This window comes from Pseudomonas sp. BN417 (genome assembly GCF_029871205.1).
GTDB lineage: Bacteria > Pseudomonadota > Gammaproteobacteria > Pseudomonadales > Pseudomonadaceae > Metapseudomonas.
The window spans coordinates 56,525-100,147 of record NZ_SSOJ01000156.1 but is presented as its reverse complement, the minus strand read 5'-3'; the positions used below and the strand labels follow the sequence as shown (position 1 = coordinate 100,147).

The 43,623-nt window shown below is 66.6% G+C and carries 38 protein-coding genes; 10 read left to right on the top strand and 28 right to left on the bottom strand.

Translation table 11 applies throughout. The features are described 5' to 3' along the window. Nucleotides 1–246 precede the first annotated feature (246 nt). Nucleotides 247–1,218 (top strand): IS110 family transposase, encoded by a 972-nt coding sequence (locus E8F11_RS25665; RefSeq protein WP_280287409.1) that lies wholly within the window; start codon nt 247–249, stop codon nt 1,216–1,218. 15 nt (nt 1,219–1,233) lie between these two features. On the opposite strand, the gene E8F11_RS25660 is transcribed toward E8F11_RS25665, so the two are convergent. The 6 genes from E8F11_RS25660 to E8F11_RS25635 form a co-directional block, all read right to left on the bottom strand. Beyond that, nucleotides 1,234–3,615: an MMPL family transporter gene (locus E8F11_RS25660; protein ID WP_280291737.1), complete on the bottom strand. Its 2,382-nt coding sequence runs from the start codon at nt 3,613–3,615 to the stop codon at nt 1,234–1,236. Beyond that, nucleotides 3,615–4,631, bottom strand: a complete 1,017-nt coding sequence (locus E8F11_RS25655) for a YCF48-related protein (protein ID WP_280291736.1) — start codon at nt 4,629–4,631, stop codon at nt 3,615–3,617. Before E8F11_RS25655 ends, E8F11_RS25660 begins: the two co-directional genes overlap by 1 nt. A gap of 58 nt (nt 4,632–4,689) precedes the next feature. Continuing rightward, nucleotides 4,690–6,312 (bottom strand): DUF1302 domain-containing protein, encoded by a 1,623-nt coding sequence (locus E8F11_RS25650; RefSeq protein WP_280291735.1) that lies wholly within the window; start codon nt 6,310–6,312, stop codon nt 4,690–4,692. A 154-nt stretch (nt 6,313–6,466) separates the two neighbouring features. Then, nucleotides 6,467–7,837, bottom strand: coding sequence for a DUF1329 domain-containing protein (locus E8F11_RS25645; protein ID WP_280291734.1), 1,371 nt, complete (start codon nt 7,835–7,837; stop codon nt 6,467–6,469). Between the two features lie 104 nt (nt 7,838–7,941). After that, complete coding sequence (locus E8F11_RS25640) at nt 7,942–9,132, bottom strand: saccharopine dehydrogenase NADP-binding domain-containing protein (protein WP_280291733.1); 1,191 nt, start codon at nt 9,130–9,132, stop codon at nt 7,942–7,944. A gap of 128 nt (nt 9,133–9,260) precedes the next feature. Further along, nucleotides 9,261–10,628 carry an FAD-dependent oxidoreductase gene (locus tag E8F11_RS25635; protein WP_280291732.1) on the bottom strand — a complete coding sequence of 456 codons (1,368 nt, stop codon included), beginning with the start codon at nt 10,626–10,628 and terminating at the stop codon, nt 9,261–9,263. A 209-nt stretch (nt 10,629–10,837) separates the two neighbouring features. On the opposite strand from E8F11_RS25635, the gene E8F11_RS25630 reads away from it, so the two are divergent. Then, nucleotides 10,838–12,121 (top strand): MFS transporter, encoded by a 1,284-nt coding sequence (locus E8F11_RS25630; protein ID WP_280291731.1) that lies wholly within the window; start codon nt 10,838–10,840, stop codon nt 12,119–12,121. 18 nt (nt 12,122–12,139) lie between these two features. Here the strand turns inward: E8F11_RS25630 and E8F11_RS25625 are convergent, their stop codons facing one another. The 11 genes from E8F11_RS25625 to E8F11_RS25575 form a co-directional block, all read right to left on the bottom strand. Then, nucleotides 12,140–13,345: a helix-turn-helix transcriptional regulator gene (locus E8F11_RS25625; protein ID WP_280291730.1), complete on the bottom strand. Its 1,206-nt coding sequence runs from the start codon at nt 13,343–13,345 to the stop codon at nt 12,140–12,142. Beyond that, complete coding sequence (locus E8F11_RS25620; protein ID WP_280291729.1) at nt 13,335–14,210, bottom strand: SDR family oxidoreductase; 876 nt, start codon at nt 14,208–14,210, stop codon at nt 13,335–13,337. The genes E8F11_RS25625 and E8F11_RS25620 overlap by 11 nt, the downstream gene beginning before the upstream one ends. Before the next feature lie 90 nt (nt 14,211–14,300). After that, complete coding sequence (locus E8F11_RS25615; protein ID WP_280291728.1) at nt 14,301–15,449, bottom strand: acetyl-CoA C-acetyltransferase; 1,149 nt, start codon at nt 15,447–15,449, stop codon at nt 14,301–14,303. A gap of 148 nt (nt 15,450–15,597) precedes the next feature. After that, nucleotides 15,598–16,653 carry an acyl-CoA dehydrogenase family protein gene (locus E8F11_RS25610; protein WP_280291727.1) on the bottom strand — a complete coding sequence of 352 codons (1,056 nt, stop codon included), beginning with the start codon at nt 16,651–16,653 and terminating at the stop codon, nt 15,598–15,600. A gap of 10 nt (nt 16,654–16,663) precedes the next feature. Then, entirely contained in the window at nt 16,664–17,830 is a 1,167-nt protein-coding gene (locus E8F11_RS25605) for an acyl-CoA dehydrogenase family protein (RefSeq protein WP_280291726.1), read from the bottom strand. 6 nt (nt 17,831–17,836) lie between these two features. Further along, the gene (locus E8F11_RS25600; RefSeq protein ID WP_280291725.1) at nt 17,837–18,595 is read right to left on the bottom strand and encodes an enoyl-CoA hydratase family protein; all 759 of its coding nucleotides are present in this window, start codon (nt 18,593–18,595) and stop codon (nt 17,837–17,839) included. A 27-nt stretch (nt 18,596–18,622) separates the two neighbouring features. Next, entirely contained in the window at nt 18,623–19,690 is a 1,068-nt protein-coding gene (locus E8F11_RS25595; RefSeq protein WP_280291724.1) for a nitronate monooxygenase, read from the bottom strand. After that, the gene (locus tag E8F11_RS25590) at nt 19,690–20,556 is read right to left on the bottom strand and encodes an enoyl-CoA hydratase (RefSeq protein ID WP_280291723.1); all 867 of its coding nucleotides are present in this window, start codon (nt 20,554–20,556) and stop codon (nt 19,690–19,692) included. The genes E8F11_RS25595 and E8F11_RS25590 overlap by 1 nt, the downstream gene beginning before the upstream one ends. A gap of 15 nt (nt 20,557–20,571) precedes the next feature. Then, nucleotides 20,572–21,384 carry a ketoacid CoA transferase gene (locus E8F11_RS25585; RefSeq protein WP_280291722.1) on the bottom strand — a complete coding sequence of 271 codons (813 nt, stop codon included), beginning with the start codon at nt 21,382–21,384 and terminating at the stop codon, nt 20,572–20,574. Between the two features lie 10 nt (nt 21,385–21,394). Then, nucleotides 21,395–22,276, bottom strand: coding sequence for a CoA-transferase (locus E8F11_RS25580; RefSeq protein WP_280291721.1), 882 nt, complete (start codon nt 22,274–22,276; stop codon nt 21,395–21,397). Nucleotides 22,277–22,288: 12 nt separating this feature from the next. Further along, entirely contained in the window at nt 22,289–23,182 is an 894-nt protein-coding gene (locus tag E8F11_RS25575) for a VOC family protein (RefSeq protein WP_280291720.1), read from the bottom strand. 507 nt (nt 23,183–23,689) lie between these two features. Between E8F11_RS25575 and E8F11_RS25570 the strand changes: the two genes are divergently transcribed. The 3 genes from E8F11_RS25570 to E8F11_RS25560 all read left to right on the top strand — a co-directional run bounded on the left by E8F11_RS25570 (nt 23,690) and on the right by E8F11_RS25560 (nt 25,790). Then, entirely contained in the window at nt 23,690–24,016 is a 327-nt protein-coding gene (locus E8F11_RS25570; RefSeq protein WP_280291719.1) for a hypothetical protein, read from the top strand. Nucleotides 24,017–24,467: 451 nt separating this feature from the next. Continuing rightward, entirely contained in the window at nt 24,468–24,764 is a 297-nt protein-coding gene (locus E8F11_RS25565) for a hypothetical protein (protein WP_280291718.1), read from the top strand. 297 nt (nt 24,765–25,061) lie between these two features. After that, nucleotides 25,062–25,790 carry a transglutaminase-like cysteine peptidase gene (locus tag E8F11_RS25560; protein WP_280291717.1) on the top strand — a complete coding sequence of 243 codons (729 nt, stop codon included), beginning with the start codon at nt 25,062–25,064 and terminating at the stop codon, nt 25,788–25,790. On the opposite strand, the gene E8F11_RS25555 is transcribed toward E8F11_RS25560, so the two are convergent. The 11 genes from E8F11_RS25555 to E8F11_RS25505 all read right to left on the bottom strand — a co-directional run bounded on the left by E8F11_RS25555 (nt 25,791) and on the right by E8F11_RS25505 (nt 37,136). Beyond that, nucleotides 25,791–27,356, bottom strand: a complete 1,566-nt coding sequence (locus E8F11_RS25555; RefSeq protein ID WP_280291716.1) for a FadD3 family acyl-CoA ligase — start codon at nt 27,354–27,356, stop codon at nt 25,791–25,793. Beyond that, nucleotides 27,353–28,471 carry an alkene reductase gene (locus tag E8F11_RS25550; protein ID WP_280291715.1) on the bottom strand — a complete coding sequence of 373 codons (1,119 nt, stop codon included), beginning with the start codon at nt 28,469–28,471 and terminating at the stop codon, nt 27,353–27,355. The genes E8F11_RS25555 and E8F11_RS25550 overlap by 4 nt, the downstream gene beginning before the upstream one ends. Continuing rightward, on the bottom strand, nt 28,471–29,097 hold the full coding sequence (locus E8F11_RS25545; RefSeq protein ID WP_280291714.1) for a nuclear transport factor 2 family protein: 627 nt from the start codon (nt 29,095–29,097) through the stop codon (nt 28,471–28,473). Before E8F11_RS25545 ends, E8F11_RS25550 begins: the two co-directional genes overlap by 1 nt. A gap of 14 nt (nt 29,098–29,111) precedes the next feature. Next, on the bottom strand, nt 29,112–29,876 hold the full coding sequence (locus tag E8F11_RS25540; protein ID WP_280291713.1) for an SDR family NAD(P)-dependent oxidoreductase: 765 nt from the start codon (nt 29,874–29,876) through the stop codon (nt 29,112–29,114). A gap of 4 nt (nt 29,877–29,880) precedes the next feature. Then, complete coding sequence (locus E8F11_RS25535; protein ID WP_280291712.1) at nt 29,881–30,702, bottom strand: SDR family NAD(P)-dependent oxidoreductase; 822 nt, start codon at nt 30,700–30,702, stop codon at nt 29,881–29,883. A gap of 12 nt (nt 30,703–30,714) precedes the next feature. Next, nucleotides 30,715–31,542 (bottom strand): SDR family oxidoreductase, encoded by an 828-nt coding sequence (locus E8F11_RS25530; protein ID WP_280291711.1) that lies wholly within the window; start codon nt 31,540–31,542, stop codon nt 30,715–30,717. Nucleotides 31,543–31,595: 53 nt separating this feature from the next. Then, nucleotides 31,596–32,678, bottom strand: coding sequence for a Rieske 2Fe-2S domain-containing protein (locus E8F11_RS25525; RefSeq protein ID WP_280291709.1), 1,083 nt, complete (start codon nt 32,676–32,678; stop codon nt 31,596–31,598). 275 nt (nt 32,679–32,953) lie between these two features. Next, a complete protein-coding gene (locus E8F11_RS25520) occupies nt 32,954–33,928 on the bottom strand; it encodes an acetyltransferase (RefSeq protein WP_280291708.1) in 975 nt (324 codons plus the stop codon). A gap of 16 nt (nt 33,929–33,944) precedes the next feature. Beyond that, nucleotides 33,945–34,733, bottom strand: a complete 789-nt coding sequence (locus tag E8F11_RS25515; RefSeq protein WP_280291707.1) for an SDR family oxidoreductase — start codon at nt 34,731–34,733, stop codon at nt 33,945–33,947. 112 nt (nt 34,734–34,845) lie between these two features. Beyond that, nucleotides 34,846–36,027 carry a sulfotransferase gene (locus E8F11_RS25510; RefSeq protein WP_280291706.1) on the bottom strand — a complete coding sequence of 394 codons (1,182 nt, stop codon included), beginning with the start codon at nt 36,025–36,027 and terminating at the stop codon, nt 34,846–34,848. Further along, nucleotides 36,024–37,136, bottom strand: a complete 1,113-nt coding sequence (locus E8F11_RS25505) for a DUF1214 domain-containing protein (protein WP_280291705.1) — start codon at nt 37,134–37,136, stop codon at nt 36,024–36,026. The genes E8F11_RS25510 and E8F11_RS25505 overlap by 4 nt, the downstream gene beginning before the upstream one ends. A gap of 315 nt (nt 37,137–37,451) precedes the next feature. Here E8F11_RS25505 and E8F11_RS25500 point away from each other — a divergent pair, with 315 nt between their 5' ends. The 5 genes from E8F11_RS25500 (at nt 37,452) to E8F11_RS25480 (ending at nt 43,543) form a co-directional block, all read left to right on the top strand. Next, nucleotides 37,452–37,922 carry an SRPBCC domain-containing protein gene (locus E8F11_RS25500; RefSeq protein WP_280291704.1) on the top strand — a complete coding sequence of 157 codons (471 nt, stop codon included), beginning with the start codon at nt 37,452–37,454 and terminating at the stop codon, nt 37,920–37,922. Nucleotides 37,923–38,002: 80 nt separating this feature from the next. Further along, nucleotides 38,003–38,917 carry a sulfate adenylyltransferase subunit CysD gene (cysD, locus tag E8F11_RS25495; protein WP_280291739.1) on the top strand — a complete coding sequence of 305 codons (915 nt, stop codon included), beginning with the start codon at nt 38,003–38,005 and terminating at the stop codon, nt 38,915–38,917. Continuing rightward, nucleotides 38,917–40,794 carry a sulfate adenylyltransferase subunit CysN gene (gene cysN, locus E8F11_RS25490; protein ID WP_280291703.1) on the top strand — a complete coding sequence of 626 codons (1,878 nt, stop codon included), beginning with the start codon at nt 38,917–38,919 and terminating at the stop codon, nt 40,792–40,794. Before cysD ends, cysN begins: the two co-directional genes overlap by 1 nt. Before the next feature lie 220 nt (nt 40,795–41,014). Further along, complete coding sequence (locus tag E8F11_RS25485) at nt 41,015–42,178, top strand: LuxR C-terminal-related transcriptional regulator (RefSeq protein ID WP_280291702.1); 1,164 nt, start codon at nt 41,015–41,017, stop codon at nt 42,176–42,178. A 198-nt stretch (nt 42,179–42,376) separates the two neighbouring features. After that, complete coding sequence (locus E8F11_RS25480; protein ID WP_280291701.1) at nt 42,377–43,543, top strand: helix-turn-helix transcriptional regulator; 1,167 nt, start codon at nt 42,377–42,379, stop codon at nt 43,541–43,543. Nucleotides 43,544–43,623 lie beyond the last annotated feature (80 nt).

Sequence of the window (43,623 nt, the reverse complement as noted above, 5' to 3'; positions counted from 1 at the left end):
TTTCCACCCTTGTATCTCGACTATCGCTCTGTGATGGGGCGATAGTTCCCGACTGATCATCGGGGGAGGGTCAGGAAGCCGTTTCCACCCTAAGGCCTCGAGCCAGCAACGTAGATAGTGCTCCTGCCCTCCACACTCACTCGAATAGCTCGAACGGTATCCAGAGCCCACCTCAGGTGAGAGCTCGCATTCACAAGGTCGTGCCGAGTGCAGTGATGATCCTTCTGGAGAGATTGAGGAGTTCGCATGTCCGGCATCGTTGGCATTGACATTGCCAAGCACAGTTTCGATATCGCCACCCAGCAGGCCAACGGCAAGTACCGCACCAAAGCCAAGCTGGCCAATAGCGCGGCGGGTTTTCAGGTACTGCAGGAGTGGCTGCTCAAATACAGCGAACCAGGGGCCTGGATCGTGATGGAGGCCACGGGGACCTACCACGAGGCGCTGGCCGAATACTTCCATGGCTTGGGCTACCGGGTTTGCGTGACCAATCCGGCGCAGATTGCCCTCTATGCCCGCAGCCAACTGCAACGGGTGAAGACGGACCAGGTCGATGCCAAGCTGATTGCCGACTATGGCGCCCGGCACGTGGACGAGTTGCGTGCCTGGCGGCCCGAACCGCCGGCCATCCGCCGCCTGCGGGCCCTGGTACGGCGCCTGCAGGACCTCCAGGAGATTGCCCAGATGGAGCGCAATCGCTTGGACGTCGCCGATGTCAGTGTGCAGGACTCGATTCGTTCGGTGCTGCAACACATCGAACAGCAGATCGCCGAAACCTTGAAGGCGATTCAGGCGCACATTGACGACGATCCCGATTTACGGGGTAAGCGCGACTTGCTGACCAGTATCGACGGCGTCGCGGACAAGACTGCGGCCCTGCTTCTGGCCGAGCTGGGAGACCCGCTGCAATTCAAGAATGCCCGGGCCATCACGGCGTTTGCCGGGCTGAATCCGCAGCTGCGGGAGTCCGGCACCCAAAAGGCCTACGCCTGCATTTCCCGGATGGGCTCCAGCCGACTCCGCGCGGGTCTCTACATGCCGGCCATCGTTGCGCTGACCCACAACCCGGCGATCAAAGCGCTGGGACAACGCCTGCGAAGTCGAGGCAAGGCCGGGAAGCAGATCGTCTGCGCCGCGATGCGCAAGCTGCTGCACATCGCTTATGGCGTCCTGAAATCGGGCCAGCCTTTCGATGCAAAACTGGCCCTTGCGCACTAGGTTCCAAGACGGTATCTACGACACGACCTGGCTGCTGCCGTGTTCCATCCGGGGCATGGCCTGCCCCACCCCGAGCCACACCGCCAGCGCGGGGAGGAGGAAGATCGCGCCCAGCACATTGACCAGGAACATGAAGGCCAGCAGCACGCCCATGTCGGCCTGGAACTTGAGCGCCGAGAAGGCCCAGGTGCCCACACCGATGGACATGGTCAGGGCGGTGAACACCGCCGCCGTGCCGCGCTGGCACATGGCCTGGTAGAAGGCCTCGCGCAGGTCCAGCCCCCGCGCCATCTCGTGCTGCATGCGCTCATAGAGGTAGACGCCGTAGTCCACCCCCACGCCGACCCCTAGGGCGATCACCGGCAAGGTGGCCACCTTCAGGCCGATGCCGAGCAGGGCCATGAGCGCGTTGCAGAGGATGGTCACCAGGATCAGCGGCACTATCACGCAGAGCACCCCGCGCCAGGAGCGGAAGGTCAGCCAGCACAGCAGGGTGATCGCGGCGAAGATCGAGGCGAGCATCTGCACCTCGGCCTGCTCCACCGCCTCATTGGTGGCGGCGGCGACGCCGGCGTTGCCGCCACCGAGGCGGAAGCGCACCTTGGCGCCATGGTCGCGGGCGATGAATCGCTCCACCTCACGGGTCACGTGACGCAAGGTCGAACCCTGGTGATCGTCCAGGTACACCAGCAGGTTGAGGACCCGGCAGCCCTCGGTGTTCAGGCCCAGTTCCGGGTTCGCCGCACCGCCGCCCGTGCGCAGGGCGGCCGCGCTGCGCTGCAGGGCCGCCCAGCGCGGGTTGGCCTCGTTGTTGGCCGCAACGTAGAGCTTCACCCCACCGGCCACTGTGCTGACCGACTGCACCCCGGCGACCCCGCGCATGTACAGGTCGAAGCGCTCGATGGCGTTCATCACCTCCCAGTCGAGGCAGGCCTCCTCCTGGGCGCTGGTTTCGACGAACACCGAGAGCACATCCATGCTGATCGCATAGCTGCCGACGATCGCCGCGTTGTCCTGGTTGTAGCGCGAGGCGGCATGCAGCTCCGGAGCGCCGGCCCCGACGTCGCCAGTCAGCAGGAAACGCGCCTGGTAGGTGCCCACGGCCAGCAACAGGCCCATGACGGCAACGCTGGCCAGTGCCGGGCCGGGCTCGGCGAGCACCGACAGGCGCCACCAGAGCCGATGGCGGCCGCCGGCCGGGCCAGCGGCGTCACGGCTGCCGGCCTCCAGCTGCAGGCGCGAGAGGATGATGGGCAGGAACATCTTGTTGGTGACGATCATCAGGGCGACGCCGAGGCAGGCGGTCAGCCCCAGTTCGTGCACGATTGGAATGTCGATCACCATGATCACCATGAAGCCCAGGGCATTGGCCAGCAGGGCGACCGTGCCGGGTACGGCGAGCTTGCGGAAGGCCGCCTCGGCCGCTTCCCGCGCGCCGGCGCCGGCCAGCACGTCCTGCTTCCAGGCGTTGGTCATCTGCACCGCGTGGGACACGCCGATGGAGAAGATCAGGAAGGGCACCAGCACCGACATCGGGTCGATGCCGTAACCCAGCAGCGGCAGCAGGCCGAGCAGCCAGATCACCGGCAGCAGGGCGACGCCGAGCGCCAGCAACGTCAGCTTCAGCGAGCGGCAATACAGCCACAGCAGGACCGCGGTGATGGCGAAGGCGATGGCGAAGAACAGGACCACCCCCAGCAGCCCGTCCATCACCTCGCCCATGACCTTGGCGAAGCCGACGATGCGGATGTCGATCTGATCGCTGGCGTAGGTGGCGCGAATCGACTCGAGCGTCTTCGCCACCGCCGCGTAGTCCAGCTTCCTGCCAGTTTGCGGGTCGGTCTCCAGCAGGTCCGCCTGGACCATGGCCGAGCGCAGATCGTTGGCCACCAGTTGGCCGATCTCCCCGGACTTGGCCACGTTGGAGCGGATCTGTGCCAGCCCGGCGCCATTCGCCTCGAAGCGCGACGGCACGACCACGTCGCCGGTGAAGCCCGACTCGGTCACCTCGATGTAGCGCACATTGGGGGTGAACAGGGAGCGCACGCGACTGCGGTTCACTCCGGGGGTGAAGAACACCTCGTCCGTGACCTTGCGCAGCACATCGAGGAAGTGGGCGTTGTAGAGGTCGCCCGGCCCTTTCCAGTGCACGCTGACCATGATGCGGTTGGCGCCGGAGAAGGTGGTGCCGTGGTCCTTGAAGGCCGCCATGTAAGGGTGCGAAAGCGGAATCAGCTTGTTGAAGCCGGGGTCGAGCCGGGTATCCAGGGCGGAAATGCCGAGACCTGCGGTCAGCAGCAGGAACAGGATGCCCAGGGGCAGGCGCCGGGCGATCAAGCCGCGGGCGAGGACGGCGACCAGGCGTTCGGTGCGGGTCGAAGGTGGAGACTGGGTCATCACGGGGTTCCCTGATGCGATGAGGTGATCGGCATGGTGGCGGGGGCATGGCGCTCTGTGCCGGGCCGTTCGAGCCTGCGCAGGCCGGCGTCGCTGGCCAGCAGCCAGGGCCCCGAAGGCGGTACCAGGATGTCCGTCAGGTTCTCCTGGCCGATTTCCCGCAGGACCTGGAAGGACAGGCCCCGGTCGTCGCTGGCCAGGACCACGCCGCCCTGCCCCGCGAGCAGCAGCCTGCCGTCCGGCAGCAGGGTGCCGGCATAGAGGGACGCCGTGCTGGGCAGGGCGACGGCGGACCAGCTGCGCCCGTCGTCGACGCTGCGGAACAGATGTCCGCGCATGCCGTAGGCGATCCAGGTGGCCCCGCCGAGGCTGACCGCGCCATACAGCGAGCCACTGTAGAACGGCTCCACCGGCTGCCAGTTCGCCCCACCATCCTGGGAGCGCAGCAGCGTCCCCGCCTCGCCCAGGATCAGCCAGCGCTGGCGATCCTTCGATGCGGCGATGCCGTTCAGGTGCCAGTCCGCCAGTCCCGGAATCGCCTCGCTCTGCCAGCTCCGGCCGCCATCGCGTGAGCGCAGCACACGGCCGAAGGCGCCCACGGCCAACCAGTCGCCCGATGGCAGGCGCGCCGCATCCAGCAGCGGTTCGCCGCCCTCGGCCTGGAACGCCGACTCCTTCCAGCTGCGCCCGCCATCGGCGGTACGCAGGATCCAGCCCTCATGACCCAGGGCGAGGCCGTTGGTGTCGTCGGCGAACACCAGGCGATTGATCAGCGCCTGGCGCGACGACGGCACGGCCGCGGCGGTCCAGGACCGCCCCTGGTCGCGGGAGATCAGGATATGGCCCAGTTCCCCGGCGATGACCCAGCCCATGCGGGTTACCTCTATCCCGTTGATCTGCATGCGCTCGGCGGGAATCTGCGTCGGCGGCAGCGCCGGCATCGATCTCGGGGCGAACGCCAGCACGCCGGCCAGCCCCACCAGGGCCGAAATCGCGAGCCCTACAAACACTTTCATGGTGCACTCCTTCATGGGCGATGGGCATCCGGTGCCCGGATGCCCATCGCCGTCGCGGTCAGAAGCTGTACTTGGCGCTGATCGCCAGGTAGTCGCGGTCGGCCAGCGGCCGCTTCTCCAGGTCCGGCTCACCCAGGAAGCCGTTGTAGGCCACGCCCAGCTCCAGGTTGTTGAGGTACTTGGCGTTGAGGCCGACGCTCATGCGCTTGTCCCCCTCACCCACCAGGCTGCCGAAGGCACCGGCCACGGCCGGCGCCCCACGGACCTGATGGGCAAAGGAAACCGGCATCGTCAGGTCCCAGCCGTCGACCACGTTGTTCCAGGAGGGCGTCATCATCAGCTGGTAGGCCCAGGAGTTGCGGTCCTGGGTGAGCTGGTCCGAGCGCTCGCCGGCGAACTCGAACGGATCGACATCGTTCACATGCAGGTAGCTGGCTTCACCGATGAAGGTGGTCTGGTCCGAGAGCGCCATCGGCCCCAGGAGGTAGATGGCGGACAGGTTCGCCTGGGTGGCATCGCCGCGCGTTGCCGAGGGGCCGATCAGCGAATCGACCAGGACCGGCACGCCATCCTTGTAGCTGACTTCACCGGCCACGTTGAAATCGCCCAGGCGCGTCGAGAAGCTGGCCCCGGTCAGCGCGATATCGTCGAAATACACCACGTTGTAGTCGGTCGGGAACGCGCCATCGAAGTTTGTCACCACGTTGGGGTTCTTGTCGTGGTAGCGCAGGTAGAAGAGGCTGAGCTCGGTTTCGCCGCCCAGCGAGAAGCGCGTGCTCACGCCCCATTGGCCGCTGTCGCTGGGCTGGTCGTCCGGGGATCGGGGAATGTTGAAGCCGGGCGCGGCGCGAATGAACTCCGCCCCCGGCCCGACGACGTCCGTGTAGGAGAAGTAGGTGCCGACAGGGTCCAGCTCGGTGCGCTTGTACTCGTACTGGTAGTACGCCGCCACGCCGAAATCCGGAGTCAGCTGCCACAGGCCCGAGAACTGACCGACCGGCAGCAGGATGTCCTTCACCTCGGTACCCGGCACGTTGGCCTTGGTGGCATCGGCGGGCGATTGGGCACCGGCGATGTTGGGGAAGAACAGGCTTTCCCCCCACTGCACCACCTGCCTTCCCGCACGCAGGTTGAGCATGGATTGCTCGGCGGTCTGGAAACTGCCGTAGACGTAGGCATCGAGGAAGCGGCTGCGGCTGCCCGCCAGGTTCTGCGCGTGGCTGGTGAAGTGGTCGTGGGCCCCGCTCTTGTTCACGGTGTCGGGTGAGTCGTTGTCGTTGGGGTGCTGGTAGACATCGTCGTAGAAACTGCTGGCGCGCACGAAGGCGCCATAGTTGCGGTACTTGATGTCCATCTCGCCCAGCAGGGACACGCGATTGTTGATCAGCGCACCCTGCTTGAAGTTGCGGTCGCCGTCATCGGAGTTGACCGTGGTCGGCAGACCGCTGGCCGGATCGATGGGGCCGTCCACCAGGTGGCGCGACGGATCGTTCAGCCGGTACGCGGCGCCATAGCTCAGGTTGAGCAGGTAATCCACGCCGATCTCCTCGCCGATGCTGAACTGGCCCGCCAACGCCGGCGCACCGAACGGCAGCAGCGACATCCCGACCACCAGCTTGCGCAAGGCCCCACCGCCAGCCGCCCTGTTTCCTCGTACCCGCTTGCCTGCAAAATGCTTCATCTACAGTCTCCTGTCCCGCGCGCCGGCCCTGCCTGGGCAGTGGCCGCAGGCGCGCAGCCGCACGCCATGGCGGCGGCCTTGCCGTCGCCATGGCTGTGTTCATGTGAAAGGGTTGTTGAAGAAAATCCGTGTCCGGGCGCCGCGCCCGGCACGCTTACTTGCCCGACTGGCGCAACAGGTCGGTGGTGAACATGAACGGCTTGAGCCGGTCGCCATTGACCCGCGGCGCGGGCAGTTCATTGGTCAGGCGGTCGGCCAGGTAGGCCCCGGACACCAGGTCGTGGTAGACGGTGACGCCGGCGTGGAACAGCTTCGCGCCATAGGCGTAGTAGGTGTTCATGAAATTGGTGCGCCACAGCTCGCCATGGGCGTCATAGTTGTCGGCCATGACGGCATTCCAGGTGTCCTCGTCCACGTACAGGACGCGCTTGGCGTACTGATGGCGGAAACCTGCCTTCAGGGTCGCCTCCAGCACCCAGACGCGGTGCGTCTCGTAGCGCATGTACTGCGGATCGATGCTGCCGGTCCTGAGGAGTCCGTCGTACTTGATCCCGGCAGCCTCCAGGCGATAGCCGTTGTACGGGATGAACATCTCGCGCTTGCCCACCAGCTTCCAGTCGTAGCGCTCAGGCGAGCCATTGAACAAGCGGTCGTCGTCGATGGTGCGGAACCCGCCCACCCCCAGCGGCATGTCGAAGCCGAAGCCGGGGGACTGGCGAACCCGCCGCGTGCCCGGGTTGTAGGTCCAGCTGGTCTGCGGGTTCTTCGCCTCGTTGAAGTAGGTGTAGGTCAGCATCACCTCGCCCTTCTGGCGTTCGGGCTTGAGGATGGTCACCCGCGAGTAGGCGAAGATGCCCTCGGTCGGCTTGCCGACGTTTTCGGCGTCGCTGGTCTGGTCGAGGATTTCGTAGCGCATGCGCCCCCAGGCGACATTACCGTCCGGGTAGACCACGGCCTGGTCGTACACCGCATCTTCCTGGTTGGCATAGGCCGGCAGCAGGATGTTGCGCAGCAGCTCGTCACCGCTCTTCGGAATGGGGAACGGCGTCCCGCCTTTCAGCGCACGCACGCCCATGTTGCCGTCCTCCAGTTCGGCGGTAAGGGCATTCTTGCGGCTCAGGTCGCAGCGGAAATCCTCGTAGCGGAAGTCGCGATGGCTGGGATAGACGGGGATGGACACGCTGTCCGGGTATTTCTTCAGCAGTGCCTTCTGCCCATCGGAAAGCTTGTCCGCGTACTGCGCCATGTTCTGCGCGGTGACGACGAACAGCGGCTTCTCGGCGGCATAGGGATCGGCGTGGCGCTTGCCGAGCCCGTCGAAGGCGACACCGGGCGGCGCACCCAGCCATTGCCCGCCGAACGCGGGTATGGAGCCATCGGCGTTACCCGCCTTCTCCGCGCCGACACAGGTGAGCTCGCGACCGAGCTTCTCGGCCTCGCGCTCGGTTGCCACGGCCCAGGCACCCTGGGCGACCATCAGCGTCGCCAGCAGCGGCAACGTCCTGCGCAAACTCATCTTCATCATGCTTCATGTCCTAGTGCGGAGGCCGGCCGCATCAAAGCGGGCGGCCTCGTGATCATCGACAGGCAGATGCGGCGCCCCTGGGCTCCAGGCGGCGCCGGCCGTCCTCAGGCGTAGCAATCGCGCTTGACCACCGTTTCGCTCTCGATCAGGCGACCACCGGTCTCCTTAGCGAAGGCTGCTACGTACGCCTCCGCGTCCAGGCAGACCTCGGGCGCCAGCAGCCCCTTGCCGGTGATGCCGTCAGCCAGCCAGGCCTCGATCACCAGGCGGGCGCAGGTCGGGGTCGGGTCGGCGGTGCTGTCTTCGGCCTGCTCGGTGGGCAGGTCCAGGTGGTGCTCCAGCACGCAGCGCACTTCAGCACCATTGCGCTCGCCCACCACCTCCACGCGGGAGGCGACGGCCCAGGGCTCGTCCGACAGGTCGACCGTCACGCTCTTGCGGCCGGACTCGCTGGACAGGTGATGGGTGAGGAACTTCAGCGGCGAAATGCCGAGGCCCTCGATCACCTCGGCATTGCCCAGCCCCAGGTCGATCAGGGAGCGCCAGACTTGCGAGCCGGCCTCGGGGAAGAAGGCGATGCGGTTGGTCACCTGCTCCAGCCCCTTGATGAAGTGCGGCAGGGTGACGGTTTCGCCATGGCCGATGAAGAACGACGGATAGGCCTTGAACGGCGCGGCATAGGGCACTTCGAGCCGGCCGCCCCAGCCCGGCATCTTGCGGTACTGGCCGTCGATGAACTGCACCACCTCGTCGGCGGTGATGTGCATCATGTGGTCGATGACCGCCGGCGACAGCAGGTCCGGCACGAAGGGCACGGCGGTGGCCAGGTGGATTTCGCGCACCTTGTCCAGCCGGTCGGCGAGCATCCTGGCCATCACGTTGGTCAGCCCCGGCGTCGAGCCGCAGCCGATGATCAACCGGATGCCCGCCTCCAGCGCGCGCTGGTGCCAGGTGGGGTCGAGGAACAGCGTCTCGGCCACATCGTGGTCGTCGTTGATGTCGATGTAGTCGACCCGCGCACGCAGCGCGGCCTCGATCACCGGAACGGCACTGCGGTAGAAGGGCCCGACCGCGTTGAAGACCAGGTCCACGCCGTCGAGCAGCGCGTCCAGCTTCGCCGGATCGCGGATATCGGCGCTGACGGCGCTCGCCCGCGGGCCGAGTTCGGCGGCCAGCTTCTCGGCGGCGCCGAGGTTGAGGTCGCCGATGAGGCACTCGACCTCGGGGTGACGGGGCAGCAACTCGCGCGCGACGTTCGCGCCGACATTACCGCAGCCCAGCAGCAAGACTTTCATTCTTCGTTCTCCACTTCTTGTTGTTGTGTGTTGGCGATTCATGACCGCCGGATCATGCCATCCCGGGCGGGACCTCCTTGCCCGATGGTCCCGGCCGGTGGTTCTGGCGTTACCAGCCGACGCGTCCGTCAGACGAGGTCGAGCCTGTCGGCCCACCTCGCCGCGGGAATCAGGACGCGGCGGATCTTGGTTTCGAAGAGGCCGGGAAAGCGCACGGCCTGTGGGGTTTCCAGCGGCAGCAGGAAGTCCTGGGGACGGTCGCTGGCCAGTGCCTGGGCGAGGTTGGCGCCCATCATCGGCCCCATGACATTGCCCCAGGAGCCGAAATTCATCAGCGCCAGCACCCCGTCGGCCACCCGGTACAGCTTCGGGTAGGCGGCCTCGTAGAGAGACGACGAATTGGCCGTCATGCCGGTCCAGTAGGACTCGGGCTCGATGCGGGCGTCGCGCAGCTGCGGGTAGGTGCGATGCAGGTAGCGCAGGAAGTAGGCGAAGTAATCCTCCGCGCGCTGCGCCCGGCCCGCCCCCGGAATGGTCGCGGTGATGAGCCGGTTGCGACCGTCGATGACCAGGGGATAGAGCCCGGCCGGATACTGCATAAGGGTGACGCGGCCCGGGTTGACGATGTCCAGCACCGCCTGGGGCAGCGGCCGCGTGGCCATGCCGCAGGCCACCAGCGGGAATTGGGTACGGGCCAGCTCCGGGAAGAAGCCGTTGCCGGCATGGCCGTTGGTGCAGATCACCACCTGCTGCGCACGCACGCTGCCGCCGGCCGCGCGGACGCGCCACTGCGAGCCGCTGCGTTCGCAGGCGACGACGGCGGAGTTGCCATGCACCCTGGCTCCCAGGCGGACGGCGGCGGCGATCATGCCGTTGGTGAACAGGTAGGGATTGACCCGCCCGCCTTCGCGCCAGTGGATGCCGTGGCTGTACGCGCCGGTGCCCAGCAGTTCCTTGAGCTGTTCCCGGCCGACCAGGTCCACCTCATAGCCGAAGGCCTTCCAGCGCTTCACCTTGTCCTCCAGCGCGGCATGCCGGCGGCACGCCGCATCCACCATCCCGGACTTCACCGCATCGGCCTCCAGCCCGTACTTGCGACACAGCTCGAAGACGATGTCGCGGTGCTGGATGAAGTGGTCGACAAAGCGCCGGCCCTGATCGGCATGGGCACGCAAAGGCGCGAAGGAGCCCAGGTAGGGCTGCACATGCCCGGCGTTGCGGCCGGAAGCGCCGCTCCCGGGCTGGTCCGCCTCCAGCACCACGGCACGCACTCCGCATTCGGCCAGGTGCAGGGCCAGGGAAGCCCCCACCAGCCCGGCACCGACTACGACCACATCGGCTTCGATGTCCTGGTCCAGTGCCGGGTAGGCGGGGTTTTGCCATGAAGCAGGCCAGCCGCTGAAGCGAATGGGCACCACACCCGACTCATAGGCGTCCGCAACCGGAAAGACTGGAACCTGTCCCGCCACCGCACGCCGCAATTCTCTCCAGCTCACTGCCGTCTCCTCGAATTCACTCCAGACCCACCACTTCGGACTGATCGAGGCGAACGGATTCGACCCGCCAATGCCTGCCACAGCGGGACCGATCCTATTGAGACGGCGAAGCGATGCTCCAGTACCAACTGGTACTGCTGGCGAAGATCGCCCGCTGGTTAGACTCCCGGGCCCGGCGTACCGGCCGGTCAGCATTCGAGGGGGACGATATGGCGCGTGTTCAGGATGTGGCGGTGGGGCTGGAGATCAACGCGGCGGCACCCCACAACGGTCGGCCACCAGCCGTTGCGTCCTTGCCCGACCAGCGCCAGGGCTGGCTCCTGGTCTTAGGACTGGCGGTGGTGCTGTGCATCCTCTTCGGCACCACGCTGAATACCCTGGGCCTGTTCACCCTGCCAATCACCACGGCCCTGCACTGCTCCAACGAGCAGGCCGCCCACCTCGCCACCGCGTTCATCTTCAGCATGACCCTGGCAATGCCTGTGGCGGGCTGGCTGCTCGACCGCATCGCACCACGCCCGGTGATGACCGCGGGCGCCGTAATGGCTGCCGTGGGCTACCTCCTCGCCGCCGAGAGCCCCGATATCGACCGGCTCACCCTCGCCATGGCCCTGAGCGGCGCAGGCGTCGGCGCCTCGACCTATGTCCCGGCCATCACCCTGGCCACGCGCTGGATCGCGCCCAGCCGGCAGGGCCTGGCCTTCGGCCTGCTGCTCGCCGGTGCCGCCCTCGGCGCGGTGATCTTTCCCGTACTGCTCACCCAGGGAATCGCCGCCTTCGGCTGGCGTAGCGCCATGCAGGCCATTGCCGGCCTGATCCTGCTGGCCTGCGTGCCCCTGCTTCTGTGGCTGGCGCGCATGCCAGAAGCCGGCTCGGCCGCGCATCACGCCCCGGCGGACCCGCTGCCCGGCCAGGACATCGGCCAGGCTTTGCGCACGCCCGGTTACTGGTGGTGGATCGCCATGCAGATGCTGCTCACCCTGAGCAGCCTCGGCGTGTTCATCGCGCTGGTGCCGTGCCTCGTGTCCGCCGGCTATTCCGCGCAACAGGCGGCCGCCTGCTACGCCGCCGTCGGCGCCGCGACCCTGGTGGGCAACTTCCTGTTCGGCGCCCTGAGCAACCGCTGGGGCGCAAGGAACATCCTGCTGGTCGGTACCACCCTGGGCACCGCCGGCATCCTCTGCCTGCTGGCAGCGAGCGACCCGGTGATGGGTCTGGCAGCGGTCGTGTTCTTCTGCCTGACCTGGGGCACCAGCTTCAACCTGGTCAACCAGCTCGCGCCCCTGCTCCTGGTGGAAGCGATGGGACCGCGCAGCTTCGGCAGCCTGCTCGGCATCGGCAACCTGATCGCCGGCCTCGGCTCCGCATTCAGCCCGCAAGGCGTCGGCCATCTGGTCGATACCACCCACAGCTACAGCCTCCCGCTGCTGCTGTGCGCCGCCCTGGCAGCCGCAGCCTTGTTGCCGATCGCCTTGCAACACCGGCGTTCCTGACCTGACGGCGCTGGCGAATCAACGCAGCAGGGCGGAACTCTTGCAGAGGATCCGCACCAGATCGGTCTGGCCCTTGATGCCCAGCTTGGCGTAGATGTTCTTCGAGTAATTGCGCGCGGCGCTCACCGCAATGCCCATCTGCCCGGCCGCCTCGCTGATGGTGCGGCCGGACGCCAGCAACCCGGCGAGCCTGGCTTCCTGGCGGGTCAGGTCGAGCAACTGGGCGATCAGGTCCGCCGGGGAAGCGTTCAGCACCCGTGGCGCCGCAGGACCTTCGGTGAGTTCCGCGAGGTGCAGGATGACGCTCGGCACGTAGCGGCCCTGATAGAACTCCAGCAGCGGCGCGGGCGTGACCAGCATGCCCAGGAGCATGCCGCCCAGGGCGTGCAGGCGCACCAGCTCGCCACGCCGGGGCCCGTCCTGCCGGGTCCTGGCCGCCAGGGCATGGGCGATGGCCCGGTCCAGGGCACGCTGGCCGGCGCGGTCCTGCAGCTGCAGCCGTCCATGGGCGAGTTCAAGGCCCTGATGCTTGTCGATGATGGCCCTGGCCGCCTGGTTCAGGCGCATCACCTGCCCATTGCCATCGAGTAGCAGGCAGCCCAGGACCAGGTGGTCGAGGCTGCCCTCGTAGATCGACTTTTCCGCCTCCTGGCGCTTGATCCGGGCATAGAGGCCGAGGGCACGGGTGAGGTGCGGCAGCAGCCCGCTGACCAGCTCCAGCTCTTCGGCCGAGAAAGGCTGTTCCGGCATCTTCCGGCCGCGAATCACATCGACCCAGCAACGCATCCCGCCGGGCTCGGCGAAGCAGGTCCTGAGGCAGCTGGCGACATTCAGGGAGACCATGAAGGCCGCGCATTCCGGCTCCACGTCCGCAGGGCCGAAGATGATGAGATCGCCCGGCATCACCGATTCGGGGTCGACCAGCTCGATATGGGTGAAGCGCTCGCGGTGGACCTGTTCCGCGAGCAGCCAGTCGGTTTCGTTGTTCTCTTCGACGGCCATCACCTGGACATCGGACGGCAGGTCGTCGGAATGATGCAGGGTGACCGTGACATTGCGCGCGGCCAGCACCTGGCGGAGGCGTTCGGCCAGGCCGAACCAGGGCGTTGCCTCGTTCAGGCCCTCGTAGACCAGCCCGATCAGCTCGGGCAGCGCAGAGAGGGGTTGCGCGACTTCCGCGCAACCCCGGGCGAGCCTCAGGACTGCGGCAGACTCAGCTGCCATACACCTTCTGCGCCGGCACCGCCTCGGCCAGCAGTTGCTCGACCACGCCGCCCAGTTCCGCGGGGACGAAGCGCGCGCCCTTGTCGAACTCCGGGCCACGGCGCCAGCCATCGGCAATGGAGAGCTTGCCGCCTTCCACCTCGAACATGCGCCCGGTGACGCCCTGGGAGGCTTCGGAGCCGAGCCATACCACCAGCGGTGCGACGTTTTCCGGGGCGAAATGGTCGAAGCCCTCTTCCGGCTTCTTCATCACGTCGGCGAACACCTGCTCGGTCATGCCGGTGCGTGCGGCCGGGGCCAGGGCGTTGGCGGTTATGCCGTAGCGCGCCAGCTCGGCGGCCTGCACCAGGGTCAGGGAGGCGATACCGCCTTTGGCGGCGGCGTAGTTGGACTGGCCGATGGAGCCCTGCAGGCCGGCGCCGGAGCTGGTGTTGATGATCCGCGCCTTGACTGCCACGCCGCCCTTGGCCTGTTCGCGCCAGTGCTTCACCGCATGGCTGGCCAGGCAGAAATGACCTTTGAGGTGCACGGCCATCACCGCGTCCCAGTCGGCTTCGGTAAGGCTGGCGAACATGCGGTCGCGGCAGATGCCGGCATTGTTCACCAGCACATGCAGGTCGCCGAGGGTTTCGACGGCCTGGCGCACGATCTCGCCGGCGGCGGCGTAGCTGGTGATGTCGCCATTGTTGGCAAGCGCCTCGCCGCCCTGGGCGCGGATTTCGGCCACCACGGCCTCGGCGGCAGGCAGGTTGATGTCGTTGACCAGCACTTTCGCGCCTTCGGCGGCGAAGGCCAGGGCATAGGCCCGGCCCAGCCCGCCGCCGGCGCCGGTGATGATGACTACGCGGTCTTTGCAGATTGGCATGGGGGTTCTCCAGTGAGTCTGAGAGGGGTGGCCGCCCTCTCCCCCGGCCCCTCTCCCTGAAGGGAGAGGGTTGGGGAGAGGGCAACGGAATCAAAGGCGCTCGATAATGGTCACGTTCGCCTGCCCGCCGCCTTCGCACATGGTCTGCAGGCCGTAGCGGCCGCCACTGCGTTCCAGCTCGTGCAGCAGGGTGCACATCAGTCGGGTGCCGGTGGCGCCCAGGGGGTGGCCGAGGGCGATGGCGCCGCCGTTGACGTTGGTCTTCTCGTGCGGGTAGCCGGTTTCCTTGAGCCAGGCCATGGCCACCGAGGCGAAGGCTTCGTTGATCTCCACCCGGTCGATGTCTTCCAGCTTCATGCCGGCGCGCTTGAGGGCGTATTCGGTGGCCGGGATGGGCGCGGTGAGCATCCACACGGGATCGTCGGCGCGCACGCTGATGTGCTGGATGCGCGCGCGCGGCGTCAGGTTGTAGCGCTTCAGCGCCGCCTCGGAGACCACCAGCATCGCACTGGCGCCGTCGCAGGTCTGGCTGGAGACGGCGGCGGTAACGCGGTCGCAGCCGAACAGGGTTTCCAGCTCGGCCATCTTTTCCAGGCTGGTCTGGCGCGGGGTTTCGTCGTGCTGCACACCGGCCAGCGGGACTATCTCGCGGGCGAATCGGCCCTGCTCGATGGCGTGCAGGGCGCGGCGGTGGGATTCCAGGGCATAGGCTTCCAGCGCCTCGCGGGTCAGCCCCCACTTCTCGGCGATCATCTGCGCCGAGCGGAACTGGGTCGGCGGCACCTTGCCGTAGCGTTTCACCCAGCCTTCGGAACCGGAGAAGGGATCGGTAAAGCCCAGCGGCTCGGCGGCGGTCATGGCCGAGGAGATGGGAATCTGCGTCATGGTCTGCACGCCGCCGGCGACCACCACGTCCTGGGTGCCGCTCATCACCGCCTGGGCGGCGAAGTGCACGGCCTGCTGCGACGAGCCGCACTGGCGGTCGATGGTGGTGCCGGGCACGGCCTGGTCGAGGCCGGCGGCCAGCCAGCAGGTGCGGGCGATGTCGCCGGCCAGCGGGCCGATGGTGTCGACGCAGCCGAAGATCACGTCGTCGTAGTCGGCGTCGGGAATACCATTGCGCGCCACCAATTCACGCAGCACATGGGCGCCGAGGTCGGCGGCGTGGATCTGGCTCAGGCCGCCCTTGCGCCGGCCGGTGGGGGTGCGCAGGGCGTCGACTATGTAGGCTTCGGGCATGGGGTGGTCTCGGTGTAAGGGTGAAGTCGGTAGGCCCTCTCCCCAGCCCTCTCCCTGAAGGGAGAGGGGGCGGTCCGTGCACGGAATGGCCGGCGCGAGTCACCCCTCTCCTCTTCAGGGAGAGGGGCCGGGGGAGAGGGATGTCGGATCAGAAGGTATTGCCCGCCCCCGGCTTTACGGCACCGGAGAACAGCGCCTGGGAAATGCGCGCCTTGTGCCAGCCACGATCGCCCCAGACCTTGTCCAGGGCCCAGGCGCGTTTCATGAAGAGCTGCAGGTCGACTTCCCAGGTGTAGCCCATGGCGCCGTGGGTCTGGATAGCGTTCTTCGCCGCCAGCAGTGCGGCCTCGGCGCAGGCCAGGCGGGAGTGGGAAACCTGGGCGCCCTGCTCCGGCAATCCGTGGGCGACGGCATGGGCGGCGCGGTACAGCGGGCCCTTGGCGAACTCGATCTGCACCGCGACGTTGGCCATCAGGTGCTTGACCGCCTGGAAGGAACCCACCGGCTTGCCAAACTGCTTGCGCTCGAAGCTGTAGTCCACGGCAAGGTCGACCATGCGCTTGGCCAGGCCGAGCAGTTGGGCGGCAGTGCCCAGGGCGCCCCGGTTCATGGCGGCAGCCCAGAGCGCGCGGCCCTGCTCGCCGGAAGCCACGCAGGTGGCGGCGCTGGGCGTCCAGTCGACCCGGAACAGCTGACGGCTCGGGTCCACCGATTCGTTGCGGACGACGCGCGTCTGCTCGCGCGGTACGGCATGCACTTCATCGCCATGGGGCAGCAGCACGAGGTCGGCTACATGGGCATCGGCAACCAGCGGGTTGCCGGGTTGGCCCACGGCCAGACGGGCCTTGCCCTCGGCTATGCGGGTCAGCCATTCGCCCTGCAGATCAAGTTGCTCGCTGCCCAGGGCAGTGAGCAGCGGGACACCGACCAGTACGGTGTCGACCAGGGGTTCGGTCAGCCCCGCATAGCCGCATTCCTGGGCCAGCAGGATGAAGTCGAGCTCGTTCATGTCCAGACCGCCAAAGCCTTCCGGCACGGTGATGGCGGTGAGGCCCAGTTCGGCGAGTTCGGCCCAGAGCTTGTCGCAGCGGCCGCTATCGGTTTGCCAGAGGTCACGAATGCGCTCGGGCGTCACCTCGTTGGTGAGGAAGGCCCGCACATTGTCCTGGAACAGCAGTTGGTCGTCGCTGAAGGTGAAGTCCATGGCGCCCCCGTTATGCGCGCGGCATGCCGAGCATGCGCTCGGCGATGATGTTGCGTTGGATCTCGTTGGTGCCGGCGTAGATCGGCCCGGCCTGGGCGAAGAGGAAACCGTCCAGCCAATGGCCCACCTCTCCGGCATCCGGCGCTTCCGGCAGCAGTTCGCCGCGCAGGCCGAGGATCGACAGCGCCGTCTCGTGCATGCGCTGGTCCAGCTCGGACCAGAAGATCTTGTTGGTAGAGGATTCCGGTCCGATCTTGCCGCCCTTCACCAGCCGCGAGGCGGTCATGTAGGTGTTCAGGGTGTAGGCCTCGGCGTCCAGCCAGGCGCGCATCACCGCCTCGCCTATGGCCGGATCCAGGTCGGCCTGCTCACGGTTGGCCAGATAGAGCTGCACCAGGCGCCGCGCGGTTTCCTGGAAGCGCGCCGGCGAGCGCAGCATCAGCCCGCGCTCGAAGCCGGCGGTGGACATCGCCACATGCCAGCCCATGCCCTCCCCGCCCAGCACGTTCTCCACCGGCACCTCGACGTCGTCGAAGAAGATCTCGGCGAAACCCGGCAGGCCGTTGAGCTGCGGGATCGGCCGTACGGTGACGCCCGGGCTGTTCAGCGGCAGGAGGATGAAAGTGAGGCCATGATGGCGGCTCGAATTCGGGTCGCTGCGGAACAGGCCGAACAGCCAGTCGGCCCACACGGCGCGGGTCGACCAGGTCTTCTGGCCATTGATCACGTAACGGTCGCCACGGCGCTCGGCGCGGCAGCGGATGGCCGCCATGTCCGACCCGGCGTTCGGCTCGGACCAGCCCTGGGCCCAGATCTCCTCGCCTGTGGCCATCTTCGGCAGGAAGCGCGCCTGCTGCTCGGCGGTACCGAACTCCATCAGGGTCGGGCCGAGCAGGAAGATCCCGTTCTGGTTCACCCGTGCCGGCGCACCGGCGCGGTAGTACTCCTCCTCGAAGATCAGCCACTCGATCAGGTCGCAACCGCGGCCACCGAGCGCTTTCGGCCAGGTGACCATGCCCCAGCGGCCCTCGTTGAGTTTCGTCTCCCAGGCGCGGTGCTGGGCGAAGCCTTCCTCGCAGTCGAAGGATTTCAGCGGCTCGGCCGGCACATTGGCCGTCAGCCAGGCTCGGATTTCCGCGCGGAAGGCCTGCTGTGCCGGTGTATAGGTCAGTTCCATAGGTTCTCAGCCCTTGAAGGTGGCGGCGCGCTTGTCGACGAAGGCATCGCGGGCTTCCTGGGAATCCAGCGAGCGGTATGCCTGCAGGGTGAAGCCCTGCTCCCAGCGGTATTTGTCTTCGAGGTTGCCGTCCTCGATACCGGTGAGCGCCTCCTTGGCCAGGGCGATCATGGCCGGGCTCTTGGCGGCGATGGTGCGGGCGATCGAGAGGGCCGCTTCACGCAGCTCAGCACGCGGTACCACGCGCTCCACGGCGCCCAGGCGGTGGGCTTCGAAGGCGTCGATCATCTCGCCGGTGAAATACATGTGGCGCACCTTCTGCACCGGGAACAGGCGCTGCAGGTGAGCACCTCCGCCCATGGCGCCGCGGTCCACCTCGGGCACGCCGAAGCGCGCGCAGTCGGAGGCGACCAGGATGTCCGCCGCACCGCAGAGGCCGATGCCGCCGCCGAGGACGAAGCCATGCACGGCGATGATCACCGGCTTGGGATTGCGGTGCACCGCCTTGAAGCTGTCGTAGTTGCCCTTGTTCACCGCGACTATCAGGTTGCCGTCGGCGGCCAGTTCCTTGATGTCCACCCCGGCGCAGAAGCCGCGGCCCTCGGCGCGGATGACGATGACATGCACCTCGGGCGACTCGCCCAGGCGCGTCAGTTCGGCGGCGATGGCTGCCCAACCCTTGCTGTCGAAGGCGTTGACCGGCGGATGGTCGAAGACCATCTCGGCAATGCCGTTGTCGATGCTGACTTGAAATGGATTGCTCATCCGACTTTCCCCTCGATTATTCGATGCTTAGCCCGCGCGGCGGCACAGCTCGGCGAGACGCTGCTCGGCCTGCTGCACGATGGATTCGATGAGTTCGGCGCAGCCCGGCAGGCTGTCGATGCTGGCGGCGACCTGGCCGGCGGGCAGCACGCCCTCGGCCGGGAGGCCCTCGACCATGGCCTTCTGGATCACCATGGGCGCGTTGGCGGCCATCAGCGTCTGGGCGGCGGTCAGGCCGTCGCTGCCGCCCATCTTCAGCGCGCTGCCAAGCAGCTGGGCGATGCTGGCGCCGCTGTGACGCCGGTAGGCCAGGGCGCTGCGCAGGGCCAGCAACAGACGCCTGAGGCCGCCGGAGCGCTCGAGGCTGTCCAGCAGTTCGTTGCGGATCATCCGTTGCGGCAGGCCGTCGATGGCGCGGCTGATGATGATGGCCGCCGGATCGCGCACCTTCAGATAGCGCTCCAGGGTAGCCGGCGGCACGGGGCTGTCGGCACTCATCAGAAAGCGCGTGCCCATGGCGATACCTTCGGCACCGAGGGCCAGGGCCGAGACCAGGCCACGCCCATCCTTGAAGCCACCGGCGGCGATCACCGGCACCTCCACCGCGTCCACCACCTGGCCGAGGAGGATGGCAGTGGGCACCGAACCGGTGTGGCCACCACCCTCCCCGCCCTGCACGGTGACTGCGTCGGCGCCCATCTCCACGGCTTTCACCGCGTGCTTGAGGGCGCCTACGGTGGGGATGCAGACCACGCCGGCATCCTTCAGGCGGGCGATCATCGCCTTGCCCGGCGAGCGGCTGTAGCTGACCGCACGCACCTTGTGCTTGACCACCAGCTCGACGATCTCGCCGGCATTGGCCTGGTACATGTGGAAGTTCACGCCGAAGGGCTGGTCGGTCAGCGCCTTGGTCTGGAGGATGGCCTCCTCCATGCGTTGCGGCTCGATGGTGGCGCCGGCGAGGAAGCCGAAGCCGCCGGCATTGCCGGTGGCGGCGACCAGTTTCGGATCGGCCACCCAGCCCATGGCGGTCTGGATGATCGGGTAGCGGCAGCCGAGCAGCCGGGTCAGGCGGGTTTCCAGGGACGTCGCCATCATGCCTCCGCCGGCTTGCGTTGCGATTCGGCCATGCCGCGCGCGTCGTAGCCACCCAGCTTGTCGCCGCTGACCAGTTCGTTGTGCGCATGGGCGAAGTGGTGCAGGCCGAACACCATGTCCATGGTGGCGCGCTTGCCCATCAGGTCCTCGGCGTTGTTCACCGCCTGCTTGGTCAGCTGCAGGCCCAGGCGCGGCATCTGCGCGATGCGCCGGGCCACGTCCAGGGTTACGTCCTCCAGCACGTCGCGCGGCACCACCTTGTTGACCATGCCCATCTGATAAGCGCGCTCGGCGCCCATGCGTTCGCCGAGGAAGAGGAATTCCTTGGCGATGCGCGGGTTCAGCTCATGGACATGGGCGAAGTACTCGACGCCGGGAATGCCCATGCGCACCACGGGGTCGGAGAAGAAGGCGTCGTCCGAGGCGATGATCAGGTCGCAGATCCAGGCCAGCATCAGGCCGCCGGCGATGCAGGCGCCCTGCACCATGGCGATGGTCGGCTTGGGCATGTCGCGCCAGCGCCGGCACATGCCGAGGTAGACCTCCTGCTCGCGGGCATAGAGGAATTCGCCGCCCGGCTTGTTCACGTGGTCGTACCAGAGGCTGGCGCGATCGAAGCTCTGGTTGACGTCGCGGCCCGGGGTGCCGATGTCGTGGCCGGCGGAGAAGTGCTTGCCGGCGCCGCGCAGCACGATGACCTTGACGCTGTCGTCATCGCAGGCCTGGCGGAATGCGGCGTCCAGGGCGTAGGTCATGCGCGAATTCTGCGCGTTGTGGTACTCGGGGCGATGCATGGTGACCAGGGCCAGCGGGCCCTGCACCTCGTACTGCACCACTTGCTCTTCGGCTGCTTCGTGATTCATCTGCGCGGCTCCGCCTCAGTGGGTCATGGCTCGGGCGCGCACGCCCGGCGGGTTGTCCTTGAGCTGGCTGGCACGCATGTTGTGCGGGTCCAGTTGCTGGATGAGGATCAGCTGTTCGAGGGTGGGCGCGGCGGTGGTGGGGATATCCTCCGGCACGTGCAGCGGGAAACCGGTGGCGTCCTGCACGTCGTCCAGCGTCACGCCGGGGTGCAGGGAGCGGATGCGCATCTGCCGGTCCGGGCCCTGGAAGTCGAGCACGCAGAGGTCGGTGACGATCAGGCGGATGTCGATCTCGTCCAGGGACCAGCCACGGGCCAGGCGCGCCGGGTTGTAGCCGACCGAGGCCACCACATCCACCTCGCCGTCGACGAAGACCCGCTTGTTGTGGCTGGCCACCAGGAAGGAGTTGGCATGGCTGATGGAGTTGCCGGGGAAGCCGCGTACGCCGAGCATCTGCGACTTCGGCTTGGCGTGGTCGCCGATGCAGGAGATGTTGGCCTGGCCGAAGCGGTCGATCTGTACCGGGCCCACCAGGGCGTGGCGACGGCCGCTCCAGACGTTATCGAAGATGCGCGAGAAGCCCATCCAGCTGTCGAACTTGGGCTGGTAGCCGCCGCGCGGCCCCACCGGAACCGGCTCGGCGACCATGAAGGCCTCGGAGTCGGTCATCATCAGTTCGGCATTGCTGTTGAGCATGGCCAGGGAGGCGGCCAGGCGCTGCAGTACGCCGATGCCGGTGGCGAGCACTTCGCCGTCGCCGACGAAGGCCTCAGAGGCGGCGCAGATCATCAATTCGGCGAGGCTGTAGGGTTGTTTGGTGGCAGTCATCTCAGCGTCCTCAGAAAACCGGGAGCGGCAGTTTGCGAATGGCGTCCAGGCCACCGACGCGGGCCAGGTACTCCGCCTCGCCGCAGGTCACATAGCGCTCCATGTAGGCTTGCCAGCCGTCCGGCTCGCCGGCCGAGGCGTTGTAGGCCTTGAAGTGGGCGGTATCGAAGCCGTAGAGCGGCGCGCAGGAAGAGGGGTGGGCACCGCCCGGCAGGTGCACCACCGCCGTGGTGCGGTTGCGCTCCCAGAACACCTTGCGAGCGTTCTCGGGGTCGGCATGGAAGAAATCGCTCGGCACCAGCTCGTCGCAGCTGACATAGGCCTTCTCCGCGGCGCGGACGAAAAGGTCATCCATGTAGTGGTCGGGCCCGGCGATCTGGCACACGCCACGAGCATCGGCGCGGTCGACGTGGATCAGCGCCGCGTCCAGCTTGAGGGCCGGCATGGCGACCCAGTCGCGGTTGTCGTCGTAGGGTGAGCTGATCAGTTTCAGCTCCGGGTTCAGGCGCAGCACATCGGTGCCCAGGCCGACGGCCGTGGGGATGAAAGGCACGCGCATGGCGGCAGCCCGCAGGCCGAGCAGCATCAAGCCCTCGTCGATTTCCATCACCTCCACCGCACCCTCCTGGCGGGCCTTGCGGAAGTAGGGTTCCAGCGGAATGAAATCCAGCGAGACGAAGGCGTACACCAGCTTCCTGACTTTACCGGCGGCGCAGAGCATGCCGATATCGGCGCCGCCATAGGCGACCACCGTGAGGTCCTTGAGGTCCGAGCGGAGGATCTCGCGTACCAGGGCCATGGGCTTGCGCCGCGGGCCCCAGCCGCCGATACCGATGGTCATGCCATCGCTCAGCTGGCCGACCACGTCGGTGGCGTTCATGCGTTTGTCCATGGGTTGTGCTCCTTAACGGCGACCAACACTGAAGTCATGGCCCCAGTGGCTGACCACGGTGCTCTCGAAGGGGGTATGGCGCTCCCAGTCCATCAGCTTGCCGCCACAGCCGTACTCCATGTCGAAGCCGCCGGGGGTCTGCATGTAGAAGGAGGTCATCTCGTCGTTGGTGTGGCGGCCGAGGGTGGCGGAGAGCTTCACGCCGCTGGCGTGCATGCGGTCCAGGGCACGGCCGACATCGTCGAGCTCGCGCACTTCCACCATCAGGTGCACGCAGCCGGAGGGGATCGGGCACTCGAACAGCGCCAGGGAATGGTGGCGGCCGTTGTTGCAGTGGAGGAAATGGATGCGTTTCTCCGGCTCGGCCGGATCCGGGGTGAAGCGCACCTTCATCAGGTCCGACAGGCCGAAACCCATCACCTGCTCGTAGAAGGCCAGGCAGCGATCGAAGCTGGGCGCCGGGATCACCGCGTGGCCCATGCCCAGGTCGCTGGTGACGAAGCCGGAGACGCCAGCCGGGGAAACGAAGGGGGCAAAGTCCTGCCGCGGGCCCCAGAACAGTTCGTGGCGATTGCCATCCGGGTCGGCGAAGTGCGCCAGTTCCTGCACCTTGCGCCCGGCGGCGTCGAGGGTGCTGCCGCGCTGGACCTCGACATCGGCGGCTTCAAGCTCGGCGATGGCCTGCTCGAAGGCGGCCTTGCCCGCCACTTCCCAACCGCAGGCGCCGTAGCCGTCACGGTCGGCCCGCTCCACCAGGATGCGGTAGGGGCGTTCGTCCATCTTCAGGTAGAGCCGCTCATCCGACTCGACACCCACCATCATGCCGAGCACCCCGGTGGCGTAGTCGTGCCAGCCCTTCAGGTCTGTCGCGGCTACGGTGACGTAGCCCAGGCCACGGATATCCATGCGGTTCTCCTCATTGTCGTTATCGCCGCGCATACCTGGCGCGGGCTCTATGAGGAGGGATTAAATCGACGGGCCCGGTGGCGGGCATCGTCCGTTGAGACTAACGCGAAAGTGCCTGTGGTGAGGGCTTTGACGCTGGCGGGAGGGGGAGTTCAAGGAGAAGGTCACAGCGAATTTCGCGGTGGCCTTGAATCCGCTTCAGCGAATTAATTCAAAAGCCGGACCCGATCGCATGAATATTTATTGGAGTATGTTTCCAGACTGTTTCCCTGAAACAAGACAGAAACATATCACTTACACGCACTTACAAACCACAATACAGTCCGTTACATGCTCTTTAAATGGGCATAACCATTGGAATAATGCATGCCAATCAGCCAGTTACGAACTATCAGTTCGTCTTGAAGTCAGCCATTCATCAGACACTTGAAGATAGTGCTGGAAGTGTTTTTCCACTTCCTTATTATCCGGCATCGGGGGTTATTCGGGGGGTTACGAGGAAGACACATGAAATCCGCAATTACCACCACTGCCTTGTCCAGCCTGCTGTTTTCTTTTGTCGCGCTGACTTCATTGCAGGCATCCAGTGCATCCCTTCCATCGGCAAGCCAGCAGCCGACTCTGATGCTGGCGGAAGGAGGCGGTGATCGCCTCATCCAGTATCGGGAGTGGCAAGCGCAACGCGAGCAGACAACCGATGACGAAAGCGAGCGTTTCGCCCAGTTGGTCGAGGAGAAACCGACCGCCGCCGGCGCACAGGTCGCCAGGGAAGAAAGGGAGTCCAACGCCAGGCCGGCAACCGGGTATCAATCAAGGGTCCACCACCTGAAATAGGACTTTGATCTGACCTTGTCCGTCCCTCCATACCTGGCTCACCGCCGAACTTGTAGGAGCGAGCTTGCTCGCGAACAGTCCGAGCACGACCTTTCGCGAGCAAGCTCGCTCCTACAGAAACTCCGCTGCCAATCGGAGCATTTCGATCGTCACAGGCAGAGCCCGTGACTCATGACCACGCCCCCAGGACGTGGTTTTCCGGAGTCAAATGAATTCGCTCCCCAGGAAAATTTCTCTCCATAGAAGGAAGAAGATGGCGGTACCGCGCTCCGCCCGGGCACCGAAAACGGGCAGAAAGTGCGGAAAATCCCATGCCATTCATAGGCTTGCACATGCCCGTCGGTCCTGATTCCTGCCATTTGTCAGGCTTCTCCCCAGGCTTGTAATAAAGCCCCACCATGAACGTCATCCAATTGCAGGGGGATTTAGTGGGGAACAAGAGGAAGAGACCATGAAAACGACATTCAGCACGACTGCGCTCAGCGGCCTGTTTCTGGCCCTGGTCGTGACAACGGGACCGGCGACAGTCCTTGCGGAGAATGGAAGCGATCGCCTGGACGACTACCGGATGCGTAATCAGCAACTGATCCAGATGAAGGAGGACTCCAGCCAGAGCATCGTCAGGGTGGTCGCGCAAGAGCCGACCGCCGCGGGTCCGCAGTACGAAGAGGACTATCTGCAACCCACCCCGCAGACTCCGCAATACCGGTCGCTGATCCACCAACAACGGATTGAATTCGGGCACTGACCAGGGATAGTCGCTCGTCGGGCACGCCTTGACCTCCGCCTGCCCGACGAGCCGTGGAACCACAGTTTCCGACAATCGGTCCAGACCGAAAAAGGCCCATTCCAGGGCCTTTCCTCCGCCATGCCCACCGTCCTGCGCTGCCGTGCGTCTCCTGCCGCTTGCGGGGCTACGGGCACTGCCCCTAGTGTGCTCACATCCCCGATCTGGCGGAGGGTTACCTCTATGCCGGTCATTCGCTCAACGGATTGATCCACCGCTCGAACCCGGCCCCGGCCGCTTTCCTGGAGAGTCAAACCGTTGCAGAAGCCTGCCTCCCGCCGCTTCGTCTCGTCCCTGTTCTGGCAATTGCTGGCCATCTCGGCCATCGGCGGCAGCCTGCTGCTCGGCCCCGGCGTCGCCAAGGCCGCCTGGAGCCTCGACCCTGTGCTGCGCAAGGCGGAAAAGCGCTACGGCCGCAGCAGCCCGGCCCGTGAACGCCTCCAGGTCTGGCAGGACCTCCTGCAAGACAGCCTTCAGCGGCCCGAGCAGGAACAGCTGCAGGCGGTCAACCGCGAGATCAACCGCCAGGTGCGCTTCAGCGACGACAGCGCGCTGTGGAAGCGTCGCGACTACTGGGCCACGCCCGTGGAGACCCTGGCCAAGGGCGCCGGGGACTGCGAGGACTTCGCCCTGGCCAAGTACTTCACCCTGCTGCAGCTCGGCATCCCCCAGGAGAAGCTGCGCATCACCTACGCCAAGGCCCTGGAGCTGAACCAGGCGCACATGGTGGTGACCTATTACGAAACTCCGGACGCCGAGCCCCTGGTGCTGGACAACCTGGTGGACGCCATCCTCCCCGCCTCCCGGCGCAAGGACCTGGCCCTGCGCTATGCCTTCGATGCCCGCGCGCTCTATACGATGAAGGGCGGCGCTCTCAAGCGTGTCGGCGAGGCCGGCGAGCTGCCCTCCTGGCAGGGGCTGCTGGAACGCATGCGCCGCGAGGGCTTCAGCCTGGCGCAACTGCAAGCTGCACCGGGCAGCGCCTGATCACCGCGAGCGCAGCTCGCCCTTGAGCACCTTGCCCGCGGCATTGAGGGGCAGCACCTCGACCAACTGCACGCTGCGCGGCACCTTGTAGTTGGCCATCCGCGTGCGGCTCCAGCCGATCAACTCATCGGCTGCCAGGCTGGCGCCCGGACGCAGTATCACGTAGGCCTTGCCGACTTCGCCCTGGCGCTCATCGGCAATCCCCACCACGGCCGCCTGGGCCACCGCGGGATGCTCCATGAGCAGGCGCTCGACCTCCGCCGGGTAGCAGTTGAAACCACCGACGATGAACATGTCCTTGAGCCGGTCGGTGATGCGCAGGTAACCACGCTCATCGAGCACGCCGACATCCCCGGTATGCAGCCAGCCCTGCGCATCCACCGCCTCCTGGCTGGCCTGGAGGTCATTGAAGTAGCCCTTCATCAGGTTGTAACCGCGGATCAGCACTTCCCCCGGCTCGCCGGTCGGCACCGGGTTGCCCTCGGCATCCACGCAGCGCACCTCGATACCATCGAGAGGCCGGCCACAGGTACTGGCAACGGTCAGAGCATCGTCGCCGGGTCGGCAGACGGTCGCCAGGCCACAGCTCTCGGTCAGGCCGTAAGCCGTCACCACGCTGGAAAAACCCAGCTCCTCGCTCATGCGCTGGACCAGGACCGGCGGCACCGAGGCCGCTCCGGTGACCGCCACGCGCAGCGAGGACAGGTCGAAATCAGCCCGGCGCGGGTGGTCGAGCATCGCGGAATAGAGCGCTGGCGGCCCCGGCAGGAAACTGACGCGATCCTGCTCGACCCGGCGCAGCACGGCTTCGGCGTCGAAGGTCCGCTGCGGCAGGATGGTCGCGCCGCGGATCAGCGCGGCGAGCCAACCCGCCTTGAAGCCGAAGCTGTGGAAGAACGGGTTGACGATCAGGTAGCGGTCACCTGGCTGCAGGCCGACGATTTCACCCCAGTTGTCGAACAGGCGCAGGTTCTGGCCGTGGGCACAGAGCACGCCCTTGGGGTAGCCGGTGGTGCCGGAGGTGAACATCAGGTCCGAGAGGCTGTCGCCGTCGAGACTGGCCATCCGCTGCTCCAGCATCTCGTCGGGCACTTGCTCGGCCAGGTCGAGGAAGCCCTGCCAGGTGCAATCGCCATCGCGGGCCGACTCGAGGACGATGGCCTGCTCGAGGTCATCGAGCGGTTGTCCCGCCAGCAGGTCCGGGTAGTAACTGCCGAGGAACTCGCCAACGCTGAACAGCACGCGCGCACCGCTGCGCCTGAGGATATCCGCGGCCTCGCCGCCCTTCAGGCGTGTGCTCAGCGGCACCAGCACCGCCCCGGCCATCAGGCTGCCCAGAGCGGCCACCAACCAGTGATGGCCGTTCGGCGCCCAGATGGCGACGCGCTCGCCCGGCTCGAGACCAAGGGCCAGCAACGCCCGCCCTGCATTGCGGCTGAGGCGCTCCAGTTCCGCGTAGCTGAGCTTGAGCTCGCCATCATCGATGGCGATCTGCTGTGCATGACGTCGGACAGAACGCGCCAGGGCGGCTGGAATGGTTTGCGGGTTGGCAAGGGGCAGACTCATGGACGGCGTTCCTGCGTGCGGGCAGTGTCACCCAGGGCCGGATAGTCGGTGTAACCGCGAGCACCTGGGGTGTAGAGCGTGGAACGGTCGAACCCGGCGAGCGCGCGCTGCTCGCGCAGGCGCCCCACCAGGTCCGGGTTGGCGATGAAATGACGGGCGAAGGACACCGCCTCGCCCAGGCCGGCAGCGATGGCCTGGGCGGCACCCTGGCCATCGAAGCCGTCGTTGAGGATCAGCGGCCCACTGAAGTGACGGCGCACCAGGGCGAAGGCATCGAGCTCCGGTTGCGGCGAGCGGCTGACCTGGACATAGGCCAGGCCGAGCGGGTCCACGGCATCCAGCAGGGCGCCGTAGGTGGCGGCGGGGTCGTCGTCCTGCATGTCGTTGTAGGGGTTGCCGGGGATGAGCCGCAGGCCCACCCGGCCGGCACCGATTGCCTCGCTCAATGCCTCGAGGGTTTCCACCACGAAACGGATGCGTTTGGCCAGCGAGCCGCCGTAGCCGTCCTGGCGCTGGTTGCTGCAGGCCAGGAGGAACTGCATGGGCAGGTAGCCGCTGCTGCAGTGCAACTCCACGCCGTCGAAGCCCGCCGCGCGGGCATTCAGCGCCGCCTGCCGATAGCCCTCGATGACCCCGGCGATTTCCGCGGTTTCCAGGGCGCGCGGCTCCTCCATCGGCACCATGCCGTGGCTGTCGCTGAACAGGCTGCCCCGCGCGGCGATGGCCGAAGGCGCGACGGTTTCGGCGTCGGCGGCCTGGTTGTGGCGGCTGGCGACGCGTCCCACGTGCATCAATTGCAGGACGGTGCTGGCTTTGCCCTGCTGGCGCACCTGCGCGGTCACCCGGTGCCAGGCATCGACCTGCTGTGGCGTGACGATGCCCGGGGTGCGGCAATAACCCTTGCCATCCGGGCTCGGATAGGTGCCTTCGGCGACGATCAGGCCGGCATCCGCACGCTGGCCGTAGTAGGCCGCGTGCAGATCGCTCGGCGCATCGAAGGCATCGGCACGACTGCGGGTCATCGGCGCCATGACGATACGGTTGGCCAGGCGCAATTCACCCAGTTGCACCGGTTCGAACAGCCTGTCGAGGCTGGCTGGGGCGAGGCTCGACATCAGCGGACCCTCACCCGCGGTGCGGATGAACCGCGCCGCATGCGTTCGAGGAAGGCACCCAGCGGAGCCGGTTCGGCGACTTCCGGCAGCGCATCGCCCGGTTTGTCGCTCCAGAAGGTTTTCCAGCTCGGCCAGAGTTCATGCCAGGAACCGTCGTAGGGTTCGCGGCCCGGCCAGCGCATCTTCTTCTCGCCGATCGGCGGGCGGTTCAGGTCGCTGGCATAGAGGTAGCACGGCAGGCGCCGACGGAAGTACCAGCGGCCGTCGATGCGCTGATAGTCGTCCCAGTAGAGCATCTGCATGATCACCCACTCGGGCCCGGCCTCGTGCTCGTTCTTCGAATAGACCACGCCGCAGGCGTTGTCCGGGTCCTTGAACTCGATGATATGGCCGCCGATATGGTGCGAGGTGGTGCTGAACTGCAGGCGCAGGGTGTCGTCGATCCAGGCCTTCAGATGGGCACGGCCGACCTTGTCCTGGCCCACCTTGATGTCTTCCGGGAACAGCCCGACCCAGGCGTCCAGGTCGCGCATGTCCAGGGCCAGCGCATACTTGGCCGGCAGCATGCGGATCTCTTCCAGCGACTCCAGGCGGTCCATCCGGGCCTGCAATGTCTGTTCGTTCATGGTGATAGCCCCTCTCAGCGCTGCGAGGAAATGTTGCCGCCGTCGACGACGATTTCCGCGGCGTTGATGTAGCTGGCCTCGTCGGACAGCAGGAAGCGCACCACGCGGCCGATCTCCTCGGGACGGCCGAGACGCTCCAGCAGGATGCGACGCTCGAAATGCCCTGGTCGCGCGGCCACGATCGGCTCCAGCATCGGCGTGAGGATCTGCCCCGGCGAAACCGAGTTGACGCGGATGCCGTCGGCGCCCAGGGCATCAGCCAGCGAGCGCACCATCGACAGCATCCCGCCCTTGGAGGCGCTGTAGGCTGGAATCAGCCCATTGCCCAGGGTGGCGTTGATCGAGGCGATGCCGACAACGGCCGACCCAGGGTTGGCGCGCAGGTCCGGCAGCATCGCCTGCACCAGCAGCGCCATGGCGCGCAGGTTGACGTTCAGCACCAGGTCCCAGCTGTCTGCCGAGAGACTTTCCAGGCCGCTCTGGTCGACGACGCCGGCGGCATGCACCAGGGCGCCCGGAGCGCCGAGCTCGGCGCGGGTCCGGGCCAGGGCCGGAGCAATGGCGGCCGGATCGCGCAGGTCGATGCCCAGCCCGAGGCACAGCACGCCATGCTGCTCGGCAAGTCGCGCGGCCACGGCTTGTGCCTTGTCGGCCTGCAGGTCCCAGAGGGCGACGGGGCGCTTCACCGCCGCCAGCGCCTCGGCGGTGGCCTCACCAATTCCGGAGGCGCCACCGGTCACCAGCACCGGGCTGGTGGGAGCATTCAGCTTGATATTCATTGGTTCACGCCTCGCTTGGGGTCGAACGGATTTCGGTGGAGGTCGCCGAGGTGTAGTCGCTGGCGCCGACGTTGAGTTCGCAGGTCTTGCCGCCGTCGACCACCAGGCTCTGGCCAGTGATGTAGGAGGACTCGTCCGAGGCCAGGAAGAGGATGGCGTTGGCGACTTCCTCCGGCTCGCCGATGCGCCGCAGCGGCACGGCCCGCGCCGTCCCCGCGATCATCTGTTCGCTGCGCATCGCTTCACGGGTGCCTTCGCTCCAAACGATGCCGGGAATCACCACGTTGACCCGGATATTCTCCGGCGCGCCCTCCAGGGCCGCCGCGCGGCTGAAGTTGACCACCCCCGCCTTGGCCGCACCGTAGGCGCTGAGGCCGGGGCTGCCGAGCAGTCCCGCCACCGAACCCATGTTGACGATCGAGCCGCCCTTGCCCTGCATCACCCGCATGGCTGCACGGGTGCCGAAGAAGGCCACGTCGAGGCTGCCGCGCAGGCTCTTGTGCCACTCCTCGGTGGAGAGCCCCGCCAATGGGCCCCAGGTGTAGTTAACCGCGTTGTTGACCATGATGTCGAAGCGCCCGAAGCGCTCCAGGGTCGCACTGACCGCGCGGTCCACCGCTTGCTCATCGGTGACGTCGGTCTGCACCCAGTCGGCTTCCCCGCCCTGTGCGCGAATCTCCGCCACCACCGCCTCCAACGGCGCCTGGCGGCGGCCGCAGACCATCACCCGGGCGCCCTGGGCGGCGAACAGCCTTGCCGCCGCGGCGCCGATACCCGTACCGGCGCCACTGATCAGCGCCACCTTGCCTTGCAGTCGTCCACTCATTTGAAAATCCTCTCAAAGCATCATCATGCCGCCGGCGGCAGCAAGGGTTTGTCCGGTAAAGGCACTGGCATCGTCACTGGCCAGGAACAGGCAGGTGCTGGCGATCTCTTCCGGCTCCAGCAGCCGCCCCAGGGGGATGGCGCGCTCCAGGGCCTGCTGCCACTCCCTGGAGATCGACTGCATCATCGGCGTGCGGGTCGGCCCCGGGCAGATGGTGTTGACGCGGATGCCGCGCGGGCCGAGGTCACGCGCCAGGCACTTGCCCAGGCCGATCACGGCAGCCTTTGAGGCGCAGTAGGCGAGCGGCCCTTCGCCGCTGAGCGCGGACAGGCTGGCGATATTGATGATCGAGCCGCGGCTGCCGCTGGCGATCATCAAGCGCACCGCCGCGCGGCTGCAGTAGAAGGTGCCGCCCAGGTTGATATCGACGATCCGCTGCCAGCCGGCATCGGTCAGGTCGACGATCATGTCGGTGAACACGTCGGGCTCCGCGCCCGCCGCCAGTTGCTCGTTGCGCTTGGCCAGGCGCTGCTGGTACTGGTCGAAGCCATCCCCCGGCACCTGGCCGGCTCCGGCGTTGTTGACCAGCACGTCGAGGCGGCCATACCGCCGCTCCACCTCGGCGAACAGCCGCGCCACCGACTCGCCGTCGGCGATGTCGCAAGCGCTGGCCAGGCACGTCCCGTGCGTTGCGAGCTCGGCCACGGTGCGTTGCGCCGCCGCCTCGTCGATATCCACCACCACCACGCTCGCCCCTTCGGCGGCGAACAGCGCAGCCGTGGCGCGCCCCATTCCCGATCCCGCGCCGGTAACCAGCGCGACCTTGCCTTTGAGCTTCATGTCGTTCCCCTTTTCGGTTCTTGTTCTGAAATGCCGTGCGGCTGAAGCCGGGCTCAGATCAGGTGCAGCTCGCTGCGGGCCTGTTCGGGCACCTCGTCGAGCTGTCGCCAGACGCCGCCCTTGCTCTCGAAGACCTTCCTGCTCGGCGCGGGCAGGTCAGCGACATCGGTGTAGAACTGCTCGTACCACTCGCGCAGCTGATACACCGGACCATCGCCGTCGCAGAGAATCGGCCTGTCGATGCGGGTCTTGCTGTGCCAGATCTCCACGTCCTGGAAGAAGGACTTGTGCGCCTGCTCGGCATAGGCCTCGGCAATGGCCTGGTTCTCCGCCTCGGAGAGCCCGGGCTGCTTCCTGACCTTGATGGCGTAGCGCAGCTCGAAGCTGTTGTGGTCGATGGGCACGTGGCAGTTGAGCAGCAGGGTGTCGACCGTCTGCCCACCGGTCTCGGCGGTCATCCGGGTGATGTGATAGGCCGGCCCGAAATAGGCGCTGTCGGCGCGCAAACCGTTGCCGAGCAATTCGCTGGCCTCGCCCTGGAACATCTGGTAGCCCAGGTGCCCGTCGAAGGTGTTGCAGAAGTAGCTGGCCGGCGAGCCGTGCACCGGCCCGAAGTGCGCGGCATCAGCGAGGTTGTCCACCAGCTCGCGGCAGTTGGTCTGGATCACCATCTTGCGCATCTTCCACTCGGTCCACTCCGCCGAATAACAGGCCTCGATGCGCGGGATATCGACCGCCGCATCCGGCGCGCTGCCTTCGACGTCGTGCCAGACATACAGCAGCTGGTTCCTCTCCAGGACCGGCCAGGCCTTGACCCGTGCCCGCGCGGGCACGCGCTTGCAGTAGGGAATCGACACGCACTTGCCATCGCTGCCCCACTTCCAGTGGTGGAAGGGGCAGACCACGGTATCGCCTTCCACGTGCCCTTTGGTGAGGTCCGCGCCCATGTGCGGGCAGTAGCCATCGAGGATGTGCATCGCACCGTCCTCGCCGCGGAAGGCGACGAGCCGGGTGCCGAAGATGTTCAGCGGATGGGGTTTGCCGTCGGCGTAATCGGCTACCAGGCCGAGGCAATGCCAGCCGCGAGCAAAGCGCCTTGCCGATGCCAGGCCATGATCGGGAGTCGACCGTTCCATGCTGCTCTCCTGAAAGGTGATGGATGTCGACTCGCACTATTGGCCAACGCCACATCCGGCACATCCCTGCCAGGGACTAGCCCACAGGGGTGAGGTCTCTCACGAGAGGCACGCGTCAAGACCCGGACCGTAGGGTGGATAGCGCTTTTGTATCCACCTTCCGTGGTCAGGCCTTGCTCCGCTGGTGGACCGGTGAGGCGTGGTCCACCCTACGAAAGACCTGACCCTCCCGCTCGCGGTCCCACATCGTAGGGCGGAGCACAGCGAAGCCCGACCTACGGGGCGGCGTGTGGATAACTGTCGAGGAGTCGCCTGGCAAAGCTTTCCAGCTCCTGCGCCGGCAACCGATTGATACCAGCGGCGCGCTTGCGCCCTCCCCCCGTCGCGAAGCCGCGACAGAACGCATCCGCCTCCAGGCTGGCATTGGCCGGCACGCGCAGGCTGAAAGTCCAGTCGCCATCGGCCCTGGCACTGAGCAGGCCGAGCGCGCGCTGCGGATCGCGTGCGGCCAGCTGGTTGGCCAGTACGCCGCTGACCCGCCGCGCCCAGGTCGCTTCCGGCAACTTGTAGAGCGACGCACCTTCGCCCGCACGCCAGGGCTCCAGCGCGGCCGCGACCGCCATATCGGCGGCGTAGCCTTCCCGCAGTCGAGCGAAACTCGGGCTGAGGCGGACGAAGTCGAGCGGGTCGTGGTACGGCAGCAGTTCCGTCGCCAGCGCCACCGGGTCGAAGTGCAGGTCGGCCAGGCTGTCGCCGTAGGCGTTGTAGTTCAGCAGCAGGCCCAGCTCTTCCAGCTCTCGGATTTCTTCCGCCGCAAGCCCATGACGCGCGGCCAGCGCGCGGGCCGGACCCGACATGCCATCGCCAAAGGCTGCCGCCACCGCCCAGCGGTGGAATCGCCCCGTCAGGAAGCGATCCACCAGCAGGCTGGTGCAGACGTCGGCAGCGGTATCGATGAACGACTCGAAGCCCGGGTGCTCCGGCAGTTCACCGGCGAAGTGGTGGTCGAAGTAGCGGACGCGGGCACCCGCGCCGAGCAGCCGCGCGACATCCGCGCGGTTCTGCTCATGGGCGATGTCCAGCACGGTGACCCGCTCGCCGGGGCCGGCCTGCACGCGCTGCAGCAGGCCGATGTCACGCTTCACCCCGCTGACCAGGCGCACCGCCGCGTCCAGCTCCCCCGCTAGGCGCAATTGCTGCAGGGCGCAAAGTCCGTCCGCGTCGCCATTGAAGGCGCAGTGATCAAGCATCTTCATCTCCTCGCGTTCAGCGCATCAGTTCGCCGCCGTTGGCGTCCAGTTGGGCGCCGTTGATGGCGCTGGCGTAGTCGGAGGCCAGGAACAACGCCGCACGGGCGCACTCCTCGTCGCCCGGCATACGCCCGCCGGGAATCCCCGAGCTGAATTCGGCACGCACCTGCTCCTCACTGACACCCCGCGCGGCAGCGGCTTCGCGCACATTCGCCTGCACCGGCTCGCCCCACATCCAGCCACAGGCCAGGCCGTTGACCCGCAGGCCATGCCCGGCCAGTTCTTGAGCGAGATAACGCACCGCCACAGCCAGGGTGCCCTTGGAGATTGCATAGCCGCCGCCACCCGCGTATGGCTGGTGCACGCCCAGGGTATTGATCATCACGATGGCGCCAGCACGCTGGGCCTTCATCTGCGGCAGCACGGCGCGAGTCAGGTGCAATGAGCCGAACAGATTGACGTCCAGGGCCTCCTGCAGCAGATGGTCGGGGCAACTTTCCAGCGAGTCGAAGCCGCCATGGACGTAGGCACTGTTGATCAGCGCATCGATGCGCCCGAAGCGCTCCACGGTGGCCTTGGCAAAAGCCTGGCAGGCCTTGGCATCGCTGACGTCGGTGGGCATCCAGAGCACCTGGCAGTCGGCATCGACGGCGCGGATGCGTTCTTCCGCCTCGCGCAGGCGCGCTTCGTTGCGGGCGCAGATCGCCACGGCGCGGGCGCCTTCGCGGGCCGCCTCGAGGGCGAGCTTGATGCCCATGCCGGGGCCGATACCGGAAATCATCACAACCTTGTCTTTCAGCAGCATGTTCAGTTCCTCTTGTTGTTATCGATCTGCTTTTTCGTAGGAGCCAGCTTGCTGGCGAATTCGGACTTCCCTTCGCCAGCAAGCTGGCTCCTACAGATAACCCCGACCCTGCTCAGGCCAGATGGCGAGCGCGGTATTCACCGTAGTCGCGTTGCAGGCGCGCCTCGTCGAGGCCGAAGGAGATCGGGTCGTAGTGATGCGCCGCGCGCTTGTCGCGGCCATTGCGCGCCAGCCAGTCGTTCATCGACTCACGCACGCCGGGGCTCAGCTCCAGGCCGGCGAAGCGGTAGATGCGCTCCACCACGCCGAGCGGGTCGCTGACGGTATCTTCGAAGCGCACATCGAGGAAGGCGCCTGCCGACATGCCGTCGCGCACCTTCATCGTATGGCGCAGGGCGCGGGCCATGCGCGTGTTCCATTGCTCGCCGACCTGGGCTGGGTCGGCCTGGTCGCTGTAGATCTGCCAGAGGGTGTGGATGAAGCTGGCCAGCGACGGGATGGTCTTGCCCGGATCGCGGTGAGTGAGGATCACCTGGGCGCGTGGGAAGACCTTGAACAGCAGCTCCAGGGTGTGCAGGTGCTGCGGGCTCTTCAGCAGCCAGCGGCGCCCCGGCGCGATGCCGCGGCGGGCCTGCTGCCATTGCAGGAACTGCAGCATCTTCTTCAGGTAGGCATAGACCTGGGCCTGGTCCTGGCGATCGAGCCAGGCGGTGTAGGCCGGTACATTGACGTAGGAGTCCATGGCGCAGAGGAAGCTGTGCTCCATGAGCATGAACTCTTCGTCCGGCTGCTCGGCATCCAGCGGGTGGATGGCAAGGATCTGCGGCACGAACTCGACCATTGCGGCGACCTCGGCGCGCGCCCGTCCGATGCGCTCCGTAGGCTGTTCCAGGGCTTCCCCGGGCAGCGGCGCCGGGTAGCGGGTTTCCCACCACTGCGCCTTGCTGAATTGCGGGTCCACCGCGAGCACGCGCTGCAGCAGCGTGGTGCCGGTGCGCGGCAGGCCGACGATCACCAGTGGATCATCGACGGGCTGCTGGAGAATTTCCGGGTGGCGCTTGCAGTGGTCCTCGATGACGAGGCGGTTGACCAGTTGCGCCACCAGCTTCTCGCGCAGCAGGGCCGCGCCCTGGGCAGACAGGCACGCTTCTGCGCGCAGGGAACGCTCCAGCACCTGCAGGGCTTCGCGGAAATCGCCGGGGCCGAAGTCGTCGAGGCCGCCGGCGCGGGCGCTGGCCTCGGCCAGCAGGCTGCCGGGGGCGAAGGCGTCATCCGGAGTCATGGTGTGGCTCATAGCAGCTCCTTGAGGTGGTCGAGCTTGACCACGCGGGTGGTGGGATGGACTGGATGCTCGGCGCCGACCCAGCGCAGGCAGAGGGTGCCGTCGGCATGGCCGGCGGTTTCCAGCCAGTTCGGCAGGCCGGGGTCGCGGTGGCTCAGCACCATGCGCACGCCGCCGCGCGCATCGGTCTGTGCCGAATGCTTGTTCAGGCAGATGCGGTGATGGCGGTAGTCGAGGGACTCCATCCAGTAGTTGTTGATCTGCAGGTTCCAGAAGTCGCAGGCGGGCACCTGGTCGACCTCGATCAGCAGCGCCTCGTCGTCAGCCAGCGCCCAGTAGGAGTGGTAGTAGTAGATGTTCGGGTCGCCACCCACCGCCTGGCACAGGGCCTGGTCCGCCGGCGGCAGCTGGTTGGTGTGGGCCTGGTAGCCCTGGGCCCAGTCGGCGAACAGGCGCGCCGTGTTCTCGACGAAGCTGCCAACCCGCTGCAGGCTTTCATGCAACCGCGGCGCGTCCAGCGGCACGGGGGCGTCCTCGGCGTCGAGGCGCTCGATGCGCAGCTGCGCGGGCTGCTCGCTGGAGCGGTCGAGGAAGGTCTGGCGGACGATCAGTGCATTGCTCGCCGGCTCCAGGCGCAGCCAGTTGCCCTGCGCCGGTGGCTCCTGGCTGAGGATGAGTTCGAAGCTGCCATCGGCCGCCAGCTGCAGCTGGCTGGCGTCGATGAAGCCGGTCTGGATCATCTTGCCGTCGGTTTCGTAGCCGCCCTTCTGGGTGCCGAAACTGAGGTAGGACACGCTGCCGCGACGGCCGCTGACGCGGTACTGGCGCTCGCCGTTGAGGCGCGCGTACTGGTAGAGGTTGTCCGGGTTGTCCGCACCGATCTTGGCTGTCTCATGGGACGGCGAGAAGAAGCCGGGGAAGTCCGGGTCGGCGAACTCCAGGTGCATCTCCAGGGCAATGCGCAGCAGCCGCGTCAGGTAGCGGAAGCCTTCGGCACGGGTCTGCCCATCGCTGGGCGCTTCGGCCCGCAGTATCTGCTCGCCACTGCGTTTGAGCTGGTCGCAGAACTCGCTCCACACCTGCCCGCTGCGCACTTGCTGTTCGATTCCATCTGTCGCCATCTCGGTCTCCTCTGGCCCGGCGGACGCCCCGCCGCTGCAGGCACCTTAGGGAGGCCGATGGTGTGGATTCTTCGTCTGAGCGGACTAAACAGCAGACAGCCAACTTCGCAACGAGCACGTCGTAGGATGGGTGGAGCTTGCGATACCCATCAGCAGTCGGTGATGGGTATCGCTCCGCTCCACCCATCCTACGGGTAAGCAACGCTGAGGATTTCTAGTCCACCCGGACGAGGAGCCGGGCGCGGCGCGCTGGGAGGATCGAGCGCGAACGGCGCCGCACGGTGCAGCGCCGCGCACTCCGCCAAGGAACCCCCGATGCCTGACGAAAAGAACCTGGTCCGCTCGCTGACCGTGGACATCGCCGCCCCCGCCGAGCTGGTCTGGTCGGTGCTCATCGACCTGCAAAGTTATCCACAGTGGAACCCCTTCACCGTCAAAGTGGAATCCGGCCTGCGCCTGGGCGAGCCGGTGAATCTCTTTCTGCCCGACCCTGCCCGCCCCGGCGAGCTGGTGCATGTGATCGAAGAACTGGTCGCCTTCGACCCTCCACGACTGCTCTCCTGGGAAATGTTCGCCAGCGCCAGCAACCCCGATGCTGCGCGCCGCGACCAGGTCATTGAGGCCACCGGCCCCGAGAGCTGCCGCTACTACACCACCGACCTGTTCCTCGGCCCGACTGCCAACCAGGTGATGGAAGTGCACGGCCCCTGGGTCAAACAGGGCTTCGACGCAGTGGCCCTGGCCGTCAAGACTCGCGCCGAAGCGCTCTTCGCCGCGAGTCGCTGAAACTTCGTCTGCTCGGACGAAGAACCCGAAGCAGCGCTTTCCCTACCGTGGAAAAAAGCCGGGCCGATCAGGCCCGGCCAATCCCAAGGAGACAAGCGATGCTGACACACCTGCAACGGCTGGAAGCGGAGAGCGTCCAGATCATCCGCGAAGTGGTCGCCGAGTGTGAAAACCCGGTGATGCTCTACTCCATCGGCAAGGACAGTGCGGTCATGCTGCACCTGGCGATGAAGGCCTTCGCCCCGGGCAAGCCGCCCTTCCCCCTGCTGCACGTGGACACCACCTGGAAGTTCCGCGAGATGATCGCCTTCCGCGACCAGACCGCCGAGCGCCTCGGCCTGGAGCTGCTGGTGCACGTCAACCCGGAAGGCCTGGAGCGCGGCATCAACCCCTTCACCCACGGTTCGGCGCTGCACACCGACCTGTGGAAAACCCAGGGTCTGAAGCAGGCCCTGGATCATTACGGCTTCGACGCGGCCTTCGGCGGCGCGCGCCGCGACGAGGAAAAGTCCCGTGCCAAGGAACGGGTGTTCTCGATCCGTTCCGAGCAGCACCGCTGGGACCCCAAGCAGCAACGCCCGGAACTCTGGCGCCTGTACAACACGCGCAAGCGCAAGGGCGAAAGCCTGCGGGTGTTCCCGCTGTCGAACTGGACCGAGCTGGATATCTGGCAATACATCTACCTCGAGCAGATCCCCATCGTGCCGCTCTACTTCGCCAAGGAACGCCCCGTGGTGCGCCGCGACGGCACGCTGATCATGGTCGATGACGAACGCCTGCCATTGCTGCCCGGCGAGACGCCCGAGCTGCGCAAGGTGCGCTTCCGCACCCTCGGCTGCTACCCGCTGACCGGCGCCATCGACAGCGAGGCCGACAGCCTGCCGGCGATCATCCAGGAGATGCTGGTGAGCCGCACCTCCGAACGCCAGGGGCGGCTGATCGACAGCGATTCGGCCGGTTCCATGGAGAAGAAAAAACAAGAGGGCTATTTCTGATGAACGCCATGACCGACCTGGATCACTACCTGCAGCAGCAACAGCGCAAGGACTTGCTGCGCTTCATCACCTGCGGCAGCGTCGACGACGGCAAGAGCACCCTGATCGGGCGCCTGCTCTATGAATCGAAAGTCCTCTTCGAGGACCAACTCGGCCAGCTCGAGGCCGACTCGAAGAAACTCGGCACCCAGGGCGAGGAACTCGACTTCGCCCTGCTGGTGGATGGCCTGGCCGCCGAGCGCGAACAGGGCATCACCATCGATGTCGCCTACCGCTTCTTCGCCACCGACAAGCGCAAGTTCATCGTCGCCGACACCCCCGGCCACGAGCAGTACACCCGCAACATGGTCACCGGCGCCTCGACCGCCGACCTCGCGGTGATCCTCATCGACGCGCGCCAGGGCATGCTGGTGCAGACCCGCCGGCACAGCTACCTGGTGTCGCTGCTGGGCATCCGCAAGGTAGTGCTGGCGGTGAACAAGCTCGACCTGATGGACTACTCGCAGGAAGTTTTCCAGCGCATCGAGGCCGAATACCGCGCCTTCGCCGCGCAGATCGGCCTGCACGACATCCAGTGCATTCCGCTCTCCGCGCTGCGTGGCGACAACATGCTCGAACCCAGCGCCAACACTCCCTGGTACAAGGGCCCGAGCCTGCTCCAGCACCTGGAAGAAGTGCCGCTGGAAGAAGCCCAGCAAAGCAACGCGGCATTCCGCCTGCCGGTGCAGTGGGTGAACCGGCCGAACCTGGACTTCCGTGGCTACTGCGGCAATATCGCGGCCGGCAGCATTCGCGTCGGTGAGCGCGTACGTGCCCTGCCCTCCGGCCAGCAGAGCGTGGTCAGCGGCATCTTCGGCACCGCCGGCGAGCTGCAGGAAGCCCACTGCGGCCAGGCAGTGACCCTGACCCTGGCCGACGAGATCGATATCAGCCGCGGTGACATGCTCGCCCTCGCCGACGCGCCGCCGGCGGTGGCCGACCAGTTCGAAGCGACCCTGGTGTGGATGGACGAGGAGCCGATGCTGCCGGGCCGTCCGTACCTGATGAAGATCGGCTGCCGCACCGTCGGCATGAGCTGCGCCAACCTCAAGCACCGGGTCGATGTGAACAGCCTGGAACACCTGGCGGGCAAGACCCTGGAACTGAACGGCATCGGCGTCTGCAACCTGCACCTGGACCGGCAGATCGCCTTCGATGCCTACGCCGACAACCGCGACACCGGCGGCTTCATCGTCATCGACCGGTTGAGCAACCGCACGGTCGGCGCCGGCATGCTGCACTTCGCCCTGCGCCGCGCGCAGAACGTGCACTGGCAGGCAATCGACGTCAACCGCGAGGCCCACGCCGCGCTCAAGGGGCAGACACCCCGCATCCTCTGGTTCACCGGGCTCTCCGGTGCCGGCAAGTCGACCATCGCCAACCTGGTCGAGCGCAAGCTGCACGCCCTCGGCCGGCACACCTACCTGCTCGATGGCGACAATGTGCGCCATGGCCTGAACCGCGACCTGGGTTTCACCGAGGCCGACCGGGTGGAAAACATCCGCCGGGTGGCGGAAGTCGCCAGGCTGATGCTCGACGCCGGGCTGATCACCCTGGTCTCGTTCATCTCGCCGTTCCGCGCCGAACGCGACATGGCCCGCAACCTCGCCGGCGACGGCAATTTCCTGGAGATCTACGTCGACGCGCCCCTGGCCCTGGCCGAGCAGCGCGACCCCAAAGGCCTCTACCAGAAGGCGCGGCGCGGCGAGCTGAAGAACTTCACCGGCATCGACTCGCCCTACGAGCCGCCGCAAGCGCCGGATATCCATGTCGACACCGGTAGCGAATCAGCCGAGGAGGCCGCCGAGCGCATCGTCGAGCGGTTGCTGGCGCTCTGACCCCTGTAGGGTGCGCCGCGCGCACCGGGAATCCCGCGCGGAGGTTCCGGTGCGCACGGCGCACCCTACGCGGTTTCGTCGTTCACCCGGGCTACGTGGCACACGCGAGGTAGCCCCGCCAGGAATGGCGGCCACTAGGCCAAACGGACGATTTGCCCAGGGCCCAGGCCGCCCAATACTCGCCCCATCCAGCCCCACAACCACTACAAGAGAGGCGCGGATGCACGACCTTCGACTTGCCCATGAAATCGCGGGCATCAGCGCCCCGGATCTCAGCGAGCTGCTGGCGCTGACCTACCGCGGTCCGCTGGAACCCACGCCCTGGGCCAGCCTGCTCGACGCGCTGCGCCAGCGCTTCGACGCGAGCTACCTGACCCTGGTACTGCGCAACCCGGCCCACGAGCGCCCGGGGCTGATCGTCAACGCCTCGATCCACGGCCCGCACCTGCCGGGCGAGCCCTCCTACAGCGAGCACTACTACTCCATCTGCCCCTTCCTGGACTGGCCCGTCGACCAGATCGCCAGCGCCGACCAGGTGATTGGCACCGAACACTGGCTGGCCCATGACTTCTACCAGAGCTACCTGCGCCCGCTCGACCTGCGCCATGTGCTGGTAGCCAACATGCGCACGGCGGCCGGCATGCATTGCGCACTTTTCGCCTGCCGAGGTCACGCCGGAGAGGATTTCGATGCCGCGGAAATGGCCCTGGTGCGCATCCTTCTGCCACACCTGCAGCAGGCTGTGGACCTGCATTCGACCGTCGACCAGCTGGACTCCGAGCGCCTGCTCTATGCCGCCACCATCGACCGCCTGCTGGTGGGCACGGCCATTCTCGACACGAGCGGCAAGGTGATGCGCTGCAACCAGGCGGCGCAACACCTGTTCGACGCCTGCGACGGTCTCGAATGCCGCCAGGAAAAGCTCCACGCCTTCGCTGGCCAGGACAACCGCAACCTGCAACGGGCTATTGGCGCTGTCCTGCAGCACCACCAGCACGGCAAGGAAGACTGCATCGAGGTGCTGACCCTGGCGCGGCCGACGGGGGAGGTGCCGCTCAATGTGCTGCTGCGCCCCATCGCCTTGAACTACGAGGGCCAGGGCAACGCGCGGCGGCCAGCCGTGGCGGTGTTCATCCGCGATCCCAGCGACTCGCCACAGGCCTCGCGGCGCCTGCTGCGCAGCCTGTTCCAGCTGACCCGCACGGAAACCGAGGTGGCGATGCTGATGATGGACGGCCTGACCCTCGACGAATGCGCCGAGCGCCTCGGCGTATCGCGCAATACCGTTCGTGCGCACCTGCGCGGAGTGTTTGCCAAGACCGGCGCGACCCGCCAGGCGCAGTTGGTGAAGACCTTGCTCAACAGCGTTGCATCGCTGGCTTGAACGCATCTCCGTGCGGTAATCGATACAAAATAAGCAGCTGGTCAGGCACAGGATGTATCGCCTTACGGGTGGTGATAAAACGCCTAGCCCGTCCGAATGATGAGCGGGCCGACCATCCGGGCGACGCTGTATTCCCGGACCAGCTGATTTCCGCGACTGAGCCTGACTTTCGCGGTGCCTGAAGGGTGAACAACAACTATGAATGCATCCGACTTTTCACTCGATGATCTCAGCCAGCTCATCGAACAGATCTATGAAGGGGCCGGTGAAGAACTGCCCTGGCAGCGCAGCCTCGAGCAGCTGCGAACGGCGCTAAGGGCCAATTACGCCACCCTGATCCTGCGCCCCAGCGCACCGGGGGACCCGGGCTTCATGGTCAACGCGGGTCCTGTCGAGACCTGGGCGATATCCGCCTACAGCGACACCTACTACGCCCTCGACCCCTTCGTCGGCCTGCCGCCCGGCGAAGTCCATACGGTGGCTGAACTGCTCGGCGAGGAGCGCTGGCTGCAATCGGCTTTCTACCAGCAGTTCAATGCGCCGCTGGATGTGTTCCACATCATGGGCGCCGACCTGCACACCCCGAACGGAATCGAGTGCCGCCTGCGCATCTGTCGGCCGCACGGGGACAAGGGGTTCGATGCCCAGGACAAGGCCTTCTGCGCACGCCTGCTGACGCACCTGCGGCGGGCCGTCAATCTCCAGGGCCAGCTCAAGCGCACTGAAACGGAACGCCAGCTCTACGCTTCGGCCGTCGAGCGCATGCAGATCGGTACCGTGATCCTCGACAACAATCTCCAGGTGCTGGAAACCAATCAGGCCGCCTGCGAATTGCTGGACGAGCGTGATGGCCTGAGCCTGGCCAACGAACGCCTCAGCGCGACCTACCGGCGCGACAACCAGGCCTTGCAGGGCCTGATCAAACTGGCCCTGCAAGAGCGCCTGAAGCCGGGCCCGCAGATTGCGGAGGCCATCACCCTGCAGCGTCCATCCGGACGCAACAGCCTGGGTGTGGTGGTGCAGAGCCTGCCGCGTGAGGAAAGCCTGGAAGGCAGGCACCCGGCAGTCGCGGTGTTCCTGCGTGATCCGGAACGCCGGGTGAGCGTGGAGCCACAATCACTGCGTCAGCTGTTCGGCTTCACCCCGGCCGAGGCTGCCCTGGCGATCCAGTTGGCCCATGGCGACACGCTGGACGAAGCCGGTGTCCGCCTGAATATCCGGCGCAACACCGTGAAGGCCCACCTGCGGGCGATCTTCTCCAAGGCCGGGGTCACCCGCCAAAGCGAACTGGCCTACGTCCTGCACAACAGCGTGGCGGTCCTTGGCGGCAGCGCCCTGGGCGACGAACGCGCCAGGGGCCTGTAGGCCGGAGTGGGCTTCTCCAGACTGCCACGGAGTGTCGTGGAACCCTTGTTGTGGGGGCGAATTCATTCGCTAAGGGCTGC

Coding starts and splice junctions, on each gene's coding strand:
- E8F11_RS25665 (WP_280287409.1), top strand. CDS start 247: ATGTCCGGCATCGTTGGCATTGACATTGCCAAGCACAGTTTCGATATC.
- E8F11_RS25660 (WP_280291737.1), bottom strand. CDS start 3,615: ATGACCCAGTCTCCACCTTCGACCCGCACCGAACGCCTGGTCGCCGTC.
- E8F11_RS25655 (WP_280291736.1), bottom strand. CDS start 4,631: ATGAAAGTGTTTGTAGGGCTCGCGATTTCGGCCCTGGTGGGGCTGGCC.
- E8F11_RS25650 (WP_280291735.1), bottom strand. CDS start 6,312: ATGAAGCATTTTGCAGGCAAGCGGGTACGAGGAAACAGGGCGGCTGGC.
- E8F11_RS25645 (WP_280291734.1), bottom strand. CDS start 7,837: ATGATGAAGATGAGTTTGCGCAGGACGTTGCCGCTGCTGGCGACGCTG.
- E8F11_RS25640 (WP_280291733.1), bottom strand. CDS start 9,132: ATGAAAGTCTTGCTGCTGGGCTGCGGTAATGTCGGCGCGAACGTCGCG.
- E8F11_RS25630 (WP_280291731.1), top strand. CDS start 10,838: ATGGCGCGTGTTCAGGATGTGGCGGTGGGGCTGGAGATCAACGCGGCG.
- E8F11_RS25625 (WP_280291730.1), bottom strand. CDS start 13,345: ATGGCAGCTGAGTCTGCCGCAGTCCTGAGGCTCGCCCGGGGTTGCGCG.
- E8F11_RS25620 (WP_280291729.1), bottom strand. CDS start 14,210: ATGCCAATCTGCAAAGACCGCGTAGTCATCATCACCGGCGCCGGCGGC.
- E8F11_RS25615 (WP_280291728.1), bottom strand. CDS start 15,449: ATGCCCGAAGCCTACATAGTCGACGCCCTGCGCACCCCCACCGGCCGG.
- E8F11_RS25610 (WP_280291727.1), bottom strand. CDS start 16,653: ATGGACTTCACCTTCAGCGACGACCAACTGCTGTTCCAGGACAATGTG.
- E8F11_RS25605 (WP_280291726.1), bottom strand. CDS start 17,830: ATGGAACTGACCTATACACCGGCACAGCAGGCCTTCCGCGCGGAAATC.
- E8F11_RS25600 (WP_280291725.1), bottom strand. CDS start 18,595: ATGAGCAATCCATTTCAAGTCAGCATCGACAACGGCATTGCCGAGATG.
- E8F11_RS25595 (WP_280291724.1), bottom strand. CDS start 19,690: ATGGCGACGTCCCTGGAAACCCGCCTGACCCGGCTGCTCGGCTGCCGC.
- E8F11_RS25590 (WP_280291723.1), bottom strand. CDS start 20,556: ATGAATCACGAAGCAGCCGAAGAGCAAGTGGTGCAGTACGAGGTGCAG.
- E8F11_RS25585 (WP_280291722.1), bottom strand. CDS start 21,384: ATGACTGCCACCAAACAACCCTACAGCCTCGCCGAATTGATGATCTGC.
- E8F11_RS25580 (WP_280291721.1), bottom strand. CDS start 22,276: ATGGACAAACGCATGAACGCCACCGACGTGGTCGGCCAGCTGAGCGAT.
- E8F11_RS25575 (WP_280291720.1), bottom strand. CDS start 23,182: ATGGATATCCGTGGCCTGGGCTACGTCACCGTAGCCGCGACAGACCTG.
- E8F11_RS25570 (WP_280291719.1), top strand. CDS start 23,690: ATGAAATCCGCAATTACCACCACTGCCTTGTCCAGCCTGCTGTTTTCT.
- E8F11_RS25565 (WP_280291718.1), top strand. CDS start 24,468: ATGAAAACGACATTCAGCACGACTGCGCTCAGCGGCCTGTTTCTGGCC.
- E8F11_RS25555 (WP_280291716.1), bottom strand. CDS start 27,356: ATGAGTCTGCCCCTTGCCAACCCGCAAACCATTCCAGCCGCCCTGGCG.
- E8F11_RS25550 (WP_280291715.1), bottom strand. CDS start 28,471: ATGTCGAGCCTCGCCCCAGCCAGCCTCGACAGGCTGTTCGAACCGGTG.
- E8F11_RS25545 (WP_280291714.1), bottom strand. CDS start 29,097: ATGAACGAACAGACATTGCAGGCCCGGATGGACCGCCTGGAGTCGCTG.
- E8F11_RS25540 (WP_280291713.1), bottom strand. CDS start 29,876: ATGAATATCAAGCTGAATGCTCCCACCAGCCCGGTGCTGGTGACCGGT.
- E8F11_RS25535 (WP_280291712.1), bottom strand. CDS start 30,702: ATGAGTGGACGACTGCAAGGCAAGGTGGCGCTGATCAGTGGCGCCGGT.
- E8F11_RS25530 (WP_280291711.1), bottom strand. CDS start 31,542: ATGAAGCTCAAAGGCAAGGTCGCGCTGGTTACCGGCGCGGGATCGGGA.
- E8F11_RS25525 (WP_280291709.1), bottom strand. CDS start 32,678: ATGGAACGGTCGACTCCCGATCATGGCCTGGCATCGGCAAGGCGCTTT.
- E8F11_RS25520 (WP_280291708.1), bottom strand. CDS start 33,928: ATGCTTGATCACTGCGCCTTCAATGGCGACGCGGACGGACTTTGCGCC.
- E8F11_RS25515 (WP_280291707.1), bottom strand. CDS start 34,733: ATGCTGCTGAAAGACAAGGTTGTGATGATTTCCGGTATCGGCCCCGGC.
- E8F11_RS25510 (WP_280291706.1), bottom strand. CDS start 36,027: ATGAGCCACACCATGACTCCGGATGACGCCTTCGCCCCCGGCAGCCTG.
- E8F11_RS25505 (WP_280291705.1), bottom strand. CDS start 37,136: ATGGCGACAGATGGAATCGAACAGCAAGTGCGCAGCGGGCAGGTGTGG.
- E8F11_RS25500 (WP_280291704.1), top strand. CDS start 37,452: ATGCCTGACGAAAAGAACCTGGTCCGCTCGCTGACCGTGGACATCGCC.
- cysN (WP_280291703.1), top strand. CDS start 38,917: ATGAACGCCATGACCGACCTGGATCACTACCTGCAGCAGCAACAGCGC.
- E8F11_RS25485 (WP_280291702.1), top strand. CDS start 41,015: ATGCACGACCTTCGACTTGCCCATGAAATCGCGGGCATCAGCGCCCCG.
- E8F11_RS25480 (WP_280291701.1), top strand. CDS start 42,377: ATGAATGCATCCGACTTTTCACTCGATGATCTCAGCCAGCTCATCGAA.